This window comes from Fulvivirga kasyanovii (assembly GCF_009711405.1).
Lineage (GTDB): Bacteria > Bacteroidota > Bacteroidia > Cytophagales > Cyclobacteriaceae > Fulvivirga > Fulvivirga kasyanovii.
Genome location: NZ_SMLW01000675.1, coordinates 1 through 57671, shown reverse-complemented (window position 1 = coordinate 57671; position 57671 = coordinate 1). Strand labels below are relative to the sequence as shown.

The 57671-nt window shown below is 42.3% G+C and carries 44 protein-coding genes (1 of these 44 running past the window's edge); 17 read left to right on the top strand and 27 right to left on the bottom strand.

The genetic code is table 11. The annotated features are described in order from the left end of the window. The 4 genes from E1163_RS28625 to E1163_RS28610 all read right to left on the bottom strand — a co-directional run. Positions 1-1646: the beginning of a PKD domain-containing protein gene (locus tag E1163_RS28625; protein ID WP_155176937.1), read on the bottom strand. The gene continues 2077 nt to the left of window position 1, outside the view; the window shows 1646 of its 3723 coding nt (coding positions 1-1646); its start codon is at positions 1644-1646; its stop codon lies off the left edge, out of view. Positions 1647-1810: 164 nt separating this feature from the next. Continuing rightward, complete coding sequence (locus E1163_RS28620) at positions 1811-2863, bottom strand: PorP/SprF family type IX secretion system membrane protein (protein WP_155176935.1); 1053 nt, start codon at positions 2861-2863, stop codon at positions 1811-1813. A 20-nt stretch (positions 2864-2883) separates the two neighbouring features. Further along, positions 2884-7704 carry a PKD-like domain-containing protein gene (locus tag E1163_RS31590; protein WP_155176933.1) on the bottom strand — a complete coding sequence of 1607 codons (4821 nt, stop codon included), beginning with the start codon at positions 7702-7704 and terminating at the stop codon, positions 2884-2886. Beyond that, entirely contained in the window at positions 7611-18671 is an 11061-nt protein-coding gene (locus E1163_RS28610; RefSeq protein ID WP_155176930.1) for a PKD-like domain-containing protein, read from the bottom strand. Before E1163_RS28610 ends, E1163_RS31590 begins: the two co-directional genes overlap by 94 nt. A 300-nt stretch (positions 18672-18971) precedes the next feature. On the opposite strand from E1163_RS28610, the gene pyrG reads away from it, so the two are divergent. The 8 genes from pyrG to lepB all read left to right on the top strand — a co-directional run bounded on the left by pyrG (position 18972) and on the right by lepB (position 27566). After that, a complete protein-coding gene (pyrG, locus tag E1163_RS28605; RefSeq protein ID WP_155176928.1) occupies positions 18972-20600 on the top strand; it encodes a CTP synthase in 1629 nt (542 codons plus the stop codon). A gap of 16 nt (positions 20601-20616) precedes the next feature. Next, positions 20617-22428 (top strand): membrane protein insertase YidC, encoded by a 1812-nt coding sequence (gene yidC / locus E1163_RS28600; RefSeq protein WP_155176926.1) that lies wholly within the window; start codon positions 20617-20619, stop codon positions 22426-22428. A 209-nt stretch (positions 22429-22637) separates the two neighbouring features. After that, positions 22638-23318 carry a metal-dependent hydrolase gene (locus E1163_RS28595; protein ID WP_155176924.1) on the top strand — a complete coding sequence of 227 codons (681 nt, stop codon included), beginning with the start codon at positions 22638-22640 and terminating at the stop codon, positions 23316-23318. 7 nt (positions 23319-23325) lie between these two features. After that, the gene (locus E1163_RS28590; RefSeq protein ID WP_155176923.1) at positions 23326-24096 is read left to right on the top strand and encodes a ParA family protein; all 771 of its coding nucleotides are present in this window, start codon (positions 23326-23328) and stop codon (positions 24094-24096) included. Between the two features lie 20 nt (positions 24097-24116). Next, positions 24117-25016, top strand: a complete 900-nt coding sequence (locus E1163_RS28585; RefSeq protein ID WP_155176921.1) for a ParB/RepB/Spo0J family partition protein — start codon at positions 24117-24119, stop codon at positions 25014-25016. Further along, entirely contained in the window at positions 25017-25625 is a 609-nt protein-coding gene (locus E1163_RS28580) for a DUF5683 domain-containing protein (protein WP_155176919.1), read from the top strand. Between the two features lies 1 nt (position 25626). Then, on the top strand, positions 25627-26343 hold the full coding sequence (gene dapB, locus E1163_RS28575) for a 4-hydroxy-tetrahydrodipicolinate reductase (RefSeq protein WP_155176917.1): 717 nt from the start codon (positions 25627-25629) through the stop codon (positions 26341-26343). A 74-nt stretch (positions 26344-26417) separates the two neighbouring features. Further along, positions 26418-27566, top strand: coding sequence for a signal peptidase I (lepB, locus tag E1163_RS28570; protein ID WP_155176915.1), 1149 nt, complete (start codon positions 26418-26420; stop codon positions 27564-27566). 77 nt (positions 27567-27643) lie between these two features. Here lepB and ung read toward each other — a convergent pair whose 3' ends face one another. Beyond that, positions 27644-28306, bottom strand: coding sequence for a uracil-DNA glycosylase (gene ung, locus E1163_RS28565; protein WP_155176914.1), 663 nt, complete (start codon positions 28304-28306; stop codon positions 27644-27646). Between the two features lie 188 nt (positions 28307-28494). Between ung and apaG the strand changes: the two genes are divergently transcribed. Together apaG and E1163_RS28555 are read left to right on the top strand one after the other, a co-directional pair. After that, positions 28495-28881 (top strand): Co2+/Mg2+ efflux protein ApaG, encoded by a 387-nt coding sequence (gene apaG, locus E1163_RS28560; protein WP_155176912.1) that lies wholly within the window; start codon positions 28495-28497, stop codon positions 28879-28881. 1 nt (position 28882) lies between these two features. After that, positions 28883-29665 carry an O-methyltransferase gene (locus tag E1163_RS28555; RefSeq protein ID WP_155176909.1) on the top strand — a complete coding sequence of 261 codons (783 nt, stop codon included), beginning with the start codon at positions 28883-28885 and terminating at the stop codon, positions 29663-29665. Here the strand turns inward: E1163_RS28555 and E1163_RS28550 are convergent. Further along, positions 29662-29826: a YqaE/Pmp3 family membrane protein gene (locus tag E1163_RS28550; RefSeq protein ID WP_155176907.1), complete on the bottom strand. Its 165-nt coding sequence runs from the start codon at positions 29824-29826 to the stop codon at positions 29662-29664. The genes E1163_RS28555 and E1163_RS28550 overlap by 4 nt on opposite strands. 126 nt (positions 29827-29952) lie before the next feature. Here E1163_RS28550 and E1163_RS31080 point away from each other — a divergent pair, with 126 nt between their 5' ends. Beyond that, positions 29953-30096 (top strand): hypothetical protein, encoded by a 144-nt coding sequence (locus E1163_RS31080; RefSeq protein WP_221418104.1) that lies wholly within the window; start codon positions 29953-29955, stop codon positions 30094-30096. Next, on the top strand, positions 30077-31237 hold the full coding sequence (locus E1163_RS28545) for a hypothetical protein (RefSeq protein ID WP_221418103.1): 1161 nt from the start codon (positions 30077-30079) through the stop codon (positions 31235-31237). The genes E1163_RS31080 and E1163_RS28545 overlap by 20 nt, the downstream gene beginning before the upstream one ends. On the opposite strand, the gene E1163_RS28540 is transcribed toward E1163_RS28545, so the two are convergent. Continuing rightward, the gene (locus E1163_RS28540; protein WP_155176903.1) at positions 31227-31652 is read right to left on the bottom strand and encodes a response regulator; all 426 of its coding nucleotides are present in this window, start codon (positions 31650-31652) and stop codon (positions 31227-31229) included. The two genes, E1163_RS28545 and E1163_RS28540, sit on opposite strands and share 11 nt — an antisense overlap. Positions 31653-31800: 148 nt before the next feature. On the opposite strand from E1163_RS28540, the gene E1163_RS28535 reads away from it, so the two are divergent. After that, positions 31801-32592, top strand: a complete 792-nt coding sequence (locus tag E1163_RS28535; RefSeq protein ID WP_155176901.1) for an XRE family transcriptional regulator — start codon at positions 31801-31803, stop codon at positions 32590-32592. Between the two features lie 135 nt (positions 32593-32727). Continuing rightward, positions 32728-32976: a DUF7218 family protein gene (locus tag E1163_RS28530; RefSeq protein WP_155176899.1), complete on the top strand. Its 249-nt coding sequence runs from the start codon at positions 32728-32730 to the stop codon at positions 32974-32976. A gap of 29 nt (positions 32977-33005) precedes the next feature. Here E1163_RS28530 and E1163_RS28525 read toward each other — a convergent pair whose 3' ends face one another. From E1163_RS28525 to E1163_RS28480, 10 genes are all read right to left on the bottom strand, one after another. Further along, positions 33006-33473: an MgtC/SapB family protein gene (locus E1163_RS28525; RefSeq protein ID WP_155176897.1), complete on the bottom strand. Its 468-nt coding sequence runs from the start codon at positions 33471-33473 to the stop codon at positions 33006-33008. Positions 33474-33476: 3 nt separating this feature from the next. Further along, complete coding sequence (locus E1163_RS28520) at positions 33477-34307, bottom strand: phosphatase PAP2 family protein (protein ID WP_155176895.1); 831 nt, start codon at positions 34305-34307, stop codon at positions 33477-33479. 145 nt (positions 34308-34452) lie between these two features. Further along, positions 34453-35211 (bottom strand): phosphatase PAP2 family protein, encoded by a 759-nt coding sequence (locus E1163_RS28515; protein WP_155176893.1) that lies wholly within the window; start codon positions 35209-35211, stop codon positions 34453-34455. After that, a complete protein-coding gene (locus E1163_RS28510) occupies positions 35208-36575 on the bottom strand; it encodes an NAD-dependent succinate-semialdehyde dehydrogenase (protein ID WP_155176891.1) in 1368 nt (455 codons plus the stop codon). Before E1163_RS28510 ends, E1163_RS28515 begins: the two co-directional genes overlap by 4 nt. A 33-nt stretch (positions 36576-36608) precedes the next feature. Further along, positions 36609-38069: a hybrid sensor histidine kinase/response regulator gene (locus tag E1163_RS28505; protein WP_155176889.1), complete on the bottom strand. Its 1461-nt coding sequence runs from the start codon at positions 38067-38069 to the stop codon at positions 36609-36611. A gap of 2 nt (positions 38070-38071) precedes the next feature. Continuing rightward, a complete protein-coding gene (locus E1163_RS28500) occupies positions 38072-38536 on the bottom strand; it encodes a response regulator (protein ID WP_221418102.1) in 465 nt (154 codons plus the stop codon). Further along, complete coding sequence (locus E1163_RS28495) at positions 38529-41618, bottom strand: CHASE3 domain-containing protein (protein WP_155176887.1); 3090 nt, start codon at positions 41616-41618, stop codon at positions 38529-38531. Before E1163_RS28495 ends, E1163_RS28500 begins: the two co-directional genes overlap by 8 nt. 223 nt (positions 41619-41841) lie before the next feature. Then, the gene (locus tag E1163_RS28490; protein WP_155176885.1) at positions 41842-43230 is read right to left on the bottom strand and encodes a sigma-54-dependent transcriptional regulator; all 1389 of its coding nucleotides are present in this window, start codon (positions 43228-43230) and stop codon (positions 41842-41844) included. Between the two features lie 36 nt (positions 43231-43266). Further along, positions 43267-43638: a response regulator gene (locus E1163_RS28485; protein ID WP_155176883.1), complete on the bottom strand. Its 372-nt coding sequence runs from the start codon at positions 43636-43638 to the stop codon at positions 43267-43269. Beyond that, the gene (locus tag E1163_RS28480) at positions 43639-43800 is read right to left on the bottom strand and encodes a hypothetical protein (protein WP_155176881.1); all 162 of its coding nucleotides are present in this window, start codon (positions 43798-43800) and stop codon (positions 43639-43641) included. It abuts the gene before it with no gap. A 265-nt stretch (positions 43801-44065) separates the two neighbouring features. Between E1163_RS28480 and E1163_RS28475 the strand changes: the two genes are divergently transcribed. Both E1163_RS28475 and E1163_RS28470 read left to right on the top strand, forming a co-directional pair. Beyond that, on the top strand, positions 44066-44218 hold the full coding sequence (locus E1163_RS28475) for a lmo0937 family membrane protein (RefSeq protein WP_155176879.1): 153 nt from the start codon (positions 44066-44068) through the stop codon (positions 44216-44218). 7 nt (positions 44219-44225) lie between these two features. After that, positions 44226-44732, top strand: coding sequence for a GIY-YIG nuclease family protein (locus tag E1163_RS28470; protein ID WP_155176877.1), 507 nt, complete (start codon positions 44226-44228; stop codon positions 44730-44732). Between the two features lie 104 nt (positions 44733-44836). Here E1163_RS28470 and E1163_RS31475 read toward each other — a convergent pair whose 3' ends face one another. The 3 genes from E1163_RS31475 to E1163_RS28460 form a co-directional block, all read right to left on the bottom strand. After that, a complete protein-coding gene (locus E1163_RS31475) occupies positions 44837-44959 on the bottom strand; it encodes a hypothetical protein (protein ID WP_281353217.1) in 123 nt (40 codons plus the stop codon). A 73-nt stretch (positions 44960-45032) separates the two neighbouring features. Then, positions 45033-45416 (bottom strand): hypothetical protein, encoded by a 384-nt coding sequence (locus E1163_RS28465; protein WP_155176875.1) that lies wholly within the window; start codon positions 45414-45416, stop codon positions 45033-45035. A 285-nt stretch (positions 45417-45701) separates the two neighbouring features. After that, a complete protein-coding gene (locus E1163_RS28460) occupies positions 45702-46754 on the bottom strand; it encodes an endonuclease/exonuclease/phosphatase family protein (protein WP_155176874.1) in 1053 nt (350 codons plus the stop codon). 123 nt (positions 46755-46877) lie between these two features. Here E1163_RS28460 and E1163_RS28455 point away from each other — a divergent pair, with 123 nt between their 5' ends. Then, positions 46878-48497, top strand: a complete 1620-nt coding sequence (locus tag E1163_RS28455) for a hypothetical protein (RefSeq protein WP_155176872.1) — start codon at positions 46878-46880, stop codon at positions 48495-48497. 135 nt (positions 48498-48632) lie between these two features. Here the strand turns inward: E1163_RS28455 and E1163_RS28450 are convergent, their stop codons facing one another. From E1163_RS28450 to E1163_RS28420, 7 genes are all read right to left on the bottom strand, one after another. Then, positions 48633-48800: a hypothetical protein gene (locus tag E1163_RS28450; protein ID WP_155176870.1), complete on the bottom strand. Its 168-nt coding sequence runs from the start codon at positions 48798-48800 to the stop codon at positions 48633-48635. A gap of 30 nt (positions 48801-48830) precedes the next feature. Next, complete coding sequence (locus E1163_RS28445) at positions 48831-52436, bottom strand: ShlB/FhaC/HecB family hemolysin secretion/activation protein (protein WP_185156246.1); 3606 nt, start codon at positions 52434-52436, stop codon at positions 48831-48833. A gap of 307 nt (positions 52437-52743) precedes the next feature. Further along, positions 52744-53817, bottom strand: coding sequence for a DUF748 domain-containing protein (locus E1163_RS28440; RefSeq protein WP_155176866.1), 1074 nt, complete (start codon positions 53815-53817; stop codon positions 52744-52746). A gap of 14 nt (positions 53818-53831) precedes the next feature. Next, positions 53832-54761, bottom strand: coding sequence for a YihY/virulence factor BrkB family protein (locus E1163_RS28435; RefSeq protein ID WP_155176864.1), 930 nt, complete (start codon positions 54759-54761; stop codon positions 53832-53834). Continuing rightward, positions 54758-55885 (bottom strand): AI-2E family transporter, encoded by a 1128-nt coding sequence (locus tag E1163_RS28430; RefSeq protein WP_185156245.1) that lies wholly within the window; start codon positions 55883-55885, stop codon positions 54758-54760. The genes E1163_RS28435 and E1163_RS28430 overlap by 4 nt, the downstream gene beginning before the upstream one ends. A gap of 6 nt (positions 55886-55891) precedes the next feature. Continuing rightward, the gene (locus E1163_RS28425; protein WP_155176861.1) at positions 55892-56755 is read right to left on the bottom strand and encodes a universal stress protein; all 864 of its coding nucleotides are present in this window, start codon (positions 56753-56755) and stop codon (positions 55892-55894) included. A gap of 195 nt (positions 56756-56950) precedes the next feature. Next, positions 56951-57343, bottom strand: a complete 393-nt coding sequence (locus E1163_RS28420) for a response regulator (RefSeq protein ID WP_155176859.1) — start codon at positions 57341-57343, stop codon at positions 56951-56953. Positions 57344-57671: the final 328 nt, after the last annotated feature.

Below are 57671 nucleotides of genomic sequence, written 5' to 3'. Positions count from 1 at the left end.
TCCTTGCTAAACGTAACTCCATCGTAATCAAAATCCCACTCCCAACTCACTATACTTTCCCCATTGATGGGATTTAAAGTTGAAAGATCTTCAAATGAAGTTGCGTTGCCTTCACAAACCCTGTCCGCAGAAAAATTGGCCACTGGGTTCTCATACACTATCACTTCGACTTCATCCTCACTGACACATGAAGTTCCGACATCCCTGATCAGTAGTTTTACCCGATAAGTGCCTACATTGGTAAATACTTCATCAAACGGCCCAAGTTCAGTAGATGAAAAAGCCCCGGCTCCCGGTTCTTCCCTTACTAATACGTCATTTTCATCATAAAATTCCCACCTCCACTGAGTTGATGGATTTGGCACACCGGTCGAGTTATCGGTGAAACGTACATCAAAATTAACAGGTGATGCAGTAGATTGACAGAACAATGGAGCTATAGGGTTATCTGAAAGATCAGAAACTCCAATATTGGCGATCAGTGTTGGTGAGATAAACACGAGGTCTTCATATATAGCCTCGCAGTTCCCGGCAGCATTACCATCATGAACCATGAGGCGTATCAATTTCTGTCCTCCAGTGGAGTATGCATAAATTGGATTTACAGCATTGCTTGTAAACACTGGGGTACCCGTACCTGTGCTGTTATCATAAAATTCCCAGGTATAATTAAAACCAGCACCTGCTATGGGAGGTGTAAGATCTTCGAAGTAAATATCCTCCTCTACACAAAATGTACTTTGCACAGGGCCGGCGGCATTGCCCAGGCGCGTTTGAAAGTCTGGCTGAGGAGCATCTACAATTACAACTCTGGCCGTAAGGGTTTGCGGGGCATTATCTCCGTTTACAAGGTCTCCGCTTACCGGGTTAAATGCGTTACCATCTGTGATATCATTATCGTAAGGATTACACTGGTTCCAGTTTTTTAATGTTATCTGAAACTCCTTACCAATATCGGCAGGAGCTGTTGCCGGCACATTGATTGGCAGGCTTACTTCCCCCGGAGCATATATAGGATATTTTGGGTTCATGCCTGGAGCAGGGTCCTGGTAAGGATAGGCAGCAGGAGTCACGCTATTAACATTTATACCGGGAATTCTGTTAGCAGCCGCTCCCGTGCCGTATATCCATTGAATCCATCTGGGCTCCCCGTTCTCCCTTGTTGGCCGAGGGAAGCAATTCCAGTCACTATTATCTATAAACTGAACATCAGCAGCATACCCCTGACAAACCCTGAAAACACCTGGATCTATGGACAGCACATCGTTGGTCCAGACCACTACCTGAGTCTCGATGGGCACAACACTTCCTCGCGGATTGCATCCGTTCTCTGCATCAATAATTACATCGTAGCCACATTCTACGGGTGAATTGGGATAAACGTGGGTTAGTGTGACTCCTGTGGCATTGGTCTGCACATAAGTTTCTTCAGGTGTACCATCTCCCCAGTCCACATAGTATACTGTACCAGGAGTGGCAGCCAGATAAAGCGTTTCAATACCTACGTTGAAAGGGGCACACCCCCGGCTACTGGTTAAAAAGGCAAAACCAGGTTCCATGATCTGCCCCCCACATTGAGCAACAGACTTCTGAAAGACAAGGGTCAATAAAAAAAGGATAAGAAATGTTAATCTCTTAAGGTTCATCAGCTTCAAACGTTTCCCGGTTAATGTTCAAAGCCAAGCACAGACATCAATTGATACGAACCTGTCGGCCAAGGAAACCTGGCATGACAGGGTTATGTCGACCAATTGCGGAATTGGCCTTTAAAATGAAAATACTAAAGTTATAATTGTGCTTCCGGACCTTATTAATTCCAGAAGCCTTCTTTGCTATTAAATGAAGGACAAGGGATCAGCTTACTCTTTCTCTTTACTCCCGGTCTGATAGATTTAGCTACAAATTCGTAAATTATAGATACTTCGTGCGACCCTCCGGTAGAAGTACTCAGCCTCGACACCGTAAAATCATAGCTATACCCTACTTGAAAGTTACCAAATAATAAGCTCATAACAAAGACCAAAGCATCCTGCTGCACCACCTGAATGGTTTCAGTTCCTGACTTGAAAGACCCGCTGATAGGGATACCTCTATACCAAACTCCTACGGCGATAGGATCGACATGGTATTGGAGCCCAACATCCAACTGCTGGAACGACGGCCCTTGCATACGGTATACAAATGAAGGTGTGAGGTAAGAAACCTTTGAAATCGTCCTTGGCCCATTGTACAGGGGCAATTTCATTCCTCCATGTATGTTTACCCTTACCGGTAACCGGCTCTCCTCACCGAGAATGGAAAGATTTGGCCTGTTCAGGTGATAAGCCGAAACGCCGAACCAAAGGCTTCTGTTATATAAAACTGCGCCCGAGGAAAAGTCAAAGTAGTTTTGGTTGCCCAGCTTATTGAGATCAGGGTCTATGGATTGACCATCAAATTCAAGTCCGTCGCGCAACTGTAATTTAGACCTGTCTATCCCATTGCTGCCATACGAAAAGTACAGACCGGGTGAAAATACCCAATTCTTGTTAATCCTTACCTTATACGAATATAAAAGCCCTGCATAAGTTGTTCTCCAACCTGCCGATCCCATTTTATCTGTCGTTGCCAGCACGCCAAAACCACTTTTCAGTTCATCTACAAATATTTCATACGAAAATGAATAGGTAGAAAAAGCCTGTGGAAGGTTTGGCCACTGTACCCTGTGGTTCGCTACAAGACGTTGCTGCGGTGTAATACCCGTAAACCCCGGATTCAGATATAAAGGGGCCGCATAATACTGCGAAAATTGCGGATCCTGACCATAGCTTTGAGTTATGGTTATTACTGCAAGAAATAGAACAAGTAGTATATTTTTTAACATAGTTACCTCAATAATTCAATTTACCTAATCAACGTTACATCTCCAATTCTGGTAGTTCTATCTCCATTGGATAGCCTCAGCGTGAGCTTATAAACATATACTCCTGCCGGTAACAGATTGCCATTCGCATCGTATCCATCCCAGCCTACAGTCTGGTCATTGCTTTCAAAGATCAGGCTGCCCCAGCGATCAAAGATCAGCATCTGGAACTCTTCCACACCTTGTGTGATAGGAAGGAAAATATCATTGTTCACCTCGTTGGTGATCCTTCCATCCCCGGATGGCCCGTTAGTGTCAGGGGTAAATGCGTTAGGAATACGCGTAGCGCCTCCCTCCTGCACCACCACTTCTTGTGTACTTGTATCAGAACAAACCACACCATCACCGTAATCCATTGAAGCCTCAAGGGTTATCGTAAATACACCTTCGTAAGTGTAAAGATGCTCCGGTTCAAACCCATCTGATGTTGCTCCATCTCCAAAATCCCAAAGGTATTGATTGGCACCATCACTATAGTTAAACGTCCTCATAGGCTGATCTGGCAAATAAATCACATCAGGCCTAAGGTCAAATGAAGAAATTGGCAGCTCGTACACCTCTATATCCGACTGAGTAGCCACCGCAGTCTGCCCGGTAATGGTATTTGAAGTTGTCAGGATAATATCATAAGTACCTGGCGTAACCAGCACAAAGGTGGGGTTAGCTTCTGCCGAGGTAAGTATAGTATTGCCTAACTGGTTGACCACCTCCCAGGCATATGCATCTCCTGTTGAATTGTTCTCAGTAATGGAAACTTCCAATGGCATACATCCTGCAACCGGAGTAGCTTTAAAGTCTGCTACAATCGGCGGCAATATTACATTGATAATTTCCGTGTAGCTCACCTCGCAATCCAGTCCCGCTGCCGCTGCATCCGGGTTAGTAATGGTCAAAGTAACCGTCTTAGGTCCTGGTGAGGTATAAGTAACTGTCGGAGGTGTTAAACCTGATGCAGTCGCCGGTGATGCATCTGTACCAAATGACCAGTTGTAATCGAAATCTGTATCATCTAACGGACTGGAAGCATTGCTGAGATTCAAGGTTGCACTTCCTCCTACGAACTCCGTGAGGTTATTTACAGTGAATAATGGTGTAACCTCTCTGTAAACCGTTACCGGTATTACCTCCTCAATGCTACAATTACCATTACCTCCCTGATACACCACCTCATAAATTATCGGATTCTGAGAAGATGTATTGACCAAATCATAGTTCACTCCAGCAGCGGTCGCCCTCACATCAATCTCCTCACTCACTCCCTGCCTTCTGTAGAACCACTTATGCGTACTTGCTCCAAGGGTAAAGTTGCTAAAGGAAACATTACCTCCACCACAAATGGTGGTTGGGCTATTGGCAATTACATTTGGTCTTATTGTAGGGAAAACTGTAACTGTTTTAGTACTAAAATCGACACAACTACCTTTAGTCGCAACAAGTTGAACTTGAGCTTCAAAATTTGATGATGTTGAAAAATTCTCAAATGTATGAGTAACAATTTGTCCGTTCACAGTCGTAGTAGCATTTATGTCTTCGTCAGGGGTGCCATCAAACCATGACCAAGTATAATCAACACCTGCCTCTTGATTGAAAGAAAAATTCACTGTAAGAGGAGAGCACCCAGTGTCATCGCCTACAACCTGAAATGTCGCGTCTACTTCATTAACTGTCACCGTAACCGCCTGCGTACCAGTTTGATTGGCAGGTAACGCTGAGCATCCATTAGCATCCGTGACAGATACAATGGAATAAGTTGTTGTCACCGTTGGGTTAACCTGAAGAACATGAAAATTGGGGATACCAGTCAATAAAGTTGTAGTGGCACCATCGCTGTACTCTATCTCAAAAGGCGGTATTCCGGTGAACTGCAAAGTTAAGAAGGTTGGATTAGTATCATTGCATTTCGGAATATCCGATGATAGGAACTGGCCAGTAATTCTCGGACCGATGCTTGCAATCACCGTTTGTGGCGCACCCTGACACCCTGTAGGACCTACAGGCCTGATGGTGTAGGTTACTGTTCCCGGGGCTATGCCATCATTATAAATCACCTGATTGATAAAGTCTCCATTAGTACCCGAGCCACCTGAATATCCCGATATATCAGTATTAGATGATGTTGCCGTCCAGAAGAAGGTTGTACTGGCTACATCTCCATCCAACTCTATAGAAAGCGGATTTGCAGGATCTCCTTCACATACAGAGATAAAGTTAGAGGCCACATTAATGTTTGGAGTCGGGGCAACATTAACCGTAACTGTAGTAGATGGTCCTTCGCAGCCATTGGTTTCTGGCGTAACGGTATAGATCAAGGTTTCTGGTGTATTGCCACTATTAAAAAGAACCTGGAACAGCAGGTTACCAAACCCATCGCTCTCTCCGGTTACATTCGGGTTATCAGCTACTGTCCATTTAAACAAGGTGTTGGCGATGCCCTGAGGCTCTGAGAAAGACACGTTCAGGATGTCTCCACTACAAATATCCACAGTAGTCTGGCTTGCAACTACGTTAGGTTCGGGGTTAACTGTAATCGTTACATCTACGGAAGCACCTTCACATGCACCTCCCGTTCCCAAACTAGCAGAAGTTACAGGGGTAAATGTATATTTTACCTGCTGCGGTGAATTGCTCGGGTTACTTAATACATCGGCCAAGAAATCTCCATCATTGAAAATATCCCCAATCGTTGATGCGCCTGTCACACCTCCATTAGCCACTACGTTATCCAGTCGGAAGAACACATTACCTGATGAAGGTGTCGTCGGTGTTGTCAGCTCGATAGAAGTAGCATCTCCCTCACATACGGTTTGAACCGTAGATGAAACATTCATCACAGGACGAGGTTCTACTGTAACTACCACAGTTTCCGAAGCTCCGTTACACCCTGCTCCTTCATTGGCCGCAGAAGCTACCGGAGTAATGGTGTAAGTAACCGTTTGTGGAGTATTGTCATTGTTCACCAATGTATGAGCAATAACAAAATTCTCAGGAAGGTTATTTAATGCAGGAATAAACCCTGTCACGGCGCCTGATGCTACCGCAGAATAATTGAAGGTTACGTCTCCGGAAGATGGATTTGTTGGTGAAGTCAGCGTGATATTCGTTGTTTCTCCACTACAAAGGTTCTCATCAGCCGGGTCATCAACTACAATTGCTGGCTCAATAGTTAACACAATGGTTGCAGGTGGCGTCTCTGGCCCTCTGCAAGATGCACCTGAAATTGGCACTACATCATACTCCACTGTCAAGGGACCATTGGTGCTATTAGTGAAAATGTCTCCGGCTATTTCATTAACATCCGTAGTTAAACCAACCGTTGCATTTCCTGCATTTGCCACCAAACCGGCAGCCACTCTGATATCCATGATTTCGTAGCTTGCAGCACCTACACTGGTAGCTGTAGTTGCCAGTACTATACCTGAGGCTTCGTCACTACAAACCGTGTTATCAAGGTCTGCCATCTGCGGTGCAGGATTAACCGTAAAAGTTATGTCCTCAGCATCACCCTGACAATTGTCTCCTGATACAGGAACTATGCGATAAACAACAGTTAACGGTGAACTTGTGGTATTTGTAAAAATATCCCCGGCCAGTGCATTGGCGGGCAAACCATTACCTGTAGTAACCACTACCGGTGTCAGGTTAGGGTTAGCGGTTACACTGATTATATTATAACTGGTTGCAGCGACTGAACTGGCTACGGTATTTAATGTATAACCAAATGCCACATCACTACAAACCGGTGCAGGAGACAAAGAAAGATCCAATACCGGTTCTGGCAATACTTCGAAATCGATCGTTTCTATGGCCCCCTCACAAGACAGCGGCCCTACACTTATCGGCCTGATCTGGTAAGTGACTGTTACAGGCGCCGAAGAGGTATTGGTGAATACGTCATTTCTGATCAAATTCAGGTTTCCGGTAGAGCCCACTACAGCATTGCCCGGTGCGGCAGAGAAGCCTGCTACAGCCGGAATGTTAACGCCTTCTAAACGATACGTGTTGGCAGCCACAGAAAGGCCATTGGTACTCAGTGTGATATTGGTAATTTCATCACTGCACCCATTATTATCAAGTCCTGGATTCAATGCTGGCTCGGGGTCAACTGTAATGGCTATGTCAAACGGATCACCTATACAGTCACCATCTGCCACTGCACTTCTTGGGGTTACCCTGTAAATAATAGTAAGTGGCGTGCTGGTTACGTTAGTAAATACATCGTTCTCAATGGCATTGGCAGTAAGGCCAGGTCCAACCGTTGCGGATCCGCTCAGCGCAGCATCCTGGCTTACTACTACAACATCATAAGATGCTGCTCCTATGGAAACTCCATTGGTATCGAAAACCACACCGGTAATCTCAGAGCTGCAAATATTTGCAGAAGCCAATGTCGGATCAATTACCGGCTCTGGGTGAACTGTAACTGTGATATCAAAAGGATTGCCTATACAATCACCATCTGCCGCGGCGCTTTTTGGCGTAACTCTGTAAACCACAGTACCGTCTGTTCCGCTAACATTTTCATAGCTATCGTTAGACAGAGCATTTGCTGCCAGATTACTTCCTATTGTAGCCCCGCCAATTAGGTTCCCACTTTGGCTAACAAGAGAAACATCATATCGATCGGCGGCAATGGAAGTTCCATTAGTATTCAAAGTAATGTTCAATACCTCATCACTACACACTTCAATACTGGCCAGTGCAGGATCAACTACCGGTTCAGGGTTAACAGTAATGGTAATGTTAAATGGATCTCCTGTACAATCACCATTTGCCGCAGAACTTTTTGGTGTAACCTGATACACAATAGCACCTGTGTATTGCTGGTATTTTCAAAACTATCATTAAACAGTGCATTGGCACTTACATTTGCCCCAACAGTTGGTGTTCCAATAACATTGGCATCCTGGCTAATCAGAATAACATCGTATCTATTGGCCGATATGCTCGTTGAGCTGGTGGCCAGATTGAAACTCAGTAATTCATCACTACACACTGTAATATTGGCCAAAGCGGGGTCAACAACCGGCTCGGGGTCAACCGTTACGGTTATTGTAAACGGATCACCAATACAATCTCCATCGGCTGCAGAGCTTTTTGGTGTAACCTGATACACAACTGTACCAGCAGTATTGGTCAGATTTTCAAAACTGTCGTTGACTAAAGCATTGGCAGGCTGGTCTGACCCGGCGGTAGCTGTACCAGTGATAAATGCATCCTGGCTCACTAAGGTTATATCATACCTGTCGGCTGCTATACTGGTTCCATTGGTTGTCAGGGTCAGGTTCAGTGGCTCATCACTACAGACGGTAGTTGCTGCCAAAACAGGATCCATTACAGGCTCCGGGTGGACTGTCACTGTTATCACAAAAGGATCGCCAACACAATCTCCATCGGCTGCCGAGCTTATGGGTGTTACCTGATAAACTACATTACCGGTTGTTGAGCTTACATTTTCAAAACTATCATTGACGAGGGCCGCAGGAGCAGAGTCAGTTCCTGTTGTAGCGGTTCCCGATACATTGGCATCCTGGCTTAGAAGTATAATGTTATACCGATCTGCTCCGACACTGCTACCATTTGTGGTCAATGTAAGGCTTAATGGCTCATCACTACAAACATCCAAAGTTGCCAAAGCAGGGTCTACGACCGGCTCCGGATTAACCGTAACCGTGATATTAAAAGGATCGCCGGTACAATCACCATTAGCGGCTGAACTTTTAGGTGTAATTTCATAGACCACTGTACCCGGAGTGGCACTTGTGTTTTCGAAATTGTCATTTATAAGAGAGTTGGCGGCCATATCCGGTCCGGTAGTTGGAGTGCCTATTACATTAGCATCCTGGCTTATCAAAGCAATATCATAGCGATCGGCTCCTATACTGGTTATAGTTGTAAATAAAGTAAGGTTCAGTATTTCATCACTACAAACCGTAAGCGATGACAAAGAAGGGTCTACAACTGGTTCTGGCTGGATGGTTACGGTGATATTAAACGGATCACCAGTACAATCTCCGTCTGCTGCTGCACTTTTAGGTGTTACTTCATAAACTACATTTCTCGGAATGTTTGTGAGGTTTTCAAAACTATCACCTGCCAGAGCATTGGCGGCTAAATTAGCACCCACTGTAGCTGTTCCGGTAAGGTTCACATCCTGACTAACCATTATAATATCATAGCGGTCTGCTCCTATTGAAGTGCCATTGGTCGCTAACGTAAGGTTCAGAGGTTCATCACTACAAACTGCCAATGTGGACAAAGCAGGGTCAACTACAGGCTCAGGATCAACAGTTACCGTAATGGTAAAGGCATCTCCGGTACAATCACCATTCGCCGCAGAACTTTTCGGAACAACACTGTAAACTACATTACCCGGCGTAGCACTCAGGTTTTCATAACTATCATTTACCAATGCATTTGCGGCTAAATCAGGTCCGACAGTCGGGCTACCGGAAAGGTTAGCATCCTGACTAATTAATGAAATATCGTAACGATCAGCTCCAATACTTATACCATTAGTATTTAATGTCAGGTTCAGCGCTTCATCGCTACATACGGTAGCTGTCGCCAGGGCAGGGTTAATAACCGGCTCAGGATTGACCGTCACTGTAATATTGAAAGGATTACCTGTACAATCTCCATCTGCTGCTGCGCTCTTGGGCGTTATGCTATAAATGATATTGCCCGGAAGATTGCTGACGTTTTGATAACTATCATTAACAATGGCATTGGCGGCCATATCTGTCCCCGTTGTTGGTGTACCTGTAAGGTTCGCATCCTTGCTTATAACAGTTATATCATAGCGATCAGCTCCTATACTGGTACCGTTTGTAGCCAATGTTAAATTCAGCACTTCATCACTACAAACAGTTAATGTAGCTAGAGCCGGGTCAATTACAGGCTCAGGATTAATAGTTATTGTTATATCAAAAGGATCTCCCGTGCAGTTACCATTTGCTGCTGCACTTTTGGGTGTTATCCTGTAAACAACATCCCCGCTGGTGTTACTGGTGTTCTCATAGCTATCTGTTGCTATTGCATTGGCGGTAAGATCAGACCCAGTGGTTGCGCCACCGATCAGGTTAGCATCCTGGCTTACCAGTGCTATATCATAACGGTCGGCTCCTATCGAACCTGCTGCTGTTGTCAGTACCACTCCCAACGGTTCATCACTGCAAATTGTAGTATTTGCCAATGCAGGGTCTACTGAAGGTTCCGGCTGAACCGTCACTGTAATATCAAACGAATTTCCTGTACAATCGCCATCAGCAGCCGCACTTTTAGGGGTTATTCTATAAACAACTGTGCCTGTTGTATTGGTAAGGTTTTCAAAACTATCATTTATCAAAGCATTGGCAGGCTGGTCAGATCCTGTTGAAGGCGTTCCGGTAATAAAAACATCCTGACTTACCAATCCAATATCATAGCGATCTGCCGCTATAGAGGTTCCATTTGTTGCTAATGTCAGGTTCAGTATTTCATCACTACATACAGTCAATGCTGACAGCGTCGGATCCATTACCGGCTCCGGATCAACGGTTACTGTTATTATAAACGGATCACCAACACAATCTCCATCTGCTACAGAGCTTTTTGGTGTTACTCTATAGATAACTTCGCCACTGGTATTACTTACATTTTCAAAAAGATCATTGGAGATGGCATTAGCAGAAAGATCGGGGCCTGTAGTAGGTGTGCCGTTAAGATTAGCATCCTGGCTAACCAGATCAATATCAAAACGGTCTGCTCCGATTGAGGTACCATTGGTTGTTAAATTTATACCCAATAAATCTTCGCTACAAATGGTCAACGTGGCTAGTGAAGGTTCCATAACCGGCTCAGGGTTAACCACAACTGTAATATCAAAAGCATCACCTGTACAATTTCCATCCGCAACGGCACTCTTTGGTGTTATGCGATAAACTACATTGCCACTTGTTCCACTTATATTTTCAAAGGCGTCATTGACAAGGGCATTAGCATTTAAATTAGAACCCATTGTAGGCGTACCCGAAACATTTGCATCCTGACTGATCAAAGCAACATCATATCTATCAGCAGAAACAGAAGTACCATTAGTGGCCAATGTAACACCAAGCACATCTCCACTACATATGGTCTGTATTGCCAAAGCAGGGTCAATTACAGGTTCAGGATCAACAGTTACTGTAATTGTAAAAGCATCGCCAAGGCAGTTACCATCGGCAGCAGCACTTTTTGGAATAACCTGATAAATAACATTTCCACTGGTACCGCTGATATTTTCATAAGTATCGTTAGCAAGGGCATTGTCAGCAAGATCGACACCTGCAGTCGGGGTGCCAGCCAAATTCGGATCCTGACTAATTACGGAAATATCATAACGATCTGCCGCTACCGAGGTTCCGTTAGTTGTTAATGTTATATTAAGCAGATCATCACTGCATACATTAAGGCTGGATAATGCCGGGTGTATAGCCGGTTCAGGGTTGACAGTTACTGTGATATCAAAAGTTTCTCCTATACAGTTACCATCTGCAGCGGCACTTTTAGGTGTTACTCTGTAAATAACATTACCACTACTGGCGCTAACATTTCTAAAATTGTCATTGACCAAAGCAGTTGGTGTAAGATCAACCCCTGTAGTTGGAGTTCCAATCACATTCGGTGACTGACTTACCAATATAACATCATACCTGTCGGCAACAACTGAGCTACCATCTGTATTTAATGTCAGGTTCAGTATCTCATCACTACACACTTCCCATGTTACCAGGGCCGGATCAACAACCGGTTTGGGGTCCACCGTTACGGTAATATTAAAAGGGTCTCCCAAACAATCTCCACTGGCTACTGCACTTTTGGGTATTATCCTATAAACTACATCTCCACTGGTATTGCTAACATTCTCAAAACTATCATTAACCAACACATTTGCGGGCAAATCTACCCCAACGGTTGGAGTTCCTGTCAAATTAGCATCCTGACTTAGCAGGCTCACATCAAACCTGTCTGCAGCTACTGATGTACCATTGGTTGCCAGGGTTAGGTTCAATATTTCATCACTGCATATGGTTATTGCTGCCAGCGCTGGATCCATGACGGGTTCAGGGTCAACAGTTACTGTAATGTCAAAAGCATCACCTGAACAGTCCCCATCTGCTACTGCACTTTTTGGAACAATACGATAAACAACTGCACCACTGGTATTGCTTACATTCTCGAAACTATCCCCCGCCAGAGCATTTGCAGACAAATCTGAACCCGTACTTGCCGTTCCTGTTAGATTAGTACTCTGACTTATTAACGCAATATCGTACCGATCAGCAGTAATTGAAGTACCATTGGTGGACAGGGTAAGGTTTAAAGGCTCGTCACTACATAGTCTCAAAGTAGACAGTGCCGGATCCATTACCGGTTCAGGAGCTACCGTAACCGTAATATCGAAGGCATCTCCTGAACAATCCCCACTAGCCACCGGACTCTTTGGTATCACTCTATATATAATGGTGCCATCCGTGCTACTGGTATTTTCAAAGCTGTTATTTACCAGAGCCGTTGCTGATAAATTTGCTCCTGTAGTAGGCGTTCCAATTAAATTAGCATCCTGACTTACCAAAGAAACATCATAGCGATCGGCTGCTATCGAAGTGCCATTTGTGGCCAGGGTAAGGTTCAAAATTTCATCGCTACAAACTTCCAGGGCAGATAAAGCTGGATCCATAACCGGTTCAGGGCGGATTCTGAATACCACATCAAAATCAGCACCCTGACAGCCACTGCCAGAGGTGGTTTCAAAAGGTGTTATGGTATAGGTAATATCAACATTTGTTGCTCCTGTATTGGTATAAGTATCAGTTATTGGATCACCTGAAGCCACTGCGCGGTCAGCGCCGGCAGGCACATTACCCGGGTCGCTACTGATTACTGTATAAGTAAACTCACTTGCCAGTGAATTACCCAAGCCATTAATATTATCTACCTGAATATTGTAATTGAGAGGCACATCACTACAATACAGTTCAAGGTCATCCTGACCAACGGGTTCAGGATTAACCGTAATTACAACTACCTGAGTATTTCCATCGCAATTATCCGGGCTGGTCGGTGTAACTTCATATGTAACTGAGCCAACGGCACCGGATGTATTCGTCAAAACCTGAGTAATATTTCCCGCTCCTGTCTGACCAACAGAAGCTCCACCTATTGGCCCTGTCTTAGAGATCACTTCCCAGGCAAAAGTACTTCCCGGAATGCTCGATGTAAAGGTCAGAACACTATTTACAGCTCCTCCACTGCATATCTCTTCTGCATTTGATGAAGTCATAACCGGCCTTGGATTGACAGTGACTGCAAAAGGATCCGCAGCCGGACTGGTACAACCCGCAGAGCTGGTTTCTGTTACTGTAATATTACCTGTAGCTGTTCCAATATTGACAACAATTTCATCCGTTCCCTGACCACTAACTATTGAACCCAGGGTTCCCGGTACATTCCAGGTGTAAGTTGAGCCTCCTGTTGGTGCTGTAATTGAATAAACCACGTTTTGCTGTCCAGTGCACACCTCTGAATCACCAGCGATTATTGGTTTGGCTGGAGCGTCATCAACAATAATCATGATAGTATTTGTGTTGCCAACGCAACCATCTGCCGATGTTTCAGTTACCGTAACAGGAAGTCCGGGCGCTAATACTTCGTTGGGGAACCTGAGCAATACAAAAAAGTCATTGCTACCACCAACCTGAACAAACTCTCCCGTTCCGGTCGGGACACTCCAACTGTAGGTTGATCCAGGGTTTAAAGCATCATCAACCTGGAATATTTGAATATTTGAGCTTTTACAAATAGTATAAGAAGCCGGTGTCGTATTATCCGGTGTAATAATTGAGTTATCAACCGGTCTGGGATTAATAGTAAACTCAACTGCTGCAATATCTTGACACAATGTATTATTATCTGTAATCACAGCATAAAAAATGTCTCCATCCTGAACATCATCCACATCCGTATCAGCCGGAGAGATTATTTCAAAACCCGTAAGATCAGAAGGCACTGTCACAACACCTCCCGGATCAACAAACCACTCCACAGTTCTATCAGCCGAATTATTAGTTACATTGTCATTTAAGGTTGTAAGGTCAATGTCATCTTTATCTCCACTACCTACTGTTTCTTCGCAAAATACAGTCTCCGAATTAGTAGCACCCTGATCTATTGCATCAGGCAGTGTATGTACAGTAAAGGTAATCGCCCCATCTTGCTCACATGACGTATTTGCAGAAGTACCAGTATCTGTAACTCTGGTATAGATGATAGTCCCATTACTAACATCAACATTTGTAGGATCAGCAATTAAATTAACAGGAGGTGGGTCAGTAAAAAACTGCACGATCCTCCCTGTTGAGCCTACAATTCCGGTAATCTGATCATTATATGCGGTTAAGTCTACCCCTGTAACTATATTGCTACTCTGTGGCAATTCCTCACATAACTCAGGAAGAGGATCGTTAGCAACTGGTAAGGGGTTTCGAATAACGTCCACCGTTTGTGATGTAGGACTACAAACTCCCAAAGCACTCGAAACAGTCCAGGTAAGTGTTGTGGTACCTACGGGCAATCCGGAAACAACGGCATTCTCATCGCTAATATTAGAGAAGCTTAAAGTATTCGCAGATTGATCCCTGACAACTACATTATCAAATCGCAAAAATTCATCATTTGCACTGTTTTGTACCCGCACTATAATTTTTAATGCACTGCCTCCACCAGACACAAGACTACCTGACAAATTAACAAAGGCGCCATCAGGTGTTGAAAAGTTATTGTTAACACTAGCTATGAGCTGAATTGGATTCGCATCTATTTGATAGTAAATCTCTATATGATCGGCTCCTTCGTGAACTCCTGCTTCAGCAACATCAACAGAAACATCTATATTCGTAACCCCGGAAATATCAATATCATTGGAAATCCAGTCAACATCAATCCCATCAAGATCTCTTGCTTCAAAATAGTTATTGCGAACTTCAAAATGTGTATCAGCATCTAAAGAAAGTGAGTTCGTATTTCTTGACCAGCCAAACTGATCATTATCTACTATTGTTCCGTTGGCAGATGACTCAAAGTCTTCATAAAAAAGTAGACCTGAGTAAGTCCATATGCCACTTCCTCCATTATCAGCAGGTACTGCCCCCAAGGTAATCTGGTCTGTACAGGTTTCTAATAATGTGAGGTCATCATCCGCATCTGCATCAGCAGAGGAAGGAGCCAAGTCCTGCGTATGTACCACTGACACTGCATTTAAGCTTTCGCAATTGGTTGGAGCAGTATTGCTTTCAACTACAGCATAAAAAGTTGCTGTTGTCGTAGAAGAAGGAGTAAATAACTCTCCCTGAGCTCCGGAAACTGTTCCGAAAGCCGGATCAGCATCAACAGTTAAGGCAGCATCCTGATACCAATGGATTATGTTTCCTGCTGGTGGAGCATCCACAGAAAGTGTCGCTCCTGTCAAATCGGTAGAACAAGCTATAGCATCAACCGGATTCGTTGGGTCCGCAGGACGAGGGTTGATAATAACATTATGTGGTCCTGAGGGTAAACCGGTAGCTGTACAGGAAGATGTTACATTAACAATTGATGTAATCTCGTAAGAATATGTCCCCGGAGTTCCTCCTAAATCCGCAGTATAGTCAGGTTGTATCCTAAAAACACCTAAGGCATCTACCGGTTGATTAGTAATTACAATTGAACTACCGCCGTTTATGTTATAGGTAATGTCATATTGCTGTGTATTATCATCTGGTGATAAATCGATAATAATATCAGGCGCATCTGTAGAAGCACCATCATCACAAACTGCTGTTTCAACCGTTACAGATTCTATAGCCGGAGGAGCTACAGCACTTACAGCTATTGTAGCTGAGCCTGTAATATTCGCTGAAGGGGATGTAACCGTACAATTTATCGATGTACCCAAATCAGTGACAGATGTAATCTCGTAGGTATCATCCAACCCATCCACAACAGATGTAGAACCGGGGATGGTATAGGGTGAAGTGATGCCGTTAACAGTGGCAGGTACCCCATCCCGGGTATAGGTAATATTATATGGTCCTGTTCCCGTAAGTGTGACTACTGCTGGTGGGGCCGGATTCCCAGCACAAACAGAACCACCACCTGCTATAGTAGCAGTTGGAAGCGGGTTGATAACAATATCAATTGGATCAGATAATTGGCTTTCGCAGTTTGTTGGATCGATACCAATTGTTTGTACATAATATCTGCCAGACTCACTTACTAAATCCAATACCAGTTGATTGCTCGTATTCTGTTGTATAGGGGTTGACAAATCTGGGTCCTTAAACCACGCATATTCATCCGCATCACCATCGGTATTATCAGACTGTAAAATGGTTTGGCTACCATCTGCACAAATATTTGTCCCATCTCCAACCTCAGTAATTGTCGGCTTTACAGGAACGGGGTTAACCGTAATTGTTGCATCAGCACTGGTTTCGGTGGTGCAAACTCCATTTTCAATTATTGCTCTGTAATCATACGTACCTTCAGCTACCAAAGTCTCTTGAAAGCTTGTATTTCCTGCATTACCAATATCAACAAACCCTCCATTATTAACCTGCCTTTCCCACCTCACAACGTCTCCCCGATGCCCTGTCAGTGTCAATACTCCTGTTGACTCTCCTTCACATATAACGTTGTCTGAGTTAATAATGCCTCCAAGTGTAGTATTGTATATTGTTACTGTAAAATTTCGATAATTGGAATAGCAATCTGGTGCTGTAGAATACTTTCTTCTCACCCTGATTGTTCTGGTGACTGAAGAGAATGATCCTCCTAAGTTGAAATTTGCTGTAATACTTTGACCTGTCGTGGCATTAAGGTTTACCCCGCTTCCACCAGTAGTAGACCATTCATATTCTGTTATCCCTCCAATCGCTGTGGGAGCCGCCGGAGTTGGCAAAGAAAATGAAACATTATTTGTTCCGTTACATATTTCACTACTTCCACTAATGGCATCAGGCTGAACTAAATCTTCTCTAATATAAATAGAAGTAGGAATTGGTTCACTTGTACATACTGTTCCTACTCCAGTCGTGGGTCTTTGATACGACACCCAAACTGTATATTGACCTGCAGTAGTACTATTGTTTACCCCCCCAGAACTTGCGCTTAAAGTAGTTGAAGTGTTGGTAGTAATTAAATTTCCACCGGCCGACGGATCATCATCATACCAATTTATTATGTCAAAAGTTCCAGGAGCTGGAACTGTCACTTCAAAATTCGGAAGTACACCTCCATTACAAATTTCTTTGTCAACAGCCACAGCCACTGGAGGTTGTTGAACCAAAACAATAGTAGCATCATCGGTGATAGGAGCTTCATCTCCATCTGCCAAATCCCCAGAAGAAGGTGTAAGATTGGTTATAGGAAATTCTGGCCCAGGTGTATCATCATACGGATTACATACATTCCACATTCTTAATCGAACAACAAACCGTTTGCCTGATGGAGCGTACACATTGGTCGGAAGAACATTAATGTCATAAGTTCCAGGCAATGGAGTATTTTCATCAACTGGCGAAGAAAGCACTTTTATAGGACCTGCGTAAGGAAAAGAGGATTGGATACCCTCTCCATCAGCAGTAGCATCAACTTCCACATCTGCAAGAAAATCACTATCACCTGAGTTAACTCCGTATATATACTGATACCATCTGATCCTGGTATTTTTTTTATCAACTTCAATCGGAGACACACAGTTTACCGTAGACTCATTATTAAAAGTAACTGTCACACTTTCTCCCTCGCATACCTCGATCTCATCATCACCTTCCAGTGGATCCGTAATATCAATCTGTCCTAATGCTCCGTTAGCTAGATCATCAAAAACTTCATAAGTTTGTTCCTGAAAAACACTGGTACAAATAACACCACTATCGGTATATCTTAAATGCGCTCTTGTCAGATATGAACAATCCGTACCATTATCTGGAAAAGTGTAATTGGCAGATGCCGACCACGATTGACTTGACACATTTAGCTCAGATGGGTTGTCCAATGTAGGGGAAACTATTGTAGGTGTACCAAACCCTGAATTTTCATAGTCAAAATAGTATAGATAGGATAATGTATACGGATCCTCATAATCAATGCCGGTCAAGACTAAATTAAATTGAACCTGACGTGGCCCACAAACATTAACATCAGACCCCGCTTGGCCACTATTTGGAAATGCAACAGAACAATTTTGTGCAGCAGTAGCATCGCTACCCTGCACAACGGTACCTGCATTCACATCTCCAACATCGAATGCAACCATGGCATAATAGTAAGTAGTATTATTAGTTAACCCTGTAAATCTTGCTCCCGTATATGGTGTCCCAGGAAAAGAAGGATTATCAGGAGTATCAGCGGCAGAAAAAGTTTCAGCCTGTCCGCGGATTCTTGAAGCTGTAACTCCTCCAAGATTTAAAGCATCAATTCTAATTTGATTGGCTGTCAAAGTCCCTGGATTAGATGAATAAAGCGCAAAATATATAGTACCTGCTTCATTCATAGAAGCCCTTAACCAGGAAGATGTTCTTGCGAAACCAGCAAAAAGAGAGCCTGGCGTAAAGTCAACTGATGCACTATATAAATTTAATTCATTATAGCTATTCGCAGACAATGGTTCTTCACAATTATCTCTGAATCCTGCAAAGCCGTCAAATCCCGCTAAAATCAATAAAACAAGAAGAAATAAATGACTGGTAAGTTTATAGACAACTTTCATTAAAGGTGGTTGGTTAGATTCTCCGTAATTAAAGTTCAAAATAAGCATATATCCTCAAAACTTATAGGTCAGAGGGGGATTTTTGGATATAGCTTGTTTGAACAATGAATACAATATTAGTTTTTCTTGTAACCATCTCAAATTAGATTTTTCCGATTTTTTCACAAAGCCATATTTGACAAGTGGTTAGGTCTTTTTTTGTTCAATATAAAATTTCTTATTTCTATTACCGATTTCAGGTTATTCATGTACCTTTGCACCCCATAAGTTCTAAAGCAATTCATACTACTAAATCAACTTATGGCTACGGCAAAGTATATTTTTGTTACCGGTGGGGTAACTTCTTCTCTTGGTAAAGGAATCATCTCAGCTTCTTTGGGCAAACTGCTTCAGGCAAGAGGATTCAAAGTTACCATACAAAAATTTGATCCCTATATTAATATAGATCCTGGCACTCTTAACCCATATGAACATGGAGAATGCTATGTAACCGATGATGGGGCTGAAACAGACCTTGATCTCGGACACTATGAAAGATTTCTAAACACTCCAACTTCACAGGCCAATAATGTTACTACTGGCCGAATATATAATAACGTAATCACCAAAGAGAGAAAAGGTGAATATCTGGGTAAAACAGTGCAGGTTGTACCTCACATCACTGATGAAATAAAGAGAAACATTTTCCAGCTTGGTGAAAGTGGTGAATATGATTTTGTAATTACTGAGATAGGCGGTTGCGTTGGTGATATTGAATCTCTTCCTTTTATTGAAGCCGTACGACAGGTAAAATGGGATGTGGGTGTAAACAACTTTCTTGTTATCCACCTCACGCTTATCCCCTACCTAAGCGCTGCAAAAGAATTAAAGACAAAACCTACCCAGCACTCTGTCAAGCAACTATTAGAGGCTGGTATTCAGCCTGACATCCTGGTATGCAGGTCTGAAAGGCACCTTCCACCGGAAATAAGAAAAAAACTAGCCCTGTTTTGCAACGTCCACATTAACTCTGTCATCGAAGCTCTGGATGCAGATACTATTTATGACGTGCCTATCCTGATGCGAAAGGAGAAACTAGCCGAACGTGTGCTGGCCAAATTGAAAATACCCAACAAAAACGAACCAAACCTTGACCAGTGGAAAGTCTTTCTGGGCAAACTAAAAAACCCTACTGACGAAGTCAATATTGGCCTGGTGGGTAAATATGTAGAGCTTCCTGATGCGTATAAGTCCATAGTTGAAGCATTTACCCATGCTGGTGCGGTAAATGAGTGCAAGGTAAATATAGAGTGGATCTCATCTGAAACGATCACTGAAGAAAACAGCGCATCTATTTTGGGTAAATTTGATGGCGTTCTGGTAGCTCCGGGTTTTGGTGAGCGTGGTGTGGAAGGAAAAATCGAGGCTGTCAAATTCCTGAGGGAAAGTAAAACACCATTTTTTGGCATTTGTCTGGGCATGCAATGCGCTGTTATTGAATTCGCCAGAAATGTATTAAAACTTAAAGATGCTTCTTCTACCGAGCTTAATGAGAAAACAAAACATCCGGTAATAGACCTGATGGAGGAGCAAAAGAAAGTAACAGATAAAGGTGGAACAATGAGATTGGGTGCTTATCCTTGTGATTTGAAAAAAGGAAGCAAGACAAGCTCTGTCTACGGGAAAACAAAGATCAGTGAGCGCCACAGGCACAGATACGAGTTTAATAATAAATATCTGGAGCAAATGGAAAAAGCAGGACTAATGGCTACCGGGATCAATCCTGATACGGGATTGGTTGAAGTTGTTGAGCTTAAAGACCATCCATGGTTTATTGGTACGCAGTACCACCCTGAGCTTAAGAGTACAGTTTTAAATCCGCACCCTCTATTTGTAAAATTCGTAGAGGCTGCTCAGAACCACAAGAAAGAGAATAACTCAAAGCGTTAATTATTAAAAGAATACAATGGATAGAAACCAAGCAACAGGTTTAATTTTAATCGCAGTAATGATATTGCTGTATTTTTATTTCTTTTCACCTGAGCCGATACCGGTAGAAGAGCAAACTCCGGTAACGGAACTTGCGGAAGGCGATAAAAATATAGAATCACCCGATAGCTTAGCCCAAACTACAGAAACAGTAAATGATTCCGTGCAGACATTGCTTAACCAGCAGAAGTACGGTGTTTTTGCCAATGGTGCTTCCGGAGCTGCGACAGAGAATGTTCTTGAAAATGACCTGGTAAAAATTTCACTGACCAATCATGGTGGTAAGATCAACAATGTTGAGCTTAAGAATTTCACAACTTACACCGATGAGCCGGTTGTACTGATCAATGAAGAAAGAAACGAGTTTGCTCTTCTTCTGAATTCATTAGGTAAGCAAATAGACCTGAACAAGCTCTACTATTCTGCTAATACGCAGACAGTAGGCGACACTTCAGTCCTCACCTACACACTTAATGTTGGTCCCGGACAAAGCGTAAAGCACATTTATAAGCTGTCTAACGGAAGCTATCAGTTAAGCTATGCTCTTGAACTCAAAGGACTGGATCAGTACATTTCGCAGGAAAGCCTGACTTATCAGTGGTATGACCGCATCAAAACCCAGGAAAAAGATGTGGAAATGAGCCGCAGGAACTCTACGATTAATTACTACACCGTTGAAGAAGAGTTTGAGGGATTAGCAGAGGGAAGCAATAGTACAGAGGAAGAAGTAGTTGAGGAGAGCCTCAAATGGGTGGCTATTAAACAACGTTTCTTTGTTGCAGGTATAATAGCCAACGAAAGCTTTGGCAAAGGTAAGTTCACTACCTCCATAGATCCTGATGACCCGTCTACAGTAAAATATGCAAAGGTTAACCTAAGTATACCTGCTGAAAATGTTAAATCGGGAAAAGCTGTTTATACGTATTACTTTGGGCCAAACGATTATCACATCCTTGGTGACGTTGCAGATGATTTTGAGAGTAATCTTTACCTGGGCTGGCCTCCTATGAAATGGATCAATCGCTTTGTGATCATACCCTTATTTGATCTTTTAGGTGGCTTCATCAGCAACTATGGTTTGATCATAATCATCATGGTACTGCTCATTAAACTTGTGCTTTCCCCTCTTTCATATAAGTCATACCTGTCTATGGCGAAGATGAAAGTACTGAAACCAGAGCTGGACGAAATAAAAGAAAAGCATGGTGACGACATGACCAAAGCTCAACAGGAGCAAATGAAGCTTTATCAAAAAGTAGGGGTAAGTCCACTCAGTGGCTGTATTCCCATGCTACTGCAGATGCCTATACTTTTTGCCATGTTTTATTTCTTTCCTCAATCCATTGAGTTAAGGGGCGAAAGTTTCCTTTGGGCTGAAGATCTGTCTACGTATGACTCCATTATGCAACTGCCATTCACCATACCTTTTTATGGAGACCATGTCAGTCTTTTCGTGTTATTGATGACCATGTCGACCATTCTATACACATGGTCTAACCAGCAGGTAAGTACCGTACAGGGGCCGATGAAAACGTTCTCTTATCTGATGCCGGTAATATTTATGTTTGTACTAAACTCTTATCCTGCTGCCCTGAGTTTCTATTATTTTGTATCCAACATTGTAACTTTTGGACAGCAAGCATTGATAAGAAAATTTGTTGACGAAGAAAAAATCAAAGTTATCCTCGAGGAGAACAGGAAAAAGAATGTTAACAAGAAAAAATCGAAATTTCAGTTAAAACTTGAGGAGGCAATGAAGGCCAGTAATCAGGGAAAATCGAAAAAATAATTTAGTTTAAAAAATTTATTCTGAGGCTGTCTTCAGAGTCTGTTGCCCTTTAAAAACCGCTATGGTTATGTTGCTAAAGGTTATCTCCAGACTCCGTAGACAGCCTCTTTGTATTTTCATCAAATAGTGTCGTTACATTAACTTACATAATTCAATTAAACTTATATCTTTGTAACCCTGATTTCGTAATCCAAACCTCACAGTTAAATATGGAAGTTACTTACTATGGACATTCGTGTTTTCTAGTTGCAACCGCAGGAAAGAAACTCCTTTTTGATCCTTTTATATCTCCCAATGAATTGGCAAAAGATATAAACATCAGTGAGATTAAAGCTGACTACATCATCCTTTCCCATGGTCATCAGGATCACATTGCTGACGTAGAAAATATTTATAAGAACAATAAGGCTCAGATCATTTCAACTTTTGAAGTAATATCATGGTTTGCCGAGAAAGGGCTGGAAAACGGGCATCAAATGAACCACGGAGGACGTTGGGATTTTGATTTCGGCACCTTAAAAATGGTCAATGCGGTACACTCCAGTAGCATGCCCGACGGCAGCTATGGCGGCAACCCTGCCGGTTATGTAATAAAAAGTGAAGGTAAAACCTTTTATTATGCCGGAGACACTGCACTTCATTATGATATGAAGCTTATTGAGGACGAGTTCAACATAGACTTTGCTTTTTTGCCGATTGGAAGTAATTTTACGATGGGTATAGAGGATGCTAATAAGGCTGCCGATTTTGTGGGAACAAAAAAAGTAATCGGCATGCACTATGATACTTTCCCCCTCATAAAAATAAACCACGAAGAAGCAAAATCAGCTTTTCAGAGTCATGGTAAGGAGTTGGTATTGATGGGTATAGGAGAAACTATTAATTTATAATCAATCGATGAGTAAAGTAATTGCCATTGCAAACCAAAAAGGTGGTGTAGGAAAAACTACATCTGCTATCAATCTTGCAGCTAGTATGGCTGCCTTAGAATATAGAACCCTGGTCATTGATGCTGACCCTCAGGCGAACTCAACATCAGGACTGGGCTTAAACCCCAAAGAAGTAGAAGTAAGTATATATGAGTGCATGGTGGATGGCATTGATGTTACTGAAGCTATTACAGAGACGGACATTGACTACCTGCACATTTTACCTTCTCACATCGACCTTGTGGGTGCCGAAGTAGAGATGGTAAATATTGAACGCAGGGAAGAAAGAATGCGAGATGCCCTAAAGCTGGTGAAAAAAGATTATGATTTCATTATCATAGACTGTTCTCCATCATTGGGTTTGATCACTATCAATGCCCTGACCGCGGCAGACTCAGTTATCATACCTGTTCAGTGTGAGTACTTCGCTCTTGAAGGTTTAGGAAAGCTATTAAATACCATAAAGATTATTCAGACACGACTTAACCCGGAACTGGAGATTGAAGGTATTCTGCTTACTATGTATGATGTTAGATTGAGGCTATCAAACCAGGTTGTGGAAGAAGTAAAAACCCACTTCCAAAAAATAGTATTTGACACAATAATACCAAGAAATATAAAGTTAAGTGAGTCACCAAGCTTTGGTGTACCTGCTATAGCACACGACGCGGAAAGTAAGGGAGCATTGAGCTACCTGAACCTTGCGAAGGAAATAATGGAAAAAAACGGAATTTCATGATCAATTAATTAGGAGGAAGCATGGCGAAAAAAGATTTGAAGAGAAGAAGTGCATTAGGCAGAGGACTTGGTGCTTTATTGGAAGATTCCCCTGCAAAAGGTCAACCGGAGGAGCAAAAAGAGTATCCCTCTGCAGGAACAATGAATTCCATTCCTCTTGAGGAAATTGAAGTAAATCCGTTTCAGCCCAGAACACATTTTGATCAGGAAGCTCTGCAAGAACTTGCTGATTCCATCAAGGTACAAGGTATTATACAGCCCATCACGGTAAGAAAGCTGTCTAAAAACAAGTACCAGCTCATATCAGGAGAAAGAAGGTTTCAGGCTTCAAAACTTGCAGGACTTGAAGTAATACCAGCCTACGTCAGAACTGCTGACGACCAGCAAATGCTGGAAATGGCATTGATCGAGAACATTCAGAGAGAGAACCTGAACTCGATCGAAATCGCCCTGAGTTACCAAAGGTTGCTTACCGAATGTAACCTAAAGCAAGAAGAGTTAGGTGACAGAGTTGGTAAAAACAGAACTACGGTCAATAATTACCTGCGATTACTGAAACTTCCGCCAGATATACAGGCAGCTCTCAGAGACAAGAAATTATCTATGGGACATGCCCGCGCGCTCATTAATATCGAAAATATTGATACGCAGCTAGATATCTTCAAAAAAGCAATAGAACACGACCTTTCAGTAAGGAAAGTAGAGGAATTGGTGCGCCAGGCCATGACTCCCCGCAAAGAAGAGAAGGAAGAAAAACCTGCACCGGAAGGTGGCAAGGAAATTGCTAACCTACAGACCAAACTGGCATCTCACTTCGGCACTAAAGTACAAGTGAAGTCTGATGGCAAAAAAGGAGAAATTAAAATACCTTTTATATCAGTGGAAGATCTCAACAGGATACTGGAAATCCTGAATGTTTAAATGAAAAGCATTTATCTCATACTTGTAGCTGTCTTATTTGGCTACTCAATAGCAGCAGGGCAAATTACACCACCGTCGGTAAACCCTGACACAGTTGAAAATACAGAAACAGAACAGATCATCATTGAGAATGATGAAAATGTTGAGGTAAAGGAGATAGAGACCTATGCAGATCAGTTTGTGCCCCGTAAGGCATCGCTCTATGCAGCAATTCTGCCAGGAGCAGGTCAGATCTACAACAAGAAATACTGGAAATTACCTATTGTATATGGAGGGTTTGTAGCTCTGGGTTTTGCTGTAGACTTCTACAATGACAGATATACACTGTTAAGAACTGAACTGTTTAAAACACTTAACGATACAGGATACTCATCTCCGTATGGCAATGAAACACAACTTCGCAACAATCTCGACAGTGAGCGAAGAGACCGGGATTTTTATGTGATTATGATAGGCGTGCTCTATCTGCTTCAAATTGCTGATGCTCACATTGATGCCCACCTGAAAGAATTTGATCTTAACCCGGATTTACAAGTATCTCTCGAGCCTTCATTTAGCAATGAAGCATTTGGCTATAACGCCGGACTTTCCTTAAAACTAAAATTCTAAAATGAATATACTTTTACTTGGTTATGGCAAAATGGGCAGAGCCATAGAAGCTATTGCCATAGAACGTGGACATAATATTGTTGGTAAAATAAATGAAAATAACCTAAACGATATTAAAAAGCACAATAGCACCAATACAGATGTTGCTATTGAGTTCAGCCAGCCTGACGCGGCTTTTGATAACATTAAGTATTGCATTGATAATGGCATTCCAGCATTGAGCGGCACTACCGGGTGGTTGGACAAAAAAGCTAACATCGAAACGCTGTGTAAGCAGAAAGAAGGCACTTTCTTCTATGCATCCAATTACAGCATAGGTGTTAACCTCTTTTTTAAGCTTAATGAACAACTGGCTACCCTCATGAAGGCCTTTGATGAGTACAATGTAGACATTGAAGAGATACATCATACAGAAAAGAAGGATGCCCCCAGTGGGACGGCCATTACTCTGGCAGAAGGCATACTTAAGCATGCCACCGGTAAAAAGCAATGGATCAACAAACCTTATGGCAGCAAAGAAGACCTGGTCATAAACTCCATAAGGGAGGACAAAGTACCGGGTACACATACCATTAAGTATAGCTCAGCGGTGGACGATATAGAAATAAAACATACCGCTCACTCCCGTGAAGGTTTTGCCAAAGGAGCTGTAATGGTAGCAGAGTGGCTGAAAGACAAAAAGGGCATTCTGGATATGAAAGACTTTCTTAAACTTTAAACAAAAAACGCTTTTCTTTGTAAGCTTTGTTTTCAAAGCAACACTAATCATTTAGCGTTTCAAAAATAAAACAAATGAACTGGAAATTCTGGCAAAAGAAAAAAGACGAAAAACCTAAGTCAAAAACCAGAGAATGGGTAGATGCTATTGTTTTCGCCGTTATTGCTGCCACCATTATCAGGTGGTTGTTGATGGAGGCATTTACTATCCCCACTCCCTCAATGGAAAAGTCGCTTCTGGTAGGTGATTTCTTATTTGTAAGTAAATTCCACTATGGTACGCGAACACCCGCTACTCCCCTGCAGGTACCATTAACTCACCAAAAGATCTGGGGAACCAATATTCCCTCTTATGTGGACTGGATTCAGTTGCCGCAATACAGGTTGCCCGGTATCTCAGAGGTAAAAAGGAATGATGTGGTTGTGTTTAATGTGCCTGGAATTGAAGAAAATAACTTTGAAGAACCCAACAGGAACAACTGGATTGATTACCCGGTTGACTTAAAGACCAACTACATCAAGAGATGTGTTGGTATGCCTGGTGACATACTTAAAATTGTTGATAAGCAGATTGTTGTCAATGAAAAACCATTGGACAATCCCGAAAAAATGCAGTTCTCCTATGTAGTTCAATCCGAGACCAAGTTAAGCGAAAGGGTACTGGAAAACCTCAATGTATCGGAGCCGGAAGCCATTGATATCAGGCAGAGTGGCGTTTATCAACTGTTCTACCTGACTGATGAAGAAGCAACAAAGCTTAAAGCACAATCTTTTGTAAAAGAGATCAAACCCTATAAAACCTATGAGGAAGGTGAATGGGAACCCAGGATCTTCCCTAACGATAGGGAACTCTTCCCATGGAATGCCGACTGGTATGGCCCGCTGGAAATCCCTAAGGAAGGGCAAACCATAACCATTGACAAAAAATCCCTGCTTACTTATGGCAAGATCATCACTTTGTATGATCATAATGACGATGCCAAGATAGTTGATGGAAAGCTTCTTATTGATGGAAAAGAGGTGACAGAATATACTTTTAATCAGAATTACTATTTCATGATGGGAGATAACCGTCACAACTCATTGGATTCACGATATTGGGGCTTTGTGCCAGAAGATCACATTGTAGGCAAAGGTTTCTTTATCTGGTTATCACTAGATCCGACAGAAGGATTTTTTAGTGGAAAAATTCGCTGGAGACGATTTTTCAACCTGATAGAATAGAGTCATATAGCACAAAACTTTTTAAATGATCCGGAACAAACTTGTTTCGGATCATTTTTTTTACAACTCTTTCCTGCTCACCAATCTATTTCAGTTTTCCCGGTTTTCTTTAAATATTCATTGGTCTTGCTGAAATGTTTGCATCCAAAAAAACCCCGGTCAGCAGCAAATGGCGACGGGTGAGCGCATTTGAGTACATAATGTTTGTGTTCATCTATAACAGCTCCCTTCTTTTGTGCATAAGCCCCCCAAAGTAAAAAAACTAACCCCTCCTTCTCATCTGACAGCTTTTTGATCACTGCATCTGTAAAGTCTTCCCAACCTTTGTTTTGATGAGAACCCGCTGTATTGGCCCTGACAGTCAAAGTAGCATTGAGCAGTAAAACGCCCTGATCTGCCCATCGTTCGAGGTTACCAGATTCCGGTATCTCTTTACCGAGATCATTTTTGATTTCCTTAAAAATATTGAGAAGTGATGGAGGCTTTCTAATGCCATCACTAACTGAAAAGCAAAGACCGTTGGCCTGCCCCGGACCATGATAAGGATCCTGTCCTATGATTACCACCTTTACAGCATCAAAATCGCAATGTCCGAAGGCATTAAAAATCTCTTTTCCCGGAGGGTAAACTGTATAGGTTTTATACTCGTTTTTAACAAAATTGACCAGGTTATGAAAATACGGCTTATTAAATTCATTTTCAAGGTGTTCTTTCCATGAAGGAGCAATTTTTACATCCATATTTTTTCAGTAAATTTTATTTGAGATTTAAATTTAAAACTTCTTATATTTCAAATCCGTTTTTATAGAGAGAATTGGATTTAAACTTTTGAGCCAAGTTATGGGATATGTGAAGAATGGAAAAAATTTTGCAGTGAATTCCATGTGGCAATAATCTATTTTTACTCATTTGCATTAATAAAACGACTATGGTAACTGAAATAACAAAAGGCATTAAGGTAAGTGTGGAAACCGAATATCAGCCGGCCTACTCAAGCCCAAGTCAGTACCATTATGTATTTACCTATAAGGTTACCATTGAAAATCAAAGTGAAAATACTATTCAGTTGCTAAGACGACATTGGCATATACATGATGCTGGCTTTTTATCCAGGGAAGTGGAAGGCGAAGGTGTAGTAGGTCAACAACCTATTTTAGAGCCATCTCAATATCATCAATATGTATCAGGTTGCAACCTAAAATCCGGGATTGGCAAAATGCTTGGCACTTACCTTATGGAAAGAATAGTGGACGGGCATAGGTTTGAAGTGACTATTCCTGAATTCAATATGGTGGCTCCGTTCAAACTGAATTAAATTGTCGAAACTTCACCAGGTTACCAGCTACCTAAAGTACTGGCTGAATGCAGTAGACAAACACTCGCTACAGGCTCCTTTCATTTATGAGCTTTATACTGGTGTTATTAGGCCCAACAACCACCAACAGCATTTCGAAAGTATTGAAAGGTTGAGGGGGCAATATAAAGCCAGTGATCGTGCCATATCAGTGATTGATTTTGGTGCGGGCTCTAAGGTGGCAAGTGGAAATACCAGAAAGATTAAAGATATAGCATCCAAAGGCCTAACCCGTAAAAAATATTCAGAAATGCTATACCGTTTGTGCAGGTTCCTTGAGGCTAAAAATATTGTAGAGCTTGGCACATCTCTGGGTATTAACACTTTGTACCTGGCCAATAACAAAAATAGTATGATAACTACCTTTGAGGGCTCTCCTGCAATTTGTGAGATTGCCTCTCATAGCTTTCAACAAATGGGTACTGATAACATTCATCTTATAGAAGGTAATATAGATCATAACCTGCAGGCGTTCGTGGAAAGCTCACAGCCTATAGACGTTGCTTTTATAGATGCCAATCACAGGTATGAGCCAACTGTCACGTACTTCGACACCATGCTCTCTAAAATCCATGACCAGTCCTGTTTTATTTTTGATGATATACACTGGTCAGGGGAAATGGAACAAGCATGGAAGGAAATACGCTCCCATTACCGGGTAAGCTTAAGCATAGATCTTTACCAAATGGGGCTGATATTTTTTAACCCGGATTTGCGAAAACAGCATTACACTTTGCAGTTTTAAGGTTTCTTCGCCTGTATCCAGAACCCATGGATCACTCCCGGAAGCCATCCCAAGAGCGTCAACAGCAAATTGATGAGAAATGCACTGGAAGCTACTCCAAACCGAATGGCAACAGCCAAAGGTGGTAGCAATAAAGTAAGTATGATCATTAATATAGACATAGTTCAATTTTCTTTTTAGAGCAAAAACTGAAAATATCCTGCCGAAATGTATAACTGGTATTATGGACATATTTTTATTAAGAATGTGGAATTACCTTCTCAAAGTTCACATGTAATTCCGCAGGTATGGCTAAATTGAAAGACCCTGCCACAAATACGCGGATGGCATCATTGTGGCCTGTAATTATAGCAAAACATGAGAAGCAAAGCATTACGTACATCCCTACTTATATTAACACTCGTCCTGATTTTGGCTTTTCTATTGCCTAACATTTTTAACGGCAGGGAGAAAAAAGCTTTTTCAAATGAGAACAGATTACAAAGAGCTAAACAATCACTTAATATCAATCATCTGGGTGACACTGCAACGGTATTAATATCAGACTTTTATGACCGCGGATCTATTACCACTCGTATTTTAGGGCCACACTACAGAACTGTATGGGCCACACCAATTAATCTTCCTGTTTTTGATATCGACTCTATTCATGGGGGATTGACTTTTGATGAAGCAGGCGGAGGACAACAGACTTTCAGTATTAAATTAAAAGCAAAAGATTCCAGAACATACACCTTAAGATCCGTAAATAAAGATCAATCCAGGGCTTTGCCTGCTATTCTGCAGTATTCTTTCTTAAGGCCGTTATTCAGAGACCAGGCATCTGCATTGAACCCCTTCGGAGCACTGGTGACAGAACATTTTGAGGAGGCGCTAGGTATACTGCACACAAGGCCCACGATGTATCTCATACCTTATGATAGTACGATGCCCGATATCATTCAAACGCAAATAGCCGGGAGGGTAATGATTCTGGAGGAAGAACCTGACCAGTCATGGGAAGGCAGTGAAAATTTCAATTACCCTGACCATATTATTTCCACTGAAGAGGTTATTGCGCGATCAAAGAAAAGCAGTGTGATGATAGACTCACTCAAATACCTAGAGGGCCGGCTGCTGGACTTTATGATCAGCGACTGGGACAGGCACGGAGGACAATATGAATGGGCAGTATATAACACAAAAAATAAACTACCTCTTGCCAGGCCGATAGCCATGGACAGAGATATGGCATTTTTTAAATTCGATGACGGGATATTGAACCATGTAGCACTTGCTATAAACAATAAGTTCCAGACTTTTAACCCGGAATATGATGATATTTCGGGGTTGATCAGAAACTCCAAGGATATTGACCAATATATACTCAGGCATGTGCCTTTGAGTGAATTTCTAAGTAAAGCGAAGCACGTGCAAAATGTGTTGACTGATTCTGTTATTTATGAAGCTTTTAAAAAATATCCACCTCCCGTGTATAACCAATATGGCGCGGAACACATTAATATTTTAAAAGAAAGAAGGGCACGCCTGGATAGTGCTGCCACTGTATTTCATGAGCTTATCAATTATTAAACCGGACTACAGATGCCTTTTCCCACCAGTATGCTTTAACCGCAGCAATTATCTCCAGTAAATCACTGTATTTAGACGGCTTGGTGAAGTAAGTATTTACCCCGTTTTTATAAGAGGTCCTTATATCTTCCTCTGAGCTTGAGGTAGAAAAAATTATTATAGGAATATGCTTGAGGCTTTCATCCTGCTTAATTTCTTTCAGAGCTTGTCGCCCATCTTTCTTAGGCATATTAAGATCCAGAAATACCATGGCAGGTTGCCCTGCATTTGCCTTGAGCCTTTCCATTAGCTCTTCTCCGTTAGACACAAATATCAGCTTTTCGCTGGGTATATTATTCTCATTTAAAGCATCCTCAATCAAAAGCCTGTCATCAGAATCGTCCTCCGCAATAATTATTGAAGTTATTTTTAGCATATTTTTTTATTCAATGAGTATTTGCCTAACTTTTGATAGTTTTTTAGGGCTACCCCTTTTCATACGAAAGACAAGTCAGTGTGAATGTATCTAATAAGCAACAGTATCACAAGACTAATATCATAATGTTTTATAAGTCTGCTAATAAATGAAGAAGAAAGGAATGAAGTTTGAACCTAAGAGAATAACCATGCTACGTGAGTTGTTACAGTTATCTCAGGTGAAATTTGCAGAAAAAATTAGAATTTCGCAAGGAGCTCTTTCGCAAATAGAAAGTGGTAAATCTCAAATATCACTGGATACCTTGCGCAACCTGAGCAATGAACTCAATGTAAATTGCAATTGGATAGTCAATGGTGTCGGGGATATTTTTTATGATGAAAAGAGCCAGACGAATAAAGTTGAAACCCAAAAGATTTTTGTAGAGGTTAAAAACGAAGACCTTGCTGTCATTCCATTAGTTCGGGAAGAGGCCCACGCCGGCTATATTGAGGGTTTTGAAGATCCTGAATACATAAAGACCCTCAAAGTATATCAAATACCCGGATTTGAGAACGGAAGTTACAGACTTTTTGAGATAGAAGGCGAAAGTATGATCCCTACTGTCTATCCGCGGGAAATAGTGATCTGTGAATATATTGAAGACAAAGAATCTGTTGAAAATGGGACTTTGTGTGTGGTTATTACAAAAGATGGTATTGTAGCCAAAAGGGTATATTACTATGAAAATGATAAAAAGCTTTTGATCCTAAAAAGTGATAACAGCCGTTTCAAGACATATAGCCTGGAAAGTAGTAAAATACTGGAACTATGGAAGATCAAGGGTAAAATCACCTCTGTTTTTATCGAATCGGGACTTGTAGATGCCAAGAGAATGGAGAAGCTTGAAAACGATCTTGAAATGCTCAAGAAAGAAGTAAGGAAGCTTTCTGATAAATAAAAGCACATATTCCACGATTTATAGCAACCTTTCCATATGCAGCAGCATATACTTGATCCATGTGAAAGAATCTGATGGTTTTTGATTTTGGTATGGTTCTTACCATATCTATAGTGAACCAAACAAATAATTACTATGGCTAAGAATCACGGATCATCAGTAAAAAATGATGAAAAATATGAAGCCCTTCGTGACGAAGGGATGAGCAAAGAAAAGGCTGCCCGCATTGCTAACAGCAAGAACCCCGGGAAAAAGGGCGGAAAATCTCAAAAATATGAAGAAAGGTCAAAGGACGACCTGTACGATAAGGCTAAAAAAGTAGGAATAGAAGGCAGGTCTAAAATGTCGAAAAAAGAGTTGATCAAGGCATTGAGAAACCATTAAGAGACAGCTTAGACCTACCTAAGTTACCATCACCTTTCCAGGCTATCTGAAAAGTACTTTGTAACCTCTTTTACTACATAGTTTATAATTATAACAATAATTGTAACCCCAACAGCCAGCACGTACTGTTTCAGGGCAGCACTTGCCCCTACAGCACAGCTAAACAGAAGGGTAGCCGCTGTAGTGAGACCAATAACCCGCTCTTTATGCTCCGCTTTAATGATAGTGCCTGCTCCGATAAAACTTACACCCACTACAATGGCCTCCAGTACCCTTATAGGATCTGTTCTGATAATTTCAGAGGGGTTATGTTTATTAATAAAATCTACTAAGGGTACTGTGAGGGCAACGATCAGGCATGTAGCCCCACCCACAATCATGTTGGTCCGCATGCCGGCAGGTTTGTGCGCACTTTCTCTTTCAAACCCTATGACTGCTGTTAATATAGTAGCAATGAGCACATCCAGCAGAATATATAAATCATCTTTGAATTCCATGGATTAAAATTTATACGTTACACTAAATCCATGGGCATTACCGGTGAAAAAATTCCACGACAGGTTCTTATTTTTATCATGGTTCACGTCCCTCACCTTGTGTAATTGGGGGATGAGTATACCATTGATAGCGCCTAGAGGAACCCCGATCATTAAATCGGTAAGGAAATGCTTCCCTGCCTTAAAGCGGAGGTAAGCATTGCCCAGGGTGGCAACGGTAGCCGCCGAATACATGAGCACATGCATTCCTTTCCTTTCAGGGTAGTAGTCAGAAAACACTTTAGCAGCAAAGAAGGTCGATGTAGCCGTAAGGGATGGGTGTCCGCCAAAAAACGAATTTTTTGCTCCACTGGAGGTTCGTTCTGACATAGGTGCTTCCTCTGAATAAACTAAAGGACGAAATTTGTTTACATTGGCAGCAGTCATGGTGTACATGGTACCGGTAAGGCCCAGTGCTTCTATATACATGATACTAATGCGGCCGGCATCTCGCCGGATGTTATCATCCAGCAGCAATAGAAAAGGTAAGGGAAATGAGCCATAAAAGAAGAGGTCACTGTCCTTATTGGCCTGCTCTGAATAGCGGGGCTGATACTTTCTATTCATTTTGATTACCTCCTCTTCCAGGCTCAGGTTTACCACGGTGGCTGAATCAGCTCCCGATTTCTGGCCGATCTTGTAGAAACCATATGCCGTTATTCCTGCTCCTATCAAGCCAAGGGAGATTTCTAACTCTTCATTAACCTCATAAGGAGACTCTGCTACCCTGGGTTGTGACTGTGCCTGAAAGTTGATGAGTATTATAATAAGAAGTGAAATATATGTTTTATGCATTATTAACTGTTATTTAATTTGTTAGATATCGTTACAGGTTTAAAAATCATACCTTTACGATTATTAGAATTAAATAACTGATTATCAGTAGTTTAAAAAAATAAACATAGACAACTTCATGTGGAATTGTGGGGATATATCTACACTATCTGATCAGCAAAACGACAGAGGCCCCATAGGCCTTAGTAGAAACAGCAGGAGTTATGAAAGCCTTTACCTGGCCCTTTTTCTTCTTTCGGTCTTTGTATTGATGGGTAATGTAGGCAACATTTGTAGATAGTATACCAATAGCCGCTCCTACCATTACATCTGAAAGCCAATGTTTATTATTGAGCATCCTGTAAAAGCCTGTAGCTGCGGCAACCGTATATGCCCCCACAGAGTACCATGGACTGTGATGCCCCAACTCTTTATGCATGAAAGTGGCCCCAATAAAAGCCTGAACGGTATGCAGTGAAGGAAATGACGCAGAACTGCTATTATCGGGCCGCCTTACCTTGGTAATACCTTTTAGAGGAAATGCCAAACCAAACCCCATAATATTGGCTTTGAGAAAGATCAGTGTTTTGTGCTTAAAATTATTCTTGCTCTTTACACCCAGAAAATCAAGGGCATAAACAGCAGCAGGAGGTCCATACCGCATGTAATCGTCAAGTGTGGAGCTGAAATCAGGAAATTCGTAGCTGAGGCCCCGTTGCACCTTAAACCTGTTAACAGGTGCTCCTTCATTCGCTGCTATCAGTCCTAGGCCGCTTAATATAATAGGAACGCCCGCAACTTTAACAAAATTAGTCTGGTGCCACTTTTTCTTTTGTGTAGCAAGTGTATCTGAAACCTGGGCATGGGCTATGGATTGAGCACTAATAAAGATGATGAGAACAAGCTGTGTAACTCGTCTTATCATTTGATATAAACTGTTTTGATGTTCACAAATTCCCTGATCCCAAAGACACCTAATTCGCGACCATAACCACTCTCTTTAATTCCTCCGAAAGGCAGGCGCGGATCGGATTTAACAAAGGAATTGACGAAACAACCTCCTGCTTCCAGATCTTTTTCTGCGATCCACTCACCCTTCTGCTCATCGCGGGTAAAAACGGCTGCCCCCAGGCCAAAACTGGTGTCATTCGCTATTCTTATAGCATCTTGCTCATCATCGGCTTCTATTATTGAGGCTACAGGTCCGAAAAGCTCTTCACCATATGCGGGCATACCAGGCTTTACATTGGTGAGTACCGTTGCCGGATAATAGGCCCCACTTCTATCCGGCACCTTGCCTCCCAGCAGGCACTTTGCTCCGGCTTTTATGCTTTGCTGAACTTGCTGGTGCAGATCATCCCTCAGATCTTCCCTGGCCATCGGCCCCAGGTCAGTTTCGTCATCAGACGGATCACCCAACACTTTCTCTTTCATTTTCTCCACCATCAATTTTTCAAACTCCGCTTTCAGAGACTTAACCACTATAAAACGCTTGGCAGCTATGCAACTCTGGCCTGTATTGATCAGCCTGCTGGTTACACATGTCTCCACTGTAGGTTCCAGATCCGCGTCTTCCAATACTACATAGGGATCACTGCCGCCTAGTTCCAGCACAGTTTTCTTGAGCAGTTCCCCTGCCCTGGCAGCAACGGCTTTTCCTGCTGGTGTGCTTCCGGTAAGGGTGACAGCCCTTATTTTTTCATGGCTTATGATATCGTTCACTTTGTCAGAACCAATGAGCAATGTGGTAAACAGGTGCTCGGGGAAACCCGCCCTTTGAAATATCTCTTCGATGGCTTTGCCACAACCAGGCACGTTGGAAGCATGCTTAAGCACTCCTGCATTGCCTGCCATCAGTGCCGGGGCTGCAAAACGCATTACCTGCCAGAAGGGGAAGTTCCAGGGCATTATTGCCAGCACAACGCCTATGGGCTGGTAGCTTACGAAGCTTTTGGAAGCATCGGTTTCAATTTTTTCCGATTGAAGGAATTTTTCAGCATTTTGAGCATAGTATTCGCACACCCAGGCGCACTTCTCAGCCTCCGCTATACCTGATTTGGTCACTTTGCCCATTTCCTCAGTCATGAGCCTCCCCCACTTCGCCTTTTCTTCTTTCAATATCCGGGCAGCATTCAGCATATAGCCTGCACGTTCCTTAAAAGTAGTGTTACGCCATTGCACCCACACTTCGTGAGCCTTATCAACAGCTTTGGAAGCATCATCAACTGACAATTCTTCGTAGTTCCTGATCTTTTTACCTGTTGCCGGATTAATTACTTCAGTGCTCATTTTTACTTATATTTTTTCCAACAAATCAGCTTTTTATGCCTGAGAAAAGTGCTTAAGGAAATGAATTTTAAAAGTAGTGCCTTTTCCCAGCTCGCTTTCCACATGGATGCGTGCATGGTGACTGTTAATGATATTTTGTGTCGATGTCAGCCCAAGCCCCATTCCTCCCTTTTTCCCTGTAAAAAATGGGTCAAACAGCTTTTTGATCTCTTCCCGCGGAATACCTTTGCCGTTATCCTCGATATAAACCATAACCGACTCACTATTTGAACTGGTTGCTACAGTTAAAACGCCCTCCTGCTCTTTCATGGCTTCAATGGCATTAATAATAATATTAAGGAAAGCGGTTTTTAACTGCTCTTTGTCTAAAGACACCAGCGGCAAGTCTTCTTCAAAATCCCTCACAAGTTTTATTCCTCTAAGCTTTATCCTGTCCTCAGTCATCTCCAGGGCTTCATCAAGTACTTCATTGATGTTCCTGACTTCAGGGTTTAGCTGCTTGGGTTTGGATGACTTAAGCATCTCGGTTATTAGTTGCTCAATACGGTCTGCATTTCTTCTGATAATATCAAAATACAAAGCCGTGTCATCTTCATCTATTACCTCTTCCCTCAACTGTTCAAGTGCCAGGTTAAGGTTGGTGAGCGGATTACGGACCTCATGAGCCATACTTCTGGCTATCTGGCCGGTCATGGTCAGCTTCTCTGCCATCAACAGCTCCTCCTCAGCCCTTTTCCTCATGGTCAGGTCATGGATGATGCCCTGATAGCCATAGATGTTGCCGAGGTTATCATTGAGGGCGATACCATTCATCAGGCAAATGATGTTGGTGCCATCCTTCTTTACCATGTGCACTTCCAGGTCTTTGAGGTGCCCCTCTTTTGTAAGGCGGTTATGATAGTACATGTACTGATCTTCACTCTGGAAGATATCCTTCATATTCATTTTAAGGAACTCATTCTTCGAGTAACCGAGCAGCCTCATCATGCTGTCGTTAACATCGAGAAACAGGTGCTCCTTATTGATCATATAAATAGCATCGACAGACCGCTCAAAAAGTGACCTGTATTTCTCCTCTTTGGCGTTGAGCTCCTTTATTGAGTTGCTATGGTTAATGGCATACCTTATACTACGGCCAAGCATGCTGGCATCGATCTCTGTTTTAATCAGGTAATCCGAAGCACCCAGCTTCATGGCCTGGTAGTCTATTTCCCTGTCACCTTTACCCGTGAGTAGTATCAGTGGGGTATCACAATCCCGGGCACGAACGCTTCTTATAAAGTCAAGACCGTTTTTCTCCCCGAGTCTGTAATCAACGAGACAGATGTTGTATTGTTGGGTACAAACAGTATCAAGAGCCTTGTTAAAATCGGGCTCCCAATCCAGGCTAAAGGTAGCGCTACCATTTAACTCAGAGAGATAATCCTTAACAATGACGAAGTCGTCCTCATCATCGTCAATCAAAAACACCCTGATACTTTTTTGCTTTACCATGTCTAGTCGTTTTTCTCTCCTTTAGGCAGTTCTACTATTCCAAACCAGTAATCCCCAATGCGCCGGGTAACATCTACCAGTTCTTCGAAGGTTACCGGCTTGGATATGAAAGAGTTGACCCCAAGGTCATAACTCCTGACTATATCTTGTTCGGCTTTGGAAGTAGTAAGTACAACAACTGGTATGCGCTTTAGTTCAGCATCACTTTTGATATGTCTCAGCGCTTCCCTACCATCCATTTTCGGCATATTAAGATCGAGCAGTATCAGCCCTGGTTTCGGGGCATTGTCAGCGTTGTACTTACCTCTTTTGTATAAATAATCAAGAAGTTGCTCTCCATCTTCAACAAAATGCAGGTCGTTGGCCAGCCGGTTTTCAGAAAGTGCATCCTGGGCCAGCATCCTGTCATCAGGATCGTCATCGGCCATAAGGATTGTAATTGTCTTTGCTACGTGTTGATTACCCATGATTGTTGCTGTTGTTTATTGGTAATATAATTGTAAAAGTTGCCCCACTCCCCTCTTCACCACTGGCTTTGATCATACCATTATGGTTTTGCACTACTTTTTGGCTAATAGCGAGGCCAATGCCGGTACCTTTAAATTCACTCCTGCCATGCAGCCTCTCAAATATGTTGAATATGCGCTCGGCATATTTAGGGTTAAAGCCAATCCCATTATCTTTAATGTTGATTTCGACAAAATGTTTCACCGGGCTTGAATTAAAATCAAACCTTTGTTTAAGCTTAGCTCCCGTTGTTCGTTTTCCTTTTATGCTTATCACCGGTTTTCTATCTTCCGGCGTAAATTTTATGGCATTACTGATTAGGTTTTGAAATAGCTGCCTCAACTGCATTTTGTCTCCATCTATCTGAGGCAGCTTGGTTACCTTAACTTCCGCGTCATGCTCGCGAATCCTGACTTCAAGGTCTCCCAGCACCTCATCGATAAGGGCATTAAGCGCTATTTTTGTAAATGGTTTGATGTTTCGTGCCACACGGGAATACTTTAGCAAATCATCTATTAAAGACTGCATTCGCTCTGCGGCACCCTGCATGCGTGAGATGTAGTCACGGCCCCTATCATCCAGCGCTTCAACATATTTGGTCACCAGCCGGTCGCCAAATGCCCGGATCTTTCTTAGTGGTTCCTGCAGGTCATGCGAGGCTACATAGGCAAACTGTTCAAGGTTTTCATTGGATTTTTTAAGCTCTTCATTTTTCAACAAAATGTCATGCTCAAATTTCTTTTGCCGGGTGATATCCTGAACGGTACCATAAAAGCCTTCTACCTCGCCGTTTATGTCGATTTTGGGAGTAGCCAAGGCGCTATGTGTCCTTACATCTCCATTCTCCAATTGCACTCTAAACTCAACCTGATAACCAGTTTTGTTTTTTACAGCTTCGTTTAGCTCTCTTTCTACTCGCTCTCTGTCTTCCTCGTACAGAAAATGGTAAAATGTATCATACGTCGGGGTAAGCTCTTCCGGAGTAGTGTTATGTAACTCATACACTCCCCTTGACCATTTTACTTTATTCTTTTGTAAGTTCCACTCCCAGCTTCCCATTTTAGCCATAGACTCTGCTGCCGCCAGTATAATATTGTTCTTTTCGATCTCATCCTGTGTTTTCTTCCGTATCAACAAAGCTCCGAGAGAAGTGGATATCTGATTGATGGCACTGATGATCTCCTCAATCTCCTTCATCGGTTTTTTAGAAAAGAATGCTGAAACAAGTACCAGTTCGCTATTAAAAATAATGGGGATCCCAAAAGCAGATACCAAATTAAGCTCCATAGCCTGCTGCTTCCGGATGAGACGCTTATCTGTAACCTTGGTGATATCGGCAATGTACTCCAGTTCGTGGGTTTTCATGACGTTGGCAGGAAAGCCCTGCTCACCGGTTATCCTCATTGTACTGGAGTATTGATGAAGTAGCTCAAGCCCCGGATCACGCGCATAAAAGATGTCTGACATATACAACTCATCCTCGTCCGGCAGCCATACTTCGCTATAATCAAGGTCAAAACGCTCTGCTATCTGCTGAAAGACGCGGTTTACAGCATCTTCAAAAGAGTTGGAATTAGCAATGATCAGGTTCAACTTCAGGGTAAAGGAGCGCTCTGCCTCTGCCTTTTTCAATTCTGACAAGTCCCTGCCTTCCAATATGATCATTTCCACGCCTCCACTATCATTCTTAATGGGTTTCAGTGAAAAGTCCACAGTGAGCAACTCCTGTTCGGCACCTGATATCTCCATCTCATACCGCACAAAGTCACCTCCCGAGGCTCTTTTTACAGCATTTTTAAGCAATTGGACCGACTCCGGCGACTGTTTCCATAAAGGCGCCTCCCAAAGGTATTCATCTATAATGGCATCTTTCGGGATATCACTGAAAGTCAGTGCTGTACGATTTGCATCCAACCACCGGCCTGCATGGTCGAGCAGACCTATAAACTGGAAAGTCTGGTTGAATATAGCTTCAAATTTTCTCTGATTTTCCCTGATCAGTTCAGCATCCCTTTTCCGTTCGGTGATGTCCGTACTGGTGGTTACACATCCATCTTCCAGTTTCACTGCCGAGATATCAAACCACGCATTGAAGCCATCTTGCCCATAAAACACTTCCCGGTTCTGTGTCTCGCCAGTCTCCACTACATCCACATACATTTGAAAGAGCCCTGTATCCTTTACACCCGGATAAGATTCCCGCAACATTAGCTTGTCCCTTTCCTTCCTTTCTCTTCTGTTGGACAGTACAATCTCAAAGTCGTAAATCTCGTTTTGCTCATTTCTCAAAGCTTTAAGAAACATGATGGCACTAGAGGAGTTGTCAAGCACCTTTTGAAGCGACTCCTGAACCAGTACTTTTTTGTTTACCTCTTCACTAAGCTGCATTAAATTCTTCTCCAGCTCCCCTTCTGCTACTATCCTTGTTTTTAGGGATTTATACACCTGGGAGAACAGATAAGCCACGGCTATAATCGCAAATACAAGGCTTAGAAAAATAAGCAACGGTACAATGTCACTAGAATAATTCTGCCGGGATGTCCTCTCTCTCAGCAGCTTCCACTCATGATCCTCCATCTTGTCAATAAGTGTACGTAAGATGGCCATATTTTTATGACTGGTATACAGAAGGCTGTCCCCAAATTCACTAAAATCTTCCCTTCTATCTCTTCTTATAATTTCCTCAATAATTGCATATTGCTTCTCCACAAGGTTCTTCAAAGTGTCTACCCTTGGCTGTTGAATATCTTCAAGGATCAGGCTATCGATGAGACTAACTTTGGACAAGGCCATCCACTTACTGTTATAGTACGGGGTCAGGTATGCCGAATCCTGGGTTAGAAGATAGCCTCGCTGAGCATTTTCACCATCTTTCACATAGGATATCACTTTCTCCAACTCTCTTAGAGCTATGTTGGTGTGGTTGACCCATTTTGCATTCTCCATAAACTGGTTAAGGCTCATGTAAGCCGTGTAAGAAAGCGCAAGAAGGATCACTATGATGATCCCAAAAATTATTCTTAAGGACTTAATTGACGTCATTAGCGGATAGGTTGTGTAATCTTTCTACGTGTGTAGAATTTATTCCACATGTTAATAAAAAATAACTGCGATTTAAAAAGTGTATATTCAGCTTTATTGTCATTGATTTTTAAGCGACAAACTATGAAGGTATCTCCAGACTTATATTCAAGACCTGCGATTAGTCTTTTGGTACATTTAGTTACTTTCTGGCAACCTTCATAGTCTGCATGCCTATAACTTACTATATGTTAATGTCATAGGCTTTTAATTTATTATACAGGGTTTTACGGTCGATATTCAACACCTCTGCCGCTTTGGTTTTGTTATAGCCTGTCTTTTCAAGAACACTGATGATGGCACTTCGCTCAGCATTTTCAGAAACAGATTTCAGGTTCGTAACATCTGCAGTTTGTGCATCGTTGGAGACCAGGGCAGATGAAAGATAGTCCGGGGAAATGATCTCTGAGGGAAGGCATTCGAGGCTGACGCTATCACTCTGACACAACAGTACAGACCGCTTCACCACATTTTGCAGTTCCCGCAAATTGCCATGCCAGTAATAATTTCGAAGTTTTTCTTCAACTTCCTGCTCGAACCTCTCCACATTTTTATTTAGCTGATTATTAGCTAATTGCAAAAAATGCTCAGCGAAAATGAGTATATCTGTTTTCCTCTCTCTCAAAGGAGAAAGTTCTATTTTAAATTCGTTGAGGCGATGATAAAGGTCTTCCCTGAATTTACCATTTCTGACAGTTTCTTTGAGGTCTTCATTGGTAGCAGCGATTACCCGTACATCAATATCGATATCTTTTACACCACCTAACCGCTTGATTTTTCTTTCCTGCAGTACACGTAGGAGCTTTATCTGGTTTTCATAAGTAAGGTTCCCAATTTCATCGAGGAAAAGCGTACCTCCATTGGCCAGCTCAAAACTTCCCTGCTTATCGGCGAGTGCTCCTGTAAACGCCCCTTTCATATGCCCGAAAAGTTCACTTCCTGCAAGTTCTTTTGGCAGTGCTCCACAATCAATGGCTATAAAAGGCTGGTCTTTACGCTGGCTTTTATTGTGAATGGCATTGGCAACAAACTCCTTCCCTGTACCGGTTTCGCCAGTTATGATCACCGACATATCTGTAGGAGCTATCAGGTCGATATGCTTCTGCACGATCTCGGCCTGGCTGCTTCGGCCGGTAACATATTTTTTAGATTGCGCCTTGGAGCGTCCCTTGCTGTTGCTTGTTGGTGTCTGGGTTACATGCTTCTGCTCCTTTTGCTGCTTTATAGCTTCTTTTACCGTTACCAGTATCTCATCAGGATATAACGGTTTGGTTACATAATCATACGCCCCGTGCTTTAAGGTCTGTACGGCTATGCGTACATCGGAATAGCCCGTTATTATCACTACGGCTGTATCCGGATTAATAATCTTGATTTTTCTCAGCAGGCTTACACCATCTTCATCGGGCAGCCTGTAGTCACTTATCACCAGGTCAAAAGTCATCTTTTTAAGCAACCTGATGGCTTCTTCACCAGTATTTACATACTCTACTTCATAATTGTTCTTCGTCAGGAATTTATTCAATAGTAGACAAATATCATTGTCGTCGTCAATAATCAGTATTTTCTCCATCGGATCTTTATTGTATCTATATCTTAATTTTTATAATCAGGTAGAATGTGGTATATGCAATTCTTCGAGAGCATTTACTATCATTTTTTTATTAAAAGGTTTGGGAATAAAAAAATGTGCGCCTTCCGACATGGCCCGTTGCCTTTCAACACTGCCGTCATAAGCGCTGATAATTATTACCTTAGAGTGAGGGTTAGCTTTTTTCACTTTTGGTATTAAATGAAAACCGAGTCCATCAGGCAGGTTAAGGTCCAGAAATACAACATCATACTCTCTTTTACCTATTTTATCGATTCCTTCGGAAACGCTGTGGGCGTACTCAGCCCCAAAACCCATTTTCCTCAACATACCAGATAATAATAAACATATTTCTACCTCATCATCCACCACCAGTATCTGTTCTTTCATCTAGTCGTTAATTATTTTAAATTTTGATGTCCTTATTTTGCCCTCAGGTACATGGTCATCAATTTCCACTTTTTCAAAAAACAGTTTTGAAAGTACGTATACCGTACCCATGAAAACTATAAATGCCATTAAAGCGGCCGCTATTAATTTTAGTGCTACCATAATCCCTACATCTTATGTCTTTCTCCTTGGACAGAAAAATCTATACCAATATTGCAAAATGTATAATATGGCGTTTGGGGCACATATGTATGTTTAATATTACAATTTTTTTTCAAAAAACGGGGAATAAATTCTACGCTTGAGAGTATCATAATTCTCAGAAGTATCTGAAGAGCCATACCTATAAGTCTTATAAAGGCCACATTATGCTATGGCACAACCTTTTCTATACAACTTTTACAATAACTTAAAATTTGAAGATACGATGAGCGATATATTATACATAATAGCAGTTATCCTGATCATAGGCTGGCTGCTGGGTGCTTTTGTTTTTAGCCTTGGAGCACTTATTCACATACTACTTATTTTTGCTGTTATAGCCATACTTTTCCGTTTAATAAGAGGCCGAAGATTATAGATACGCTATGATAACCACAACTACCACCATGAACAATTTTGAGCATACTTTTGAAGAGTATACGCAAGAGTACCTGCCCAAAAAGCTTGAGGTCTTTAAATCATTAATGGGCAAAGCCTTTAGGGTTAAAGACCTCTTTGGCAAGGGCCAGGGGGAAAAAAGCATCATCAAGAAGTTAGGGAGACTTTCTGACTTCAAAGGTGTGTATGCTTTCATAGATGATGGAGAGGTGATCTATGTAGGCACTTCGGAAAAAGTGATTAACAGGCTGAGCTATCATGTAAAAGGTTATACCAAGTACCAGGCGCACCTGGCCTGGGAACTGGCCAAGGAAAATGATTTATACCTGAACAAGAAAAACCAAACGCCTAACCTGGAAAAAGCAAAAAGCATGATTATGAATATGAAGGTGCTGTTCATGGAGGTAACCTCACCGGTGGAACGCCACTTACTCGAAATTTATAGTTGCATGCACTTTGACTGCAGGTTCAACTTTTTCGAAACCCACCGGTAATTATTTAAGCTTCCGGCCTCGGTAACCCAGAAGGAATTTGTTCTCTCAGCCCAAGAAAAACTTCAGCCGGGAAAATCTTGAGAAGGAATAGATATATCTGTCCCTTATTCTATCTCCATATCTACGATTTCTATCCCCCAGCCTTCATCAGGCCGCTCTTTAACAAGCTCATTCACTACAGATTCATGAATGATCAGCTCAGAGGGACTTTCTGCCAGCCTGAACATCCGCAAATGGTTCAGGAGAGGCCTGTGCAGTACGATCTCTCGGAAAGCCAGTAAAGGCAGTATCCCGTTGTTTTCATCCCCCCCCCATCAATATATCGTAATCTGACCTTTCCAGGTTTGCGCATTTTAACAGGCCGATCACGTTAAAGGCATAATAATCGTTCCACTCCTGTCCTGTTTCTGCATTTCTGACAAATGCCGGAAATGCCTGAAAGTTGACAATGCCGATTTTCTTCAGCACTTTCAGAAAACTGCGACTGGCAAGAGGTACAGTATAGTCCAGAAAATGCGGCATGGCCTCATCTTTCTGGAAATCCACCTGGAAATGCATGGGTGGTAAACTTTGCTTCCGGACCTCCACTCCTCTCAGAAAGCCAGTGTCATACCTGCAAGGCGGGCACTCTGTGACCCCGTGATCCAGGTATGTGTCGGTTCTCAGTAGATAGTAGTCTGACATGCACAAATTTTATTTAGGGATATCTATAATTCAAGTAAAAGTAAGGCGGACAGGTCTTCAACTGCATTTGGGGCTATTAACTGTTCCCTGAAACTCCATACATTTTACTATCTGGAATTTCATCAAAATCCCTGAAACATTTAAACCCCTTACAAGAATCAAATTTATTATTTGTCAATGTATTGTCATGAATAATTTGAACTGTTTTAGCAGAGGTGTACTTTAAAACCCTTCAAGGGTTTTGAACCCTTGGAGGATTAGTTAGGTTATTAATTTTTTAACTTCCTACAACGCGGCCCTTATCTTTTCATTGGCCTCCTCCATGTCTTCTTCGTCCACAGGTTCTACCATAGGTTCCTCCTGCTTTCCATTGTTGATAAATATCAATTCAATAAACATAGGAAAATGGTCGGAGCCTATGTCGGGCAGACGCTTGATGGATGCCACGCCAAACTCGGAGCTATGAAAGATATGGTCAAGCGGCCACCTGAATACAGGGTATTTGACATGGAATGTATTGAAAAATCCCCTACCCTTTCTTGGGTCAAGCATCCGGCTTATGCGCTGAAACATGCGGGTGCTGTGTGACCAGGCCACATCATTTAAATCTCCGGCCACAATTACAGGTGTCTTCACATGCTTTATTTCTTTGGCTACAAGGTACAGCTCGGCATCGCGCTCTGTAGAGGTATCATTTTCCGTAGGGCTAGGCGGCTTGGGGTGCAGTGCATAGAGTCTGGTAAGGGTACCATTTCTCAACCTGATGTGGGTGTGAATAGATGGCACCTCCGGTTCAACTAAAAACTTCACTTCTGGATTTACAAGGTCAAGTTTAGAGTAGAGCAACATACCATAGGTGTTGTCCAGAGGATATTTTACATGACATTTAAACTGTCCTTCTATTTCTCTCATAGCTTCTTCCCAGGCATGGTCTGTCTCCACCATGAGCAGCAGGTCCGGGTTGTTGGCCTTAATAAGTTCCAGGCACTTGCCATAGTCACGGTTGTACATGTACACATTGGCGATCATAAAGCTAAGCTGGTCCTCTTCTGCCGCTCCATGGATCTTCCTCGACTCTTTACGTGCCACAAAGGTGTAGGGAAAAATAATAACGCTCTGATATACAATAATACCTAACAGCATGACCAGCAATATATCACGGGTCAGCACACTCAGGTCCCAGCTATACAGGAGACCGGCAAAGGCTATGAACCCTATAACCACCAACTGTACCTGGGGAAAGTCAAAAAACCGGATCCACCAAGCATCTCTTTTAATCAGTTTTACCAGGGAGGCCACAACGGTAACTACCGCCAGGCTTGTGAAAATTAGTTCCAAAACTTTTTTAATTTCTGTGTAATACTATCTACAGTTTTAATAACATAATTGTTTTATCTACTGTTATTCAGTTTTTTAAATTGGCATGAATTTTACCCTTTAAAAGCCAAAAACGATAAAACTTTGAATAAAAAATTTATACTCATAGCTGGCACCATAACGTTAACCATATTAACAATTGGTGCATTTCTTTTATTCGAATATGCTAATCCATGGGTAGAAGAAAAACTCTCTAAACAACTGGACTCCCTCAGGGAAAGTCCCATAAACCTAACCTACAAAAAGCTGGATGTCAACATCCTCTCCGGAAAAGCTACTCTGGATAGTGTGTCTATCACTAAAAAAGAAGGGAAGAACCACTATACCTTCACATTTGATCAATTAAAAATCAATGGGCTTGGGGTGGTAACTTACCTGATCAATAATCAAATAGAACTAGGAAAAATAAAACTTGACAACCCGCACCTGGTCTTTACCCGGATACTGGATGCTGACAGTTTAAATCAAGAGGAAACCTCCCAATCTATTAACCTCCCTGACTTGTTGATCAAATCTTTTGAATCCAATCATGGTACGTTCTCCATCCGCAACAAAAAGGGGGACAGCAGCAATCAGTTTATCACAGGAAAATTTGACCTGTCCGTCAGGAACCTTAAGGCTGATTCTGCCAAAAAACATGAATTTAAGTATGTGGACCTGGACAAACTCGACTTTGGTTTATCGGACATTGACATAGCTTTCCCCGACAGCCTCTACACGACTTCCGTAAAAAAAGTAAATTTCAATTTGGATACGAGAAGCTTACAAATAGATTCCATAAGTGTAAAAAGCCGGTATGATAAATACAAACTGGCGCATGTGGTCAACCATGAAATAGACTGGATTGACATCGGCAACCCAGCTATAAAAATCAGTGGTATTGATATAGGCCTGCTGCTGGACCATGGCATGTATTATGTAGAAAAGGCGACCATTGAGGGTTTTAATGCCGTGATCTTTCGGGATAAACGCCTGCCTTTTCCTCAAAAGCCTGACACAGAGCTTCTTCATCAGTTTATAGCGAAGCTCGGAGTAAAAACGGCCATAGATACTGTACAGCTAAAGCGAGGCCGAGTGGAGTACCAGGAGTTTGTGAAGCAGGGCGTAGGGCCAGGCAAGGTTACTTTCGAAGAGCTTTATGCCTCTTTTTACAACTTCACCAATGTGGATTCTATTCAAAAGAAAAGTGATTATACCGCTTATATGGACGCCAGGTCTATGGTGATGGGCAAAACTCTGCTGGAGGCTTCCTTTACCTTTCCTTTGGTGGATAACGGTCGGCAATACACTGTAAACGGAAAAATGAAAAGTGCTGACCTTGCTACTTTTAACCCTATGCTGGAAGATGTAGCCTTCGTAAGGATTGAAAAGGGTCATATGAATGATCTGGAATTTGAATTCAAGTACAACCTGGAGAAATCCAATGGCACCATGAAGTTTGCTTATGAAGATCTGAAAATTAATACGCTGGATAAGGAATCCAATCGCAGCAAAGGTCTTGGAGAAAACATTAAGTCTTTTATAGCTAATACCTTTGTAGTCAAAACCAACAACACAAAAAATGACTCTTTCAGGATAGGCAGCATCGAATTTAAAAGGAATGAGAAGAAATCTATCTTCAACTATTGGTGGAAATCTCTGCTAACAGGCTTCCGGTCAAGCACCGGCATCAAGGCTCCGGAGGAGACCGTCGACACCAATTAAAGCCAGAATAAGTAGCAACAGGGTTTGCTGGTTTTCAGTAGCAAACTTTCGAACCGTTTGATGTACAGGTGTTCAGTTACCATGAAAAGGGCACCGGGGTTTCATGCTTAACCCCGGCAGCTCCTGACATCAGTATCACTTCTTCTCCAATTCCTCCTCTTTGATGCTCTTCATCTTTTTAGAAGGTTTGCGACCCGCCTCCTTGTCTCTCTTCCGCCTGATCCAGTACATCACGCCGAAGATGACCAAAACGGGCAATACAAAGTATACAAGTATAGTCGATATAATTTCTGTAAATTCCATAGTTAACTTTTAGTGTTCCTGATTATTATTTTAGAAAAGAAATCCGGCCCTGAATGTAAACAACCGGTCTTCCTCTGAAATACCGTAAGAGCCGGAAAGTAAAAAGACCTCAAAGAAATGAAGGTACATGCCTGGTCCATAAGACCGGTGCATGTCTGACGAACTTTGTCCCTCGGCCCAAACCCTGCCCTGGTCGAAGAAGCCAAATACTCCAAAATCTCCATTCAGCAGGTTATTCCTGACATTAAACAGTTTAAACCGGACTTCATTATTGTTATAAAAATTGCTTTTGCCGGCAAACCTTGTACGCCGGTATCCCCTGAGGTTATCCTGATTGCCTACAAAATTGGATTGGTAGAAATAAAAATCCCCAATATTGGTGGCGGCACCAATGCGGCTGGCAAAAGTTACCTGAATGGGCAGATTAGGTGTAAAGTACAGTGCGAGATCAGTATTTAAGTTGAGAAACGAGATATCTCCATCATCTATTTCATCATAAAAATTAACCTCATTTCTCCATACAATTCCTTTTTTAGGGTTTACAGGAAAATCTACCAGTGACAGGTGTGAGTAAAACTTAGCGCCCACAAATTGTGCACTGCTGGTCTTTAACAACTTCTGTGCAGGCATTTCCCCTAGAAAGCTGTCTTCCTTTTCATTGACATCCGTATACTCATAATAAGGTCCCAGACCCACCTGAAAAACACTGGAAACCCGTCTTACTACGGCAGCGTTTATCTTTAGCGAATTCATACGGATGCGGTAATAGTCAATATTCCTGGTGTTTTCTGTTTCATTTCCTTGTCCGAAATAGTTAAAAACATACTGAGGGCCTTTGAAATCCAGGTCAAGGTTAAGGTCCCATGCAGGGCCAAGTACTGAGTAAAACCAGCCGTTGTATTTAAAGTTGAAAGCGTTGGTTTTCATGGCATAATTAGCCAGGAGCAAATGTCCTGTTTGCAAAGGGTGACGCCGGAAACCATGCCTTTCAATTTTTATACCTCCTCCCAGGTAGAGGCCATCATCTACATTATATTCGAAGCTTAAGCGCGGCCCTACATAATCATACTCAAATGAATTTCTGTTGTATGCATTGATGCTCTCTTTCTCCGAGGTAAACACTCTGGTTTCAGGGCCGGTGGTCATGTTTGGCCTGTTGTCTTCATTATCATAAAACAACGTCTTGCGTGCACCTCCCTTTACATATGAGCTATCGATGAATATATCTTCCCTTTCATCTCCACCAATGACACGAATGACAATGCCTTCATCCACTTCACCGGAAATAACGAAAGTATCAAAGCCATCACGCCCATATAGCCTGATCTCGTCTGTTTCATCAGTATAAAACACCCTGTCATAGAGTTCTTCCGTTATGTTACCCTCTTTTTTGGTTTTGAATACCTGCACTCTGGTTTCAGCGTCATTCAGACGCTGCACCTTGAAAAACTCATGCTTATCGCTGGCTACGATATCTACTTTTTCGGCCAGGAATTTATAGTATTCATGCGCATACTTTATAAAATCATTTCTCCTGGCCTTTAATTTGGCGGCTATTTCCGGACCGGAAATATGATACACCTCTTCGGGCAGGTCCTTTACGGCTTCATCTATTACCTCATCTGTCAGATCTTTTTTCAGTTCCCTGGCTATTTCCATCCATTCCTTTTGTGTCAATTCATTGAGCAGACGCCTGTCCAGATTGCGGGCGGAGAAGTTCAAACCTCTGATATCCGAGATCTCATAATCAAAGTTGCTGAAGTTCCTGAACGCCCATTTCCGGCTCAACAGCCAGGGAATAACACCGTCGTACAGAGAAAATACCTGGTCGCGGTCACGGGGCACGGGTCTGAAAACGGAGCCTTTGTCGGGCTTTTCATACTCTGCCCATCGCCACTGGTCATCATGGCGGTCCCAGTCACCTATAAGCATATCAAAGTACCGTGACCTCAGGTACATTTCCTGGTCTACCTCATTGTCATTATCATCTTCGAGGTGGTCGAACAGTGTCTCGGTGCTTACAATATTTTTAGAGTAGCCAAAACGTTTATATCCGCTGAGGTCTTCATCCGGCCTTATCTCCATCAGCCCCATTCTCCCTCCAAAATCATCGATATAAGGCCCCAGGTATGGGGTAAAAGGTGTGTAGTACAACTCCGGCCGGGTATAATAAATGCCGATGGCTTCGGACATTTTGGGTATAACCAGTGCCCCGTATGGGTGGGAAGTTGTAGTTTGGTCCTTAACAAAGTCATTGACCCAGGTATCCCTGAAAATTTCAGGGATTGCCCCTGCCGGAAATTTATCTATTGATCGCAGATTATACTGCACGCTGTCCTCATCAATAAACCTGATGGAAATAGTTTGCTTTCCCCCACCCTTCATAACCGGCTTCAGGCCGCCCCGGTAGGTCTTAAGATCGATGTAAGGCACCTCTACAGGGGTAGTCCACTCTTTACGATAGTGGCTGCCGAGAAAAAGCTTTCCAAATTTCCCGATTTTATAATTCTCATTAGCTGCCATCACCTTTACACTGTCCGAGTAATCGGGGACCTCCGCTGCATCTGCTACAGGGGTTTCTTTTGGACTGAGGGCATACAACGCGTTCCGGAAAGCCAGCTTGCCCTCCGGGTTTGCATCATCAACAATATAGTACTCGACCCAGGCTTCACCGTTTTTATAGTAGACTAACCGCGCAAACCCTGTTTTCTGATGTACATAAGTGGCACCAAACCCACGGGCAGCAAAATTGAGCTTTGCGCCCGAGCCGCTAACTATGTGGTGCATCAGTCCTTCTTTTCTGAGCTGTAGGTTGTGATCGTGCCCTGCAGCGTACACGGTATTGCTCCTTTGCTCTATGATTGACAATACTGCCTTTTTGTATTGCTGAAATTCAGCGTTGGGGATATCCTGAGGGGTAACTCCTGCCTTTCTTAACAAAGGATATAAAGAACCTATCAGGGGAAGTGGGATATAAAGGTTGTCCCGGACCAGCCTGAGTGGGAAAATATTATCCAGAAGGTTGTAATGGCCACCATGGTTTCCGTTGCTGAATATCGGATGGTGAGCCGCAAGCAGCACATGGCGCCCGTCATTTTTCCTCACCATATCCTCCAGTTGGATAACAAAATCAAGCTTATCCTCAACTGTACATCCATTTTCGGGTGCATGGGGTTTGTCATGTTTATGTATCCACCATTCCGTATCCACTGCAATGATAGTGAGGGCGTCATTTACACGCACTTCTATCGGCCCCGGGCAGCCATTATCAGGCATAAATGTATTGCCTCTTTTCAGGTATTGCTCAACGAAATCTTCCTGCCTCATAACCTGCTCCAGCCCTCCCTCACTGCTATAATTCCAATCGTGGTTTCCTGGAATAAAAATAACATTGCCAGTATAGCCCTCGGCCACATCCATTTGCGCTTTGATAATCTTCTCTTTCTCCTCCCGACTATCATCACTTTCCTCCGGCAGACCCCGGCGGTAAATATTATCACCCAGAAAGATCAGCGAACTTTTATTCTCAGGCTCCTGCATTATTTTATCTCTAAGTACACCAAGCACCTCTCCGGTTTCAAGCTCACCTCCATCGCCATAGAGGTACACGCTGTGAATAATTTCAGAATCAGGCATTTTTGATGATTCCCAATCGCGATAATCGCGCGCTATGTAGGGTTTGATAGTGTTGCAGCCACTGAAGATTAAAAGAGTTAAAATATAAAGGACGAATGAACTTTGTCTCCGCTGATTTTCAGACATATCTGTTTAATGTATTTTTTTCATTTAGCATGCAAATACCATGAAAAAACCAACTTCCTGAGCCTATATCCCTACATGAAGCTGTAGCCGCGCCTAAACAAGTTCAGACAGACCAACAGCCCCGCGCAGGAATTGTAATATTGTAGAAGATATTCCTCAACTGTTGCCATTCACCTATGGCTTAGTCTTTTTCTTCCGATTTCAGATCATCAAATGAGATGGAGTCGTCAGTTTTTTTCTTGAATGCCTGGATAAAAGCATTTTTAAAGATATTGCCTATTGTGGGCCAAATCTTACTTTTTACCTGATTGAGATCGCCCTCCATGGGCACTTTGGTGGCAAACTGGTCTTTGGGCTGATTTTCAAATATTTCAATCACCACCCCTGATATCGCCTCCCACACCATCTGCAAAGGCTTTTTCTTATCCTTTGAAAAATCTATCACTTTCACTTTGGTCAGCACGGGTTTTACGTACCCTGTAAGCATACCATCGGCAACCACCATTTCGCTGTACAGGTTAAAGGTCCCGCGCTCAAAATCAAGCTCAGCGTATGCCTCAGTCATATCATTGAGGGCGGGCAGGTGTACCCCTTCATAGTCCATATTCATATCAAAATCGGGAATTTGCTTCAACAGGTTGGCTTTGGCGTTCAGGTTTAGCCTGCCGCCTCCTATGGAAACTGCCGTGGCCGTAATAGGTGAGGGCAAAGAATCATTTTCAGCTTCTACGTTTTTCAGGTTGCGGGCTTCAATCTGCAAGCTGTCCAGCGATAGGTTGATCTGTGGTTTGGCGGTGTAATCCCTGTAGGTAAGCTTGCCATCAATGGCGGTAAACTTATTGATTTCCAGGGGTATCAACTCTTTGATCGGCTTGGTCCAATCTGCCTCACCCCCGGCCTGCTCTGCCTTAGTAGTATCAGTAACCGCGAGCACAAAGTTGACAACAGGCTCATGCAATACCACCTCACCTACCAGCCTGCCATCAAACAGTGCTTTCCACTGTACCGACAGGTCTATGGTATTGATATCTAAAAAGGGCACGGGGATATCCTCTCCGGTTTTTACCATTTTCAGCTTGTGTATTTTGTAGGCTCCCCGGTAAAGGTGCAGGTCAACATCTTCAATAGAACCACTGTAGCCCGGTACATCATCCAGTACTTTATTCACATAATCTGTTACCCAAAAAGGCAGGTAAATCCGGATACCAATCAGCACAACTAAGACAATAAGAAGTATTTTTACTGATCTTTTCATAACAAGGCCTTATTTTAAGCATTAACTACACCATCCTCCTCTTCCACTTCCTGCACTTTCACTATTACCGCATCTTTATCAGGCCGTATGCGGTGGCCATAATGCCTGGAATACACATAAGTAAACTCAGCTCCAAATAGTATAAGTACGGATGAATAGTACACCCAGATGAGCAATAGCACCAATGAGCCGGCAGCGCCATAGGCACTACCCACTGAGCTGTTGCCCAGATAAAACCCGATGAGGTATTTGCCCAGCGAGAACAATAATGTGGTAACAAAAGCCCCTACCCATACAGTCCTCCATTTAATGCGGGCATCGGGCAATACTTTATAGATCATGGCAAATACTAGGGTGATCACCAATAGCGAAAAGGCAATATTAAAAGCAGCCACAAAGTAGTAGGTCATACCGGAAAGAAACTCTGACAGGATATTGCGGAAAACGACCACTATTGTGTCTACCAAAAGCGACACGAGCAGTAGAAAGCCTATACTGATAACCATGGCCAGAGATAGTAGCCTGTTCATAATGAACTTTACCACCCCCCTTTCCGGTTTGGGCTTAATGCCCCATATTTTATTCAACCCGTTTTGCAGGGATACAAATACCGTGGTGGCACTAAAAACAAGTGTTGCAATCCCCACTATTTTAGCCAGTGTGGAAGAGGTGGTATTTCTGGCATTTTCCAGTATTTTTTTCACCTCCTCAGCACTTTGCGGGCCTATTAAAGTTTCAATCTGCTCCATCAAGCCTCCCTGCACAGTCTGCTGCTCATATGCCGACCCTGCTATGGTAACGGTGATGATAAGTATGGCAGGCATGGAAAATATGGTATAAAATGCAATGGACGCACTGTAGCCCATGGGGTCATCGTTAAAAAACTCAACACCTGTCTGCTTTAGTATCTTCCAGGTTTTGCTCAGAGACTTTTTCAGGTTCATTTTTTAAAGATTTTCTTTATTTTCCTCTCTACAGCGGTTTCGGGTTCGTGTTTCTTATACAGGTCATCTTTAAGCACATAGCTTAGCGGGCTCAGCTCTTTGTAGTGCTCACAGGCCACCTTAAAAATGGCCGTATAAGGCAGAAACAAAATCATTCCGGGGATACCCCAGACCAATCCGCCACTGATCAACGCCAGTATGGCTACCAAAGCGTTAAGGTTGAGGTTACCGCCGACTATCTTTGGATTCAGGAAGTTGCCCTCCAAAATCTGGATAAACCAAAACATGAGGATCACGCCCAGCGGATACCAGTATGATTCGTAGTTCATAAATGCATACAAGGCCGGAATGGCTCCCCCCAATGTGGTGCCCACGTAAGGTACTATAGCCAAAAAGGCTGCCAGAAAGCCAAAGAAAAAAGCGTAATCTATGCCTATAAGCAGTAGCCCACAGCTATTAAGCACACCGAGTACCATGATCAGAATGAACATCCCGGTCAGGTACTTCTGTCCTACCCGCTGCATGCTGTCAATCATCTGCGCGTACTGGTCTCGCTTGTCTCTGGCCGCAAAATTGACAAAGGCCTTTTTCAGCCCCCTCCTGTATAACAGTAACAAGAAGGTATAAATGATGGTTAAGGTAAGTCCGGTAAGAAAAAGGGCAGTATTGTTAAGGGTATCAGTAACCAACCCTCCTGATTTATTGGAAAACCATTTCCGGCTAATCTCTTTCAGGCCATCCTCATCCAGATCGGGGATGAGTGATGTTTTGTTGTTCAGGAAATTGGTAACCCCCGCTACAACGTCATTGAGTTTTTCTTTAAAATGATCAAACTCTCTGACGATGTTGATTATCTGTGTGGAAAAAAGAAAGGTAATACCTGAGATGAGAAGAACTACGCCCATGATCGTCCATATGATGGCCCACATTCGCCCTGCGCCCAGTCTTTCGAGATAAGAACATATAGGATAGAGAATGAATGAAATCAGGAGCGCAAAAGCCAACGGCACAAGTGCAGTTCTTCCCAGGTGAAGCAGAACAATAATGCCTAAAACAGAAGATAAGGCAAAAAACAATTGCCTTATCGAAAAACTCATTCTGGTGTCTACATCAGAAGAATTCACGCAGGTTTAAATATTATGCAGATTGATAGTTATTACAGGGACTTCGGAGTTCATACTCAGATCTTCGGAAAAGCTACTCCTGAATATTCTGAAAAAGCCATCTTCGGCATGGGTAAATACAGCCAGAAAACCGGCGTTGCTTTCCCGGGCGAAGTTGATCAACCCTCTTTCTTTATCCGTATGGGAAACCAGGTTTACGGTGTGGTTCTTTAAGCCAAACTTCATGGCAAATTCCCTTAGCTCTTTTTCCCTTTCTGCTTTGTTATTTTTATCAGGGTCAATAATATTGACGATTTCGATACCTGCATTCAGGCTTGTGGCAATATCGTTCAGAAAATTGGCCGCCTTGAGGAAGTTGTCTTTACTATCCCTTTCAGTACTTAGGCCAAGTACTATTTTCGAAAAGTCTCCACGCTTATAATTTTCCCTGACAGATATTACCGGGCAAGTTGCCACTTCTATGACCTGTTCTGTATGGTTACCGGTGAAAAACTCATCAGCAGACTCCTCCCCGCTTGTACCCATGATGATCAGGTCAATGTTGTTTTCTTTTACAAAGGAAGTTACACCTTTCTTCAAATCAGCATCGTATACCTGGTAGTGAATAGGAAGAGTATCAGTACCATATTTAGTTGCAAGCTGGCCTAATTGCTTATGGTATTTTTGTACCAGGCTTATAGTATAGACATTCTCTTCATCTGCATATTTTTTATCTATTTCACCGGTAGCCGTAAAAGACTCTCCTAAAGGATGTTTGGTAAAATTGATCAGGTATATTTCAGGGTTGTGTGTCCCTGACATATCCACAGCCAAACGAAGGGCATTTTCAGATATGGTAGAAAGATCGGAAGGAATAAGTATTTTTTTCATAGCTACTTGTATGTTTATTGATCATCTTTTCAAGAGAAAAAATCGAACCAACAAACCATAAACTGCCATAAACACAAAATACCAACAAAAAAGGCCTGCTACACAGAGGACCTTTAAGGTGAACGAGTCGGTTATGTAGAATAATTTCTACACTAATGAAGAAAAAAAACAGCCATTGCCGGCTGTTTGATCTTATTATGCTACAGATGCCATTTGCAGTATCTCCTTGGAAATATCGGGTGTAAGTGGCTTCACGAAATATTTGGCCACACCCAGATCGGCACACTCCTGGCGATCATAAAAACTACTGGACGAGCTTAGTACTACGACCGGCAACTGTTTCAAGGCACCTTCCTTCTCCATTTCTGTCAAAAACTCCTTACCATTCATAAATGGCATGATAAGGTCCAGCAAAACTACAGAAGGGCGCCTGTTTTCACTGTTTTTAAAATATTCAGTTGCTTCAGCTCCGTTTTTGACCCGCTTGATGTCACATTCCTTACAAAATTTCGGAAGCATGGTATTTACAATAAATGCATCAATATCATCATCCTCAACCAACAAAATCAGTGGTTTTGTACTGTCCATATAAAAAAATTAAAGACCAATTTTTATTTAACCGCAGATGAACTTACTACGTTATCATTGTCAATAATACCATATCGTTAATAAACAACAATGACTTTTATAATATAAAATTATCTCTCTGTTTTTTCAAATGTTTTTGAGCTTTTAAGCTGCTATTTTTTACAGTATTTTTCCTGTGTCTCAGCACCCTTTAATACTTTCAACCCCGAAGCTATTGGTACTCACTGCAATAGATAGCAGGATAGCTCCGAAACTTTTTTACGATGCGCACTGGATTTCCGAATCCCCAGTCAAATATTTTTTTGCAGCCGCAATGACAACTTTCATA

Bases quoted from the DNA above. Each gene is read 5' to 3' on its own strand.
- E1163_RS28620 (WP_155176935.1), bottom strand. From the start codon at position 2,863: ATGTTAAAAAATATACTACTTGTTCTATTTCTTGCAGTAATAACCATA.
- E1163_RS28610 (WP_155176930.1), bottom strand. From the start codon at position 18,671: ATGAAAGTTGTCTATAAACTTACCAGTCATTTATTTCTTCTTGTTTTA.
- pyrG (WP_155176928.1), top strand. From the start codon at position 18,972: ATGGCTACGGCAAAGTATATTTTTGTTACCGGTGGGGTAACTTCTTCT.
- yidC (WP_155176926.1), top strand. From the start codon at position 20,617: ATGGATAGAAACCAAGCAACAGGTTTAATTTTAATCGCAGTAATGATA.
- E1163_RS28595 (WP_155176924.1), top strand. From the start codon at position 22,638: ATGGAAGTTACTTACTATGGACATTCGTGTTTTCTAGTTGCAACCGCA.
- E1163_RS28590 (WP_155176923.1), top strand. From the start codon at position 23,326: ATGAGTAAAGTAATTGCCATTGCAAACCAAAAAGGTGGTGTAGGAAAA.
- E1163_RS28585 (WP_155176921.1), top strand. From the start codon at position 24,117: ATGGCGAAAAAAGATTTGAAGAGAAGAAGTGCATTAGGCAGAGGACTT.
- E1163_RS28580 (WP_155176919.1), top strand. From the start codon at position 25,017: ATGAAAAGCATTTATCTCATACTTGTAGCTGTCTTATTTGGCTACTCA.
- dapB (WP_155176917.1), top strand. From the start codon at position 25,627: ATGAATATACTTTTACTTGGTTATGGCAAAATGGGCAGAGCCATAGAA.
- lepB (WP_155176915.1), top strand. From the start codon at position 26,418: ATGAACTGGAAATTCTGGCAAAAGAAAAAAGACGAAAAACCTAAGTCA.
- ung (WP_155176914.1), bottom strand. From the start codon at position 28,306: ATGGATGTAAAAATTGCTCCTTCATGGAAAGAACACCTTGAAAATGAA.
- apaG (WP_155176912.1), top strand. From the start codon at position 28,495: ATGGTAACTGAAATAACAAAAGGCATTAAGGTAAGTGTGGAAACCGAA.
- E1163_RS28550 (WP_155176907.1), bottom strand. From the start codon at position 29,826: ATGTCTATATTAATGATCATACTTACTTTATTGCTACCACCTTTGGCT.
- E1163_RS31080 (WP_221418104.1), top strand. From the start codon at position 29,953: ATGGCTAAATTGAAAGACCCTGCCACAAATACGCGGATGGCATCATTG.
- E1163_RS28540 (WP_155176903.1), bottom strand. From the start codon at position 31,652: ATGCTAAAAATAACTTCAATAATTATTGCGGAGGACGATTCTGATGAC.
- E1163_RS28535 (WP_155176901.1), top strand. From the start codon at position 31,801: ATGAAGAAGAAAGGAATGAAGTTTGAACCTAAGAGAATAACCATGCTA.
- E1163_RS28530 (WP_155176899.1), top strand. From the start codon at position 32,728: ATGGCTAAGAATCACGGATCATCAGTAAAAAATGATGAAAAATATGAA.
- E1163_RS28525 (WP_155176897.1), bottom strand. From the start codon at position 33,473: ATGGAATTCAAAGATGATTTATATATTCTGCTGGATGTGCTCATTGCT.
- E1163_RS28520 (WP_155176895.1), bottom strand. From the start codon at position 34,307: ATGCATAAAACATATATTTCACTTCTTATTATAATACTCATCAACTTT.
- E1163_RS28515 (WP_155176893.1), bottom strand. From the start codon at position 35,211: ATGATAAGACGAGTTACACAGCTTGTTCTCATCATCTTTATTAGTGCT.
- E1163_RS28510 (WP_155176891.1), bottom strand. From the start codon at position 36,575: ATGAGCACTGAAGTAATTAATCCGGCAACAGGTAAAAAGATCAGGAAC.
- E1163_RS28505 (WP_155176889.1), bottom strand. From the start codon at position 38,069: ATGGTAAAGCAAAAAAGTATCAGGGTGTTTTTGATTGACGATGATGAG.
- E1163_RS28500 (WP_221418102.1), bottom strand. From the start codon at position 38,536: ATGGGTAATCAACACGTAGCAAAGACAATTACAATCCTTATGGCCGAT.
- E1163_RS28495 (WP_155176887.1), bottom strand. From the start codon at position 41,618: ATGACGTCAATTAAGTCCTTAAGAATAATTTTTGGGATCATCATAGTG.
- E1163_RS28490 (WP_155176885.1), bottom strand. From the start codon at position 43,230: ATGGAGAAAATACTGATTATTGACGACGACAATGATATTTGTCTACTA.
- E1163_RS28485 (WP_155176883.1), bottom strand. From the start codon at position 43,638: ATGAAAGAACAGATACTGGTGGTGGATGATGAGGTAGAAATATGTTTA.
- E1163_RS28480 (WP_155176881.1), bottom strand. From the start codon at position 43,800: ATGGTAGCACTAAAATTAATAGCGGCCGCTTTAATGGCATTTATAGTT.
- E1163_RS28475 (WP_155176879.1), top strand. From the start codon at position 44,066: ATGAGCGATATATTATACATAATAGCAGTTATCCTGATCATAGGCTGG.
- E1163_RS28470 (WP_155176877.1), top strand. From the start codon at position 44,226: ATGATAACCACAACTACCACCATGAACAATTTTGAGCATACTTTTGAA.
- E1163_RS31475 (WP_281353217.1), bottom strand. From the start codon at position 44,959: ATGTTCAGGCTGGCAGAAAGTCCCTCTGAGCTGATCATTCATGAATCT.
- E1163_RS28465 (WP_155176875.1), bottom strand. From the start codon at position 45,416: ATGTCAGACTACTATCTACTGAGAACCGACACATACCTGGATCACGGG.
- E1163_RS28450 (WP_155176870.1), bottom strand. From the start codon at position 48,800: ATGGAATTTACAGAAATTATATCGACTATACTTGTATACTTTGTATTG.
- E1163_RS28445 (WP_185156246.1), bottom strand. From the start codon at position 52,436: ATGCCTGATTCTGAAATTATTCACAGCGTGTACCTCTATGGCGATGGA.
- E1163_RS28440 (WP_155176866.1), bottom strand. From the start codon at position 53,817: ATGAAAAGATCAGTAAAAATACTTCTTATTGTCTTAGTTGTGCTGATT.
- E1163_RS28435 (WP_155176864.1), bottom strand. From the start codon at position 54,761: ATGAACCTGAAAAAGTCTCTGAGCAAAACCTGGAAGATACTAAAGCAG.
- E1163_RS28425 (WP_155176861.1), bottom strand. From the start codon at position 56,755: ATGAAAAAAATACTTATTCCTTCCGATCTTTCTACCATATCTGAAAAT.
- E1163_RS28420 (WP_155176859.1), bottom strand. From the start codon at position 57,343: ATGGACAGTACAAAACCACTGATTTTGTTGGTTGAGGATGATGATATT.